Source organism: Nesterenkonia sp. AN1, from assembly GCF_000582475.1.
Taxonomy (GTDB): domain Bacteria; phylum Actinomycetota; class Actinomycetes; order Actinomycetales; family Micrococcaceae; genus Nesterenkonia; species Nesterenkonia aurantiaca.
On sequence record NZ_JEMO01000012.1, the window covers coordinates 1 to 57,159 of the forward strand.

Below are 57,159 nucleotides of genomic sequence, written 5' to 3' on the forward strand. Positions count from 1 at the left end.
GCCCCCGCCAGGAGCTGCGCACCCAGGACGGGCAGCGGGCCTATGTCTACACCTCGCGCTTCGTCTACGACGAGTCCGCCGACACCTTGACCAATACCGCGAGCGGGGAGATCTACACCGACGGCGGGGAGGGCGCGTTCGTCACCCCCGACGGCGCGGAGGTGATGCCCGGCTGGCGGGTCAACGTGGGGCTGGAGAACTTCGTGCGAGCCGTCACCGAGGAGTCCATCCGCGGCCCATTGCTCTACGTCACGGCCTGGACCTTCGGGTTCGCGTTCCTCTCGGTGGCAACCACCTTCGTCATGGGCCTGTTCCTGGCCGTGGTCTTCAACGATGCTCGGATGAAGTCCCGTAAGTACTACCGGCTGGTCATGATCCTGCCCTACGCCTTCCCGGGGTTCCTCTCCGCGCTGGTCTGGGCCGGGATGATGAACCAGGAGTTCGGGTTCATCAACAACGTGCTCTTCGGCGGGGCCTCGATCCCCTGGCTCAGCGACCCATGGCTGGCCAAGCTGAGCATCCTGATCGTGAATCTCTGGCTGGGCTTCCCCTACATGTTCCTGGTCTGCACCGGAGCGCTTCAGTCGATCCCCGAGGAGCTCACCGAAGCCGCTCAGATGGACGGGGCCAGACCCTTCCAGGCCTTCCGGCAGATCAAGTTCCCACTCCTGCTGGTCTCGATCGCTCCGCTGCTGATCTCCTCCTTCGCCTTCAACTTCAACAACTTCAACCTTGTGTACATGCTCACCGGGGGCGGTCCCCGAGACATCGAGGCCGGGATCAATGTGGGTTCCACCGACATCCTGATCTCCATGGTCTACAAGGTGGCGTTCGTGGGATCCCAGAGCGACTATGGCCTGGCCAGCGCGTTCTCAATCCTGATCTTCTTCATCGTCGGCACCATCTCGGTGATCGCCTTCCGGCGCACCCGAGCTCTAGAGGAGTTGAACTGAGATGGCCCAGTCACTGCGCACCGCGACGCACCGCACACCCCGCCCAGGCCCAGCCGAGCCCCCCTCGGTCTCCCGTCGCACGCCCACCCGTCGTCGGCCCTTCCGCCGCTGGTTCTCCCAGACCGGCTGGCGTCACCTGGTCGGCATCGCCGTGGTCATCTTCGCCGCCTTTCCGCTGGTCTACGTGTTCTCCGCCTCGCTGAACCCCGGTGGGACGCTGATCACGGCCAACACGCTGTTCGGGAATCTGAGCCTGCGCAGCTACGTGGACCTGTTCAACCTGCCGCGGCAGCCCTTCGCCGCCTGGTACGTCAACACGTTGTTCATCGGGTTCAGCGCCTCCGCCGGCAGCGTGATGCTGGGCGCGCTGGCCGCCTACGCGTTCTCCCGGATGCGGTTCACCGGACGCCGGTTCGGTCTGATCACCATCCTGCTGGTGCAGATGTTCCCGCAGCTGCTCGCCATGGTGGCCATCTTCCTGCTGATGCTCTCGATCGGGGAGATCTTCCCGGCGATCGGACTCAACAGCCAGATCGGCCTGATCATGGTCTACCTCGGAGGCGCCCTCGGGGTGAACACCTACCTGATGTACGGCTTCTTCAACACCATCCCGGTCTCCATCGATGAGGCGGCCAGGATCGACGGGGCCGGTCACGCCCGAATCTTCTTCACCATCATCCTGCCGCTGGTCTCCCCGATCCTCGCCGTGGTCGCGCTGCTGTCCCTGGTGGCCACGCTGAGCGAGTTCGTCATCGCCTCGGTGCTGCTGCGGGATCCGGAGAAGCAGACGCTGGCCGTCGGGCTCTACCAGTTCATCTCCCAGGAGACCTCACAGAACTGGTCGATCTTCGCCGCCGGCGCGGTCCTCGCCGCGATCATCCCGGTGGCCCTGTTCCTGGGGCTGCAGCGCTACATCGTCTCGGGACTGGTCGCTGGCAGCGTGAAGTGAGTGCCGCGGCGCAGGTGCCGCGCATCGCCGTCCACTAGGCTGGGCTCCGCCGTCCGGACCGGGCGCGTGAGTATCGAGGAGTCGACCATGAGCCCGAGCAGCCAGCGCATCGCCACGGTGTATGACCAGGTCATCGCGCGAAATCCTGGGGAACATGAGTTTCACCAGGCCGTCAAGGAGGTCTTCGACTCGCTGGGGCGGGTGCTCACGAAGTTCCCGGAATATGTGGAGGAATCGATCCTGGAACGGATCTGTGAGCCGGAGCGGCAGATCATCTTCCGGATCCCGTGGACCGATGACACTGGTCGGGTGCATATCAATCGCGGCTTCCGCGTGCAGTTCAACTGGCGGGTCCCCGCCATGGTGGCGATGCTCGCCGGTTACGTGGGACTGCTGGGGCTCACCGGGCTTCGTGCTCAGCTCGACGATCTTTTCTGCTCGGCGGGGTTCGCCCCTGGCTGATCCGGGAGTACTCCAAACCGGTCCTCATCGCCAGCCTGGCGCTGGCCACGCTGTTGCCCTTCACCCTCAACTGGGTGTTCGAAAAACGTCCTGCGCAACTGTGCTGCCGTAGGGGGAACAGGACTCACTCACATGATGGAGCGGCAGATCATCTTCCGGATCCCGTGGACCGATGACACTGGTCGGGTGCATATCAATCGCGGCTTCCGCGTGCAGTTCAACTCCGCTCTGGGCCCGTATAAGGGCGGACTGCGCTTCGATCCCACGGTCATGCTCGGCACGGTGAAGTTCCTCGGATTCGAACAGATCTTCAAGAACGCACTCACCGGGCTCGTCGTCGGCGCCTCCGACTCCTCCGGCGCGGTGCATGACCGTGAAGGCATCGATCTGGAGCTGATGCGTGAGATCAAACAGGTCCAGCGCGGGCGGATCAGCGAGTACGCCGAGCAGCGCGGCTCCGCCGAGTTCATCGAGGGCCGCTCGGTCTGGGCCGTGGCGGAGAAGCACGACATCGACGTGGCCCTGCCCTGCGCGACCCAGAATGAGCTCGACGACGACGACGCGCGGATCCTGCTCAAGGCCGGGGTCAAGGCGGTGGTCGAGGGCGCGAACATGCCCACCACTCCGGCAGCCATCCATCGGCTCCGCGAAGCGGGGGCGCTCTTCGGACCCGGCAAGGCAGCCAACGCCGGGGGTGTGGCGACCTCGGCCCTGGAGATGCAGCAGAACTCGATCCGCGACTCCTGGAGCTTTGAATACACCGAGGCCCGGCTCGCGGAGATCATGGAGAACATCCACTCCCGCTGCGCCGGGACCGCCGAGGAGTACGGGGTCCCGGGGGACTACGTGGCTGGCGCGAACATCGCAGGGTTCACCCAGGTCGCGGACGCGATGATCGCCCAAGGTGTCATCTGAGTCAGCCCGGAACAAGACAGCTCGGGCTCGATCGGTGACCCCGCCGCTGCGGCAGGTGGTCACCGATCGAGCCCGAGGCCCGGATCGCCGTTCAGCCGGTGGTCACCGGCGCCAGCGCCTTGGTCTCCTCGTCGGTGAACAGCCGGGAGCGGATGATGAACCGCTGACCGGTCGGACCTTCGATGCTGAAACCGGCTCCGCGGCCCGGCGCCACATCAATGGTGATGTGAGTATGGGACCAGTACTGGAACTGCGCCTGCGAGATCCAGACCGGCACCGGCTCCGGTGTCCCGGGCTCCAGCCGACCCAGCAGCACGTCGGACGGCCCGGTGATGAAGGTCCCCTGCGTGAAGCACATCGGCGCCGATCCGTCGCAGCAGCCTCCCGACTGGTGAAACATCAGCGGCTGCCCATGACTCTCTCGCAGCTGGACCAGAAGCGCTGCGGCCGCATCGGAGACCGCGATCCGTGAGATGCTCATACCTTGATCATGCTCCTCTCCGCCCGAGGCATCCAGCCTAGAAGAACCCGAGCTTGTCCTCGCTGTAGCTGACCAGCATGTTCTTGGTCTGCTGGTAGTGCGAGAGCATCATCAGGTGGTTCTCCCGGCCGATCCCGGAGTTCTTGTAGCCGCCGAACGCGGCGTGTGCCGGGTACTGGTGGTAACAGTTGGTCCAGACCCGTCCGGCTTGGATGTCCCGACCGGCGCGATAGGCGATGTTCGCCTCGCGGGACCAGACTCCGGCGCCCAGACCGTAGAGCGTGTCGTTGGCGATCGCGATGCCCTCGGCGTAGTCCTTGAACTCGGTGACCGAGACGACCGGACCGAAGATCTCCTCCTGGAAGATCCGCATCGAGTTCTGACCCTTGAAGATGGTCGGCTCCACGTAGTAGCCCTCCGCGAGATCTCCACCGAGGTCCACCCGGTTTCCACCGGTGAGCACCTCAGCGCCCTCCTGCTTGCCGATGTCGATGTAGCTCAGGATCTTCTCCAGCTGATCATTGCTGGCCTGGGCCCCGACCTGAGTATCGGTGTCCAGGGGGTTGCCCTGCTTGACCAGCTTGGTCCGAGCCACGGCCTTCTCGAGGAACTCGTCGTAGATGCTGGACTGGATCAGAGCACGTGAGGGACAGGTGCAGACCTCGCCCTGATTCAGCGCGAACATCGTGAAGCCCTCGAGGGCCTTGTCATAGAAGGCGTCGTCCTCCCGGGCGACATCTTCGAAGAAGAGGTTCGGGCTCTTTCCGCCGAGCTCCAGAGTCATCGGAATGAGGTTCTGCGAGGCGTACTGCATGATCAGCCGCCCGGTGGTGGTCTCCCCGGTGAAGGCGATCTTGCGGATCCGCGGACTGGAGGCCAGCGGGGCGCCGGCCTCAGCACCGAAGCCGTTGACCACGTTGAGCACCCCGGCCGGCAGCAGGTCTCCGATGACCTCCATCAGCACCAGGATCGAGGCAGGGGTCTGTTCAGCGGGCTTGAGCACCACGGCGTTGCCTGCCGAGATCGCCGGCGCGAGCTTCCACACCGCCATCAGGATCGGGAAGTTCCACGGGATGATCTGTCCCACCACGCCGAGCGGCTCGTTGAAGTGGTAGGCCACCGTGTCGCCGTCGATCTCGCTGATCCCGCCCTCCTGGGCCCGGATCGCTCCGGCGAAGTAGCGGAAATGATCCACCGCCAGGGGCAGGTCCGCGGCGAGGGTCTCCCGGACGGGCTTGCCGTTCTCCCAGGTCTCGGCCACGGCCAGCATCTCGAGGTTCTCCTCGATCCGGTCCGCGATCTTGTTCAGCACCACGGCGCGCTCGGCCACCGAGGTCTTGCCCCAGGCTGGCGCGGCGCGGTGGGCGGCGTCGAGTGCCAGTTCGATGTCAGCGGCCTTGGAACGGGGAATCTCGGTGAAGCTCTTACCGGTGACCGGCGAGGGATTCTCGAAGTACTCGCCGTCTACCGGCGCGACCCACTCCCCGCCGATGTAGTTCTCGTAGCGGGACTTGTAGCTCACCAGTGCGCCGTCGGTTCCCGGCTGGGCATAGATGGTCATATTGGGCTCCTTCTCTTGGCCTTGCGCCGGAGGATCCTCCCGGATTGCGAGAGTCCACGCCCGGCGCTGTGATCTGCCTCACATGCAACAAGCTTAGATCTCTTCAGGTTGCAGCACCGTTGCATGGTTAGACTGTGAGCAAGCACACACGCAGTTGTGGTGCGCTGCAGTCTTACGCAGCTCCCGGGCACCGCAAAGCGTCGAAGGAGTGTCATGGAGGCGTTCTCCACCGAGCCGAAGACCTGGGCCGCGCTGCCCCACGCGCTGCGCGAGTCCTGGCTGCGTTCCGCCGGGGGCGTGCGAGACCCGATCAGCGCGCTGCCGCCCATCGAGCTCGACGAGCTCCAGCTGCGGGAGTACCGGAGGAACCACCCGCTGCGGCTGGTGCTGCCCGTGCTGCAGCGCCTGCTGATCGAGCCGGCCGCCGAGGCTGGACTCATCGTGCTATCGGTGATGCGGCGGGGCGGCTCCTCTGGGTGGAGGGCGCGCGCGAGACGCTGCGCCAGGCGGAGCGCTCGGCCTTCCAGCCGGGGGCGAACTGGTCTGAGCGGGCCATCGGCACCTCGGCCCCGGGCCTCGCCCTGGCCACAGGACGCGGCGCACAGGTGCACCGAGAGCAGCATTTCTCCTACACCGCACACCGCTTCTCCTGTTCGGCGGTGCCGGTGCGCGACCCTTCCACCGGAGCGCTGCTGGGCGTGGTGGATCTGACCGGAGATGCCCAGGCCGTGGCAGTCCATTCGCTGCCGCTGCTGCTCGCCGCGGTATCCGCGGCGGAGGCGGAGCTCAGGCTGCACCCTGCCGTTCCGGCGCAGGCCACACTGACCACACTCGGGGCCGGGCCGGCCGTGCTGGGCACCTTCGATGCGCATCAGCCGCTCGGTCTGCGGCACGCGGAGATCCTGTTCCTGCTGGGGTGGCACTCGGAGCCCGGATCGGAGCGAGGGCTCACCGCGGAGGAACTGGCCGTGCTGCTCTATGGCGAGGCCGACCATGAGGTGACGGTCCGCGCCGAGCTGGTCCGGCTGCGCCGCCTGCTGGCAGAGCACCACTCCCCCAGCATCGACCTGCTCTCGCGCCCCTACCGGCTCAGCGCCCCGTTGCGGGTGGACGCCCGAGACGCCCATACTGCTCTCACCGCGGGTGACCGGCAGGGTGCCCTGGACCTCTATCGCGGTCAGCTGCTGCCGGGCAGCGAGGCTCCGGGAGTCTTGAGGGTGCGCCGGGAACTCTCGGCGCTGCTGCGTGAGGCGGTCCTCTCAGACGGCTCCGCCGAGGATCTGTGGCGTTATCTGCAGCTCACCGAGGCCGCCGAAGACCAGGACGCCGTGCGCACCGCGCTGCGCGTGATGCCGGCATACTCGCCGCGCCGGGCGGTCCTGGTGGCACGCAGCACGCCGTAGGCTCCAGCCCACTCCGCGCCACCCCTGCCCCTGCCGGTGAGCCGGCGACTCGGCGAGCGGCATCGTAGACTGCTCAGTCATGTCCGCATTCTCTGCCGGTCCCACCGGGACAGATCTCCCGCAGCTCGCCCGGCCCTATACCGTCTTGAGCTCCGGCGCGGAGATCACCCATGAGATCGAGCGTCGACGCTCACGGTTCCGCACCCTCCTGCGCCGCGTCGAGCACGAAGCCGAGGCGCAGTCCTGGGTCGAGAAGCTGCGCCGGGCCCACCCCGACGCGCGGCACCACTGCAGCGCCTGGGTCATCGGGCCGGAGCGGCAGCTCCAGCGGTCCCACGACGACGGCGAGCCATCCGGCACCGCGGGAGCCCCGATCTTGGCGGCGCTGCAGAAGACCGAGATGCCCGGCGGAGCAGCCGACCTCAGTGATGTCGTGGCCGTGGTGCTGCGCTGGTTCGGTGGGACGCTGCTCGGTCCAGGTGGATTGGTGAGCGCCTACTCAGATTCGGTGACCGGCGCGCTGCACCGCGCCCGGGAACAGGGTCAGCTCCGGAGCCGGACCTCCATGCGGGTCTTCGACGTTGAGGCACCCATCGTTGAGGCAGGCCGCTGGGAGAATGAGCTCCGCGCCACCGGGGTGGAGGTGACCGCGACCGAGTACAGCAGCGACGGTGCGCAGGCCCAGATCCGACTCTCGGTGCCAGACACCGAGGTGCAGACCCAGGAGCTGCATCGCAGGATCGCCGCGCTCAGTGCCGGAACGGTGATTCCGACGCCAGCGGGTCAGCGCTGGGTGGACCGGTGACTCAGGTGTCGAAGACCGTCGAGGCGGACTGGCGTCCCACCTTGGCCACCAGCTCTTCGGCGAGCGTGCGCAGCTTGACGTTGCGGTGGCTCGAGGCCTTGCGCAGGATCGCGAAGGCCTCCTCCTGAGTACAGCGGTTCTGCGCCATGACCACGCCGATGGCGATGTCGATCGCGGTGCGTGACTCCATGGCGGCGCGAAGGTGCTCGACGTTCTCGGAGTAGGCCGCCAGTCGCAGTGCGATCACGCCGACCTTGGAGGCGAGCTCCGCGTAGCGGCGGGCCGCCTCGATCTCGGCCGGGCCGAAGGCTCCGGCGTGCTGGTGTAGAGGTTCATCGCGGCGGCGGACTCGGACTGCAGGGTCAGCGGCAGCGCAAGCACGCTGCGCATGCCGAACTCCCGCACCGCGGCCATATACCCGGGCCAGCGTCGCTCAGAGCGCACATCGGACACGCTGATCACGGTGTTGGTGCGCTGGGCCTCCAGGCAGGGTCCCTCATCGAAGCCTGCCTGGACCTCATCCAGCCGTGCCGCCTCCGGACTGCTGGCGGCGACCACGACGTTGCGCTTGGATCGGTCGAGGATGATGCTGCACAGCACCGGCTGGGTTCCGCTGAACCGCTCGGCTGAGACCTGGGCCAGACCCTGCAGGAAGCTGGAGATGTCGGTGTCCTGTTCGAGCAGAACCTGCAGGTCCGCGGAGGCGTCGAGACCCGCGGCATCGGTGTCGATGGCATCCAGGACGGCGTCATCCACAGTCTGGGTGTCGGTCTCCAGGATGTGATCGCTCAGCTTTGACTCTGTGCTCATAGTTATCTCCGCTCGGAACGTATGCGCCGCCCTCAGCGACGCCACAAGTTTACTTGAATCCTTCAGCGTCGTCCGCTCTGTCCAGAGCTCTTTCTCCACGGGTTCCCGGCGGGGAGGTCAGTGGTTAGACTGGGAAACGAGTTCAGCAGTGGGCTCAGCTCATCACTCATAGGAGCAGATATGATCCGCCCACTGCTAGGCGCGCCGCAAGACTTCGCGGCTTCCGCATCGAACGCTCTCCACACGCCGGTCGCGTCGGGGTCAGACAGGGCACGCCACAACCCCGAGAGGACTGTGGGCATGACCGCCATCGAAGACATCATGGCACCCCTGGGTGCCACCATTCTCGGCACAAGGTCTCTGGCCGACGCGGCGCAGGTTCTCGAAGAGTCCGACCCGGTGGTGGTGTTGAACCTTTCGTACCGAGCCATCGGGCTCATCACCCGCGCGGACATCGAGTCCTTGCGGCAGCGGCAGCCAAAGGGCTGGTCCAAGCGCCGCTGCGCAGCTCTGGTCCGGACGAGCGATCAGGCACTGCAGCGCAGCACCCCGATCCGTGAGCTGCTGGTCAGCCCGGTATTGGACACCACCCGACCGTTGCTGGTCCTGGATCAGGACCAAGCCGCAGGCATCCTGCTGCCCGGGAGCATCAGCGCCTGGCGTCGGGACCAGGAGTCCTCCGGAGCTGCGAGCATCAGCCCATCAGGGGAGTCCCGATGAACGGATCGATCCAGAGCCCGATGAACAGCAGGGTGAGGTAGAGGATCGAGAGATGGAAGACCTTCATGGCCTTCTTGTCCGTGAGGGTGCCGTCCTCCGCCTGCCGGTGCAGCGCATGGGCCTCGTAGATGAACCATGCGCCCGAGGCCAGGGCGAACGCCGTGTAGGTGATGCCGGCCCATCCCATGGGGATCAACAGCAACGAGCACATCACGGTGGCCCAGGCGTAGAGCACCACCTGGACTGACACGGTGCGCGCCGTGGCGACGGCGCCGAGCATCGGCACGTGCGCCGTCTGGTAGTCGGTCCGGTACTTCATCGACAACGGCCAGTAGTGCGGCGGGGTCCATAGGAAGATGATCACGAACAGCACCACCGCGGGCCATTCCAGCGTCTCGCGCACCGCGGCCCAGGCGATCACCACCGGGAAGCACCCCGCGATGCCGCCCCAGATGATGTTCTGCTCGGTGCGGCGTTTGAGGATGATCGTGTAGACCACAACGTAGAAGAAGATGGCGGCCGCGCCGAGACCTGCGGCCAGCGGGTTGGTTCCGAACCAGAGGACCGCGATGGCGGCGGCACCCAGCACCGAGGCGAAGATCAGCGCCTCACGGGGACTGAGCTCCCCAGTGACCAGCGGACGCTTCTTGGTCCGGTTCATCAGCTTGTCCATATCGCGATCGATATAGCAGTTGAAGGCCCCCGCGGAACCAGCGGCCATGGCCCCACCGACCAGCGTGGCCAGTGCCAGCCAGAAGTCGGGCACACCCCGCTGCGCGAAGAACATGGTGGGCAACGTGGTGACCAGGAGCAGCTCGATGACGCGCGGCTTGGTCAGAGACCAGTATGCGGCCATCTTGCGTCGCCATCGAGGCGTCGCGGCCTCCACACCGGGGGCAGCGGAAGCTGCTCGGGATGCGGAATCGCCGGTCGGGGCGACAGAAGTCTGTTGGGTCACGTCTCAGCTCACAGGGGGTCGAGGTGCACTCGTCGTCGTCGTTCAGTGTACCGGTCGCGCATGGCCTCGGCAGAGCCGACCGGCCTGTGCGCCGAATTGTTTCTACAGCTCGTAGAAATGGCGCGGTGTCGATCGGCGCGCGCCTGGGTCGGCCGGTCTTGGTAGTCCCGCGTCGGCTCAGGCGTCGATCCGGTCGCGGTCCAGCGCCTGGGATCCCTCGATGATGAACTCCTTGCGGGGCGCGACCACCGAACCCATGAGGAGGTCGAAGACCCGTTCGGCGGCTTCGGCGTCCTGCACCCTGATCCGGCGCAGCGCCCGGTGCTGCGGGTCCATGGTCGTCTCGGAGAGCTGATCGGCATCCATCTCGCCCAGACCCTTGTATCGCTGTATCGGCTCCTTATAGTTCAACCCGTCCTGCTCCAGCTGGGCCAGGAGCTGATTCAGCTCCCCCTCGGAGTAGGTGTACTTGACCTCGTTCGCCCTGCGGCCCAGGTGGATGATCTCCACCCGGTGCAGCGGAGGCACGGCGGCGAAGACGCGGCCAGCCTCGATCAGTGGGCGCATGTAGCGGAAGAACAGGGTCAGCAGCAGGGTGCGGATGTGGGCGCCGTCGACGTCGGCATCGGTCATCAGCACCACCTTGCCGTAGCGGGCGGCGTCGAGGTCGAAGGATCGACCGGAGCCGGCACCGATGACCTGCAGCAGAGCGGCACACTCGGTGTTGGAGAGCATGTCCGCAACCGAGGCCTTCTGGACGTTGAGGATCTTTCCGCGGATCGGCAGCAGCGCCTGGAAGTCCGAAGAGCGGGCGAGCTTCGCGGTGCCCAGCGCGGAGTCGCCCTCGACGATGAACAACTCGGTCTCGGCCACGCCCTTCGAGCGGCACTCCACCAGCTTGGCCGGCATGGAGGAGGTCTCCAGCGCGTTCTTGCGCCGCTGGGTCTCCTTGTGCATCCGGGCGGAGATGCGTGACTTCATCTCTGCGACGACCTTCTCCAGCACCGCGGTCGCTTGCTGCTTGTCCCCCCGCTTGGTGGAGCTCAGCCGGGTCTCGAGCTCCTTGCTGACCACTTTGGAGACGATCTGGCGGGCCGCGGGTGTGCCCAGGATCTCCTTGGTCTGCCCCTCGAACTGGGGCTCGGCGATGCGCACGGTGACCACTGCGGTGAGTCCGGCCAGCACGTCATCCTTTTCAAGCTTGTCGCTTCCCGCCTTGAGCTTGCGCGCGTTGGACTCCACAGTCTTGCGCAGGGACTTCAGCAGGGCCTGTTCGAAGCCGGTCAGGTGGGTGCCGCCCTTGGGCGTGGCGATGATGTTCACGAAGCTGCGCACGGTGGTCTCGTAGCCGATCCCCCAGCGCAGCGCGATGTCCACCTCGCAGTCGCGCTCCACGTCCTCCATGTGGCTGCGTCCGTCTGCCGCGAGCACCGGGATGCGTTCGGTGAACTTCCCGTGGCCCTGGATGCGCCAGATATCGGTGACCGAGGTGTCCGCAGAAAGGTGCTCGGCGAACTCGCTGATGCCGCCGTCGTACTGGAAGACCTCCTCCAGGGGCTCCGGGCCGCGCTCGTCGCGCACGGTGATGCGCAGCCCCGGGACCAGGAACGCGGTCTGTCGGGCACGGTTGGCGATCTCGATGTCGTTGAAACCGGCGTCGGAGGTGAAGATCTGTCGATCAGACCAGTAGCGGATCGTCGTTCCGGTGACCCCCCGCTTCGCCTTGCCGATGATGTCGAGCGGCGAGCCGTCCAGGGCCGGAGTGAACGTCGCATCGGGGTCGGGCCGGGAGCCGGAGAAGACGCCGGGTTCGCCGCGGCGGAAGGAGAGCTGATGGACCTTCCCGCCCCGGGTGACCTGGGCGTCGAGTCGGGCCGAGAGCGCGTTGACCACTGAGGCGCCCACGCCGTGGAGCCCTCCCACGGCGTTATAGGAGCCGCCGCCGAACTTCCCGCCGGCGTGAAGCTTGGTGAAGACCACTTCCAGGCCGGAGAGTCCGGTGCGGGGCTCGATGTCCACCGGGATCCCGCGTCCGTCGTCGCTGACCTCTACGGAATCATCCCGGTGCAGGGTGATGGTGATGGTGGAGGCGTGGCCGGCCAGTGCCTCGTCCACGGAGTTGTCGATGATCTCCCAGAGGCAGTGCATGAGCCCGCGAGAGTCCGTGGAACCGATGTACATTCCGGGACGCTTGCGAACAGCTTCGAGACCTTCGAGCACCGACAGATGCCGGGCGTCATACTCCGAGCGCTTGGCCACGCAGTGTCCTCCTGTGGTGGTGGGGAATCATTGCCATCGTAGTGCGAGGCGGACCGTGGGCTCCGCAGAAGCGCCGCAGTCGGTACGCGCACAGCGAAAGCACGGCGGTTTATGGCTGCCGCTGCGAATGAAACGGCCGAGTCCGTGGTTCTATGGAACACCAAGAGATCCTGAGTCAGGCCTTCCCGGCTGCAGGACCTCTGGAGCATTGACCTGAGGAGGCGAAGAGCATGACCGGCACAACTGGCACCGTGGAAAACCAGCCCACTACCTTGACTGCCCTTGACCGTTGCGACCGCTGTGGAGCGCAGGCGTATGTGCGAGCAGCGCTCACATCCGGTGTTCTGCTCTTCTGCAATCACCACGGCCGGCAGGTCGAGAACTCGCTGCGCCCCAAGACCGTCGAGTGGATCGACGAGTCGGATCGCCTCGCGACCGCGAAGTAGCGCAGCACCAGACGAAGAAGGGTGCGGACCGGAGAAATCCGGTCCGCACCCTTCTTCTGTCTCCGCTGAGGTTCCGCGGGAACTCGCCGGGCTCAGCTCCAGTGGAGCTGAGCGCCAGCGGAGCTGATACTCAGTCGAGGTAGTCGCGCAGGACCTGCGAGCGGCTCGGGTGGCGCAGCTTTGACATGGTCTTGGACTCTATCTGCCGGATCCGCTCGCGCGTGACGCCGTAGACCTTGCCGATCTCATCGAGGGTCTTCGGCTGCCCGTCGGTGAGGCCGAAGCGCATCGCGACCACGCCGGCTTCGCGCTCGGCGAGCGTGTCCAGGACCGAGTGGAGCTGTTCCTGGAGCAGGGTGAAGCTCACTGCGTCGGAGGGCACCACGGCTTCGGAGTCTTCGATGAGGTCGCCGAACTCGGAGTCACCGTCCTCACCCAGCGGGGTATGCAGCGAGATCGGCTCGCGGCCGTACTTCTGGACTTCGACGACCTTCTCCGGGGTCATGTCGAGTTCCTGTGCCAGCTCCTCCGGAGTGGGCTCGCGGCCCAGATCCTGGAGCATCTGCCGCTGGACCCGGGCAAGCTTGTTGATGACCTCCACCATGTGCACCGGGATGCGGATGGTGCGTGCCTGGTCCGCCATGGCGCGGGTGATCGCCTGGCGGATCCACCAGGTGGCGTAGGTCGAGAACTTGAAGCCCTTGGTGTAGTCGAACTTCTCGACCGCGCGGATCAGTCCGAGGTTGCCTTCCTGGATCAGGTCCAGGAAGAGCATGCCGCGGCCGGTGTACCGCTTGGCCAACGAGACCACCAGACGGAGGTTCGCTTCCAGCAGGTGGTTCTTGGCGCGCTTGCCATCGGCGACCACGAGTTCGAGATCGCGCCGGAGCCGACGGTCGGTGATCTTCTGCTTGTTCAGCTTGTGCTCGGCGAAGAGTCCGGCCTCGATGCGCAGCGCGAGGTCCACCTCCTGCTCGGCGTTCAGGAGGGCGACCTTGCCGATCTGCTTGAGGTAGTCCTTGACCGGGTCTGCGGTGGCACCGGCGGAGACCACCTGAATCGCGGGGGCGTCGTCCTCATCGGCGTTGGAAATGACGAAGCCGCGACCCTTGGATTCCTCCTCCTCACCCTCCTTGGCCTTGACCGAGGCCTCGGTGATGGCTTCCGGGTCTTCCCCGTCGGCCACGGCCTTCGCGACGGCCTTCTCCAGGGCGGCGGTGGGCGCTGCCTTCTCTTCGGCGTCCGCCTCGGCCAGGACCTCGTCCACCGGATCTGCGGCACGCTTGCGGCCCCCGGTCTTCTTGGCGGGAGCCTTGGCCGGGGACGCGGCGGCGCTCTTCGTCTCCGCAGCGGACTTCGCGGCGCTGGTCTTGGCCGCGGTGGACTTCGCGGTGGTGGACTTGGCGGCGCTCGACTTCGCGGCCGGCGCCTTGGCGCTCGACTTCGCGGCTGAGGAGGCAGGGCTCTTTTTCGCCGCAGTGGACTTGGCGGCGGTGCTGCGAGCTGCAGTGCTCTTCTTGGCGGGCGTCTTCTTCTCAGCCTCTGCAGCGGCCGCGTTCTCTTCGGTGGACTTGGACGCAGTAGTGGGCACGGTGACCTTCCGACTTAGACATATGGTGCAGATGCGATGAACTTGTCGGTCAACACACCTATGACCCTGTCAAGGCCATAATAGGAACCGCACTCCTCTGAGGAGCTGTCAACAGCCCCTCGGGTGGGTGGGATCCTACGATGGTTGCAGGGTCTCAATGGTTGACAACATAGCGTGTTCCGCCCGCATTCCCAATCTGAGAGATTTTCCGGGCTAGTCGGGGCTCGGCCCGGTGGTCCTGCCGGTGGTCCTGGTCCAGGACCAGCTGTGCTGCTTGGTCCGGGCCCAGAGGCACACGCCTTTGAGCTGCATCAGCCGCTCGATGATCCGGCTGAGCTCGTTGTCCGGGAACTCGCTCAAGCAGCGGTCGATGAAGGATCCGGCGGCGGTGCCTCGGCCTCTGGCCCATTCGATCCACGCCATGAGGCAGAGAAGGTGCTCGCGTTCGACGCCTCGGGCGTAGGGCACCAGAGCGTTGAGCACGGCTTCAAGCCCGTCGACTCGTTGCCAGTCGGGCCGTGACCGGGTCTCGCCGAGGAACGACGCCGCATAGCGCTGCAGCATCGCCGCCTCCGCCCGTTCAGGTGGGGACACCAGGTGGCCCTCCCGGTGGCGCAGCCCGGCCATGGCGTGATCAAGCCCCAAGGTGGCCAGAGGAATCAGCAGATCCCGCTCGAACCCGGTGTGGAGCTGCTCCAGGAGCTTGATGAGGTTCTGAGCCTGAGCGAGGGGCTCCTCGGGAGTGGCTGTCTGATCCTCGCTGCGCGGGGCCTCGGCATCGATGCAGCGCCCCTGCTGCGGTGCGGCGGCAGCCCGAGCCAGCGCGAGGTCCCAGGCTTGGAGCCGATGTCGCAGCTGCCGCGGCTCGGGCAGCGGATGTGCGGCGTTGCCCGTGCGCAGGTCGGCGAGGAGCGCCTCGACCCTCGTGTCCGCGACCGGGGCTCGCTGAAGAAATGTGGCGGCTGCCTTCTCCAGCGGCGCAGGCTCGCGGCCGGGGAGCCCGTTCGGGAGGCCTCCCAGGGTGGGGATCCGGAGCTCGCCGATGCCACGGCCCGGCAGCCCGCAGCAGGCTGGGTCGGCGCAGAGCGGGTCGCGGACGTGGTCGGCGGCGAGGAACCAGGTCTGGACGATTCGCACGCAGTACTCGGCCTCGAGCACGATCCGCAGCGCCTCCAGGCAGCATCGCCAGGCCTCGTCCTGGGTCTGCGAAGGAGCCTCGTCACCGATCAGCATCAACATGGCCGCCTCGGGTGCCGGGGAGGACCCCTCCCCGGCCAGGCAGTCCGCGATCAGCCGGGCGCAGGTGAACGGCTCCTGCAGCGCCGGCTGCAGGTCGATCCGCATGTGACCGCCGGTGCAGCCGTCGAGCAGCCCTATGACGATGAGTGATTCCTGCGGCAGCCCCCCGAAGGTGTGCCGCACCAGGGCGAGGCAGTCTGCAGGGTTCGCGATGTCGAGCGGTCCTGGAGGAGGGTCCGAGGCATAGGTGCTCTGGGCTGGGCCGGGAAGCGGATGCCGTGCGTGCGGGTGTGCGTCCATGGAGCCAGCGTGCTTGAAGTCCCGGGTGCCCGGGCGCTGCCGGGGTTGACTGTGGACATCTCCGCGGGCGGGCTCCACAGCGGCGGTGCTGTGGAGAACCCCCGGCCCTGAGCAGCGCCGTGGGAGGGCTCCGGTGCGGCGCGGCGGCTACTGGGGGCGGTCGTGATTCTCCGGATCGACCGCGGGGCCCTGTGGGTCTTCCCGCGAAGCTGAGCCGGGATTCTCCGGTGCCACATGGTCGCCCTCCGGGCCGGGATCCACCGGGCCGGCACCTCCGGGGGATGGCGCCCCGAGCTCCGTGGACGCGTCGTCGAGCAGGCCCTCGATCGAGGCGGCACGGGCTGCTTCGGCGTCGGCGGCTGGATCGTGGTGGCGCAGATAGGCCTCCACCGCCGCGCCCAGCTCCTCGGCGTCGGGCACGGCGTCGTCGTCCTTGACCAGCAGCGACCGCTGCTGCGGGGTGGCGTACTCGTCGAAGTTGCGCTCGAGTCGGTCCACCATGCCCTGGATCTCGGTGTTCTGCGCCACCTGCCGGGAGATGTCCTGCTCCACCATCCGCGAGGACTCGCGCAGCTCATCGGTGGGCAGCATCAGCTCAAGCGCCGCACCGGCGTATTCCAGGGCGGACACCGCCACGTGCGGGAAGCGCCCACCTGCGAGGTAGTGCGGGACATGCAGCGTGTAGCCCACTACGTCCCGGTCCGCCTCGGCGACCCGCAGCTCCAGGAACTGACTCAGTCCGGCCTCGATCTGCGCGCTGGGCCCCCAGGTGGAGATGCCGTCGATGAGATCGGGACGGTTGCCGTGGGCCGTCACCCCGATCGGGCGGGTGTGCGGGGTCGGCAGACCCAGCGCGTCCACCAGCACGACGAGCTTCACATCGAGCCGCTCCACCAGCGCAAGCACGGCCTGGGACACTCGGTCCCACTGATAGTCGGGCTCGTCGCCGGTCAGGAAGAGGAAGGGCCGACCGAGGGCGTCGCGCACCTCGTAGAGCTCCAGCGAGGGCGCCTCGAAGTTGCTGAACCGGTTGCCGGTGAAGGTGATCTGTGGTCGCCGTGACCGGTAGTCGAAGAGTTCATCCACCTCGAAGCTGGCGAGCCGCCGGTGGGGCAGCGCGCCGAGCAGGGATTCCGAGAGCTGCTCGCTCAGGCTCCCGGCGTCGGTGTGGCCGGACCAGGAGACCAGCAGGCTCAGTCGATCGGCGGGCGGTGCAGCCTCGCGCAGCACCAGAGCACCGCCCTCGGCGCTCACGCTGGACTCATGCCCGTCCTGGGCGCCGAGGTTGATGGAGGAGTCCGACTCCTCTTCTCCATCGGCTGCGGGATGGACATGCAGCAGATCCAGGGGGTCCTTCACCTGAGGGGTCCTCTTTCCGGTATGGGGTTCGAGCGGGGCCCGGCCTATGAAACGCCGCCGGTCCGACTCCTAGGGTCGTCAGTACAACAGGATGCCAGCTGCGGGCATTCCCGCCTGGAAGTTGGTTAGGATCGAACACAGGAAGAACCACGACGACATAACCGATTCCAACACCCCAGGAATCAGACAGGACCACAGTGATCCACGATTTTCAGCCCAGCCTTTCCGCCGTCTCCACCTCCGTTGAGAAGACCGACACCGATGCTCTGGTGCTCGGCGTCGCCAAGGGGCCGCAGGGTCCGATCCTGCTCCCCAACCCGCTGGCCGACGACGCCGCCAAGGGCGTCGCAGACTCGCTGAAGGCCCTTGGTGCCACCGGAGCAGCGGATCAGCTGCTGCGTCTGCCCGGGATGGACGGCTTCGCCTCCGAGACGTTGGTGCTCATCGGTGTGGGACCGCTGACGGGTGAGGTCACCGGCGGAATCAGCCTGGAGGCGCTACGTCGTGCCGCCGGCTCCGCGGTGCGTCAGCTCGGCAGCATCGGGTCCGTGGCGCTGGCGCTGCCTGCGGCCTCGGTGGAACAGGTCGGAGCCATCGCAGAGGGGGCCGCGATCGGCGCCTACTCCTTCAACCACTTCCGCAGCTCCGAGGAGGCCCGCACCTCCAGCCCGGTCAGCAACATCCAGGTGCTGACCGCGCTCAAGGAGAAGCAGACCCGACCGGCGATCGACCGGGCTGCCGTCGTCGGATCCGCGGTGCGCGCCACCCGTGACCTGGTGAACACTCCCCCGAGCCACCTCTACCCCGAGAGCTTCGCCGAGGTGGTCTCCACGCTCGGTGAGCGCACCAAGGCGCCGGCCCAGCAGGGCGGCACCGCGCGGGCGGCCAAGCTCAAGATCAAGGTCTGGGGCGAGAAGGAACTGGCCCGCGACGGCTTCGGCGGCATCCTCGGCGTCGGTGCCGGATCCTCCCGCAAGCCCCGGCTGGTCCGCATGGAGCACTCCCCCGCCAAGCCGGTGGCGCACATCGCGCTGGTCGGCAAGGGCATCACGTTCGACTCCGGCGGGCTCTCGCTGAAGCCTGCCGCCGCGATGACCACTATGAAGCTGGACATGGGCGGCGCCGCTACGGTGGCCGCCGTCGTCCGGGCGGTTGCGGACCTCAACCTGCCGGTCAAGGTCACCGGCTGGCTGTGCCTGGCCGAGAACATGCCCTCCGACACCGCGCAGCGTCCCGAGGACGTCATCACCATCCACGGCGGCAAGACCGTGGAGGTGCTCAACACCGACGCCGAGGGTCGACTGGTCCTGGCCGACGGTCTCGTCGCGGCCTCCGCCGAGCAGCCCGACGCGATCATCGACGTGGCCACGCTCACCGGGGCGCAGATGATCGCCCTGGGTACGCGCACCTCCGGCGTGATGGGCAATGAGGAGCTGCGTGAAGCCCTGGTGATGGCCTCGAAGGCGGCTGGCGAGAGCCTCTGGCCGATGCCGATCCTCGAGGAGGGTCGCTCCGGGTTCGACTCGGAGGTCGCCGATCTCACGAACCTCGGCGACCGCTTCGGCGGCATGATGAACGCCGCGGCCTTCCTGCGCGAGTTCGTCGGAGACCGCACCGGCGCCGCGGCTGACCCGCTGGACCCCGAGACCTCCCGCATCCCGTGGGCGCACCTGGACATCGCCGGTCCGGCGTTCAACGAGAAGGGCGCCTACGGATACACCCCGAAATCGGGCACCGGCGTGATGGTCCGCACCTTGATCAGCTACCTCGAGGGCCTGAGCCGCTGATCCAGTGGCTGATGCCTGCGCACAAGCGATAGGCTGACCGCAGGAAACACCCTGGGAACGGCTCCCCGACGCGCCCCACGGCCCGCCGGGGAGCCGACTCAGACCGAATCATGATCTTCACGTCTCACCCAATGCAAGGGAGCAACGACCGTGGCCGACCAGCCTCAGGAATTCGACGTACTCGTCCTTGGAGGGGGCAGCGCCGGCTATGCCGCAGCGCTTCGCTCAGTCCAGCACGGACTCACCGTGGGCCTCATCGAGAAGGACAAGCTGGGCGGGACCTGCCTGCACTGGGGCTGCATCCCGACCAAGGCGTACCTGCACTCCGCCGAGCTCGCCGATGAGGCGCGGACGTCTGAGAAGTACGGCGTGAAGATGAACTTCGAAGGCGTGGACATGGCCAAGGTCCGCGAGTACAAGGACGGCATCGTCGCCGGCAAGTACAAGGGTCTGACCGGTCTGCTGAAGATGCGCAAGGTCACCGTGATCTCCGGCGAGGGCAAGCTGGTCTCGGAGAACGAGATCGAGGTCGACGGCACCCGCTACACCGGCAAGAACATCGTGCTGGCCACCGGCTCGACCTCGAAGACCTTCGGGCTGCCGCTGAGCAAGAAGATCATCACCTCCACCGAAGCCCTCGAGCTGGACTACACCCCGAAGTCGGCCATCGTGCTCGGCGGCGGCGTGATCGGCTGCGAGTTCGCTTCGGCATGGACCTCCTTCGGCACCGAGGTCAGCATCATCGAGGGTCTTCCCTCGCTGGTGCCCAACGAGGATCCTGCGATCATCAAGCAGCTTGAGCGCACCTTCAAGAAGCGCGGGATCACCTTCAACACCGGCACCTTCTTCAACGAGGTCAAGGAGACCGAAGACGGCGTCAAGGTCACCCTCGAAGACGGCAAGACCTTCGAGGCCGAGATCTGCCTGGTCGCCGTGGGCCGCGGACCCGTCACAGAAGGCTTCGGCTTCGAAGACGCCGGGATCACCCTGGACCGCGGCTTCGTGATCACCGACGAGCGGCTGCACACCGGAGTCGGCAACATCTTCGCGATCGGCGACATCGTCCCAGGTCTGCAGCTGGCCCACCGCGGCTACCAGCAGGGAATCTTCGTCGCCGAGGAGATCGCGGGCAACAATCCGGTCGTCGTCGAGGACATCAACATTCCCAAGGTCACCTACTGCGAGCCAGAGATCATGTCCGTGGGCTACACCCAGCCCGCCGCCGAGGAGAAGTACGGCAAGGACCAGATCGAGATCACCGAGTACAACCTCGCGGGCAACGGCAAGTCCTCCATCCTGGGCACCGGCGGCCTGATCAAGATGGTCGGCGTCAAGGGCGGCCCGATCGTCGGAGTCCACGGCATCGGCACCCGCATCGGCGAGCAGGTGGGCGAGGCCCAGCTGATCGTGAACTGGGAGGCCTACCCCGAGGACGTCGCGACCCTGCTCCACGCGCACCCCACGCAGAACGAAGCCATGGGCGAGGCCGCGATGGCGCTCTTCGGCCACCCGCTGCACGGCTGACCCGCATATCCCGGATTCCCGGGGCCACTTTCCAGAACCGCCCGTTGAGATAAATGTTCCAGCCGTGAGGCTGCGTCGAACTTTGAGAGTAGGAGTCGGACACCATGTCTGAAACCGTGAACCTTCCAGCCCTAGGTGAGTCAGTCACCGAAGGCACCGTGACCCGCTGGCTCGTCGAGGTCGGTGACACCGTCGAGGTCGACCAGCCGCTGCTGGAGGTCTCCACCGACAAGGTCGACACCGAGGTTCCCTCCCCGGCCGCCGGCACCATCGAGGAGCTCCTGGTCGCCGAGGACGAGACCATTGAAGTAGGGGCCCCGCTGGTGCGGATCGGCGACGGCTCCGGGGACTCCGACTCCTCGGGCGACTCCGGTGAGTCTGCCCCGGCCGAGCCGGAGGAGTCCAGCGACGAGGCCGAAGAGGTCGAGGATGCTGCCACCGAGGCTGCGCAGCCCGAGGCCACCGAGCAGGCTGCCGAGGAGAACACCTCCGAGGAGTCCGCTCCCGAGTCCTCCGACGAGTCCACCGACGCACCCTCCGAGGGTGGCGGCGAGACCCAGGAGGTCACCCTCCCGGCGCTGGGCGAATCCGTCACCGAGGGCACCGTGACCCGGTGGCTCGTCGAGGTCGGCGACACCGTCGAGGTCGACCAGCCGCTGCTGGAGGTCTCCACCGACAAGGTCGACACCGAGGTCCCCTCCCCCGTGGCCGGCACCATCCAGGAGATCAAGGTCTCCGAGGACGAGACCATCGAGGTCGGCGCGGTCCTGGCCCTCGTGGGATCCGGGTCCGGCGCAGCTGCAGGTTCGGGTGGGTCCTCCGACTCCGCCGACGCCGAGCAGGAGCAGGACGCCGAAGCCGAGGAGCAGGCGACCGAGCCGGCCACCGAGGAGTCCACACCGAAGCAGTCCGAGCCAGAACAGTCGGAGCCGGAGCAGGAGCCCGCCCCCCAGGAGCGGACCAAACAGGAGGCCCCGGCTCAGAGCGAACAGAAGTCCGAGTCCAAGGCCGAGCCCAAGAGCGAGTCCTCGGACTCCTCCGCCGAGGGTTACGTGACTCCGCTGGTGCGCCGTCTGGCCAAGAACGAGGGCGTGGACCTGGCCGAGGTCAAGGGCACCGGGGTCGGTGGACGCATCCGCAAGCAGGACGTGGTCGACGCCGCTGAGGCGAGCAAGTCCCAGGCCCAGCCCGAGGCCCCCGCCGAGGCTCCCGCAGCCGCGAAGTCCGCACCAAAGGTCGAGGTGGACAAGACCAAGCGCGGCTCCACCGAGAAGGCTCCACGGATCCGCCAGGTGATCGCCCAGCGGATGAACGAGTCGCTGGACATCTCCGCGCAGCTGACCCAGGTCCACGAGATCGACATGACCCGGATCGTGAACCTGCGCGCGAAGGCCAAGGCCTCCTTCAAGGAGCAGAACGGGGTGAACCTCACCTACCTGCCCTTCATCGGCACCGCCGTCACCGAGGCGCTGAAGCAGCACCCCAAGCTCAACGCCGAATACGACGAGGCCAACCAGCAGATCACCTACCATGACAGCGAGCACCTCGCGCTGGCCGTGGACACCGAAAAGGGCCTGCTGGTGCCGGTGATCAATGACGCCGGAGATCTCAGCATCGCCGGGCTCTCGAAGAAGATCGCCGATGTGGCCGAGCGGACCCGCCAGTCCAAGATCGGTCCGGGAGAGCTCTCCGGAGGCACCTTCACGATCACGAACTTCGGCTCGGTCGGGGCCCTGTTCGACACTCCGATCATCAACCAGCCGCAGGTCGCGATCCTGGGCACCGGAACCATCGTCAAGCGCCCGATGGTGGTGACCGACGGTGACGGCAACGACTCCATCGGCATCCGGCACATGATGTACCTCTCGCTGACCTACGATCACCGACTGGTCGACGGCGCCGACGCCGGTCGTTTCATGCAGACGCTGAAGGCTCGTCTGGAAGAGGGCAACTTCGAGGCGCAGCTGGGCCTCTAGACCCGGCAGGGCAGCCGGCGCGACTCACAGGCCTCAGCGGCATTCCAGCCGAGAGGCAGCGCTGGCCCGGCCCGATCGTCTCCAGCCTCGTCACGCAGAGCAGGGCTCGTCCGTTCATTCGGACGGGCCCTGCTCTGCGTCTGAGTCCGGCTCTGCGTCTGAGTCCGGCTCTGCGTCTGAGTCCGGCTCGACGGCGCCAGGCTCCCGCACGCTGTACAGCAGCCACTCCCCCTCGCGACGGTGCATCACCAGCACCACGTCCTGGGATTCAGCCGCTCCAGCGGCCAGCCCGCCGGCGATCACCGAGGCGCGCAGCTCAGCAATCGTGGGCGACCCGGCCCCGGGCTCCGCGGACTCTGTCCTCGCAGGGTCTGGCTCCCTGGCCGAGGGCACGTCCTGGGCCGGATCGGTGACTCGGATCCTGAGAGTCTCACCCTGGTAGCTCGTGCCACCATCGATGAGTCGCTGGATGAGCGCGGCATCTGCCACCCGGGCCGGGCTCTCGGGCACCGTATAGCGCCGGACCGTCTCCTGGGAGGCCTCGCGCAGCGCCTGCGTCCGCAGCTCTGCGAGCCCCTGCACCGCTCGCACCGGATCCCGATCTCGCAGCTGTTCCCCGGGGCTGGGTGTACTAGAACTGGGCACTCCGGGGCTGGGTGCCCCGGGGCTGGGCGCACTGGACGGGTCGGCGCCGGATCCGGTCGGCACCCCGCTGGGCTGCGCACCTCTGGGGTCCCGGCCCTGCTTCACCTCCGTCTGCTCCACCTCCGTCTGCTCCACCTCCGTCTGCTGCGCGACCGACCAAAGCGGCGTGGTCGGGCCGGGGGTCAGGATCTCGGAGGAGAACCAGAGCCCTGCGAGCACCACGGCAGCCAGGGCAGCGACGGCGAACGCCCCGAGGCGAGGGACCCAGCGTCGGGCACCCGTGCCGGGTCCGGTCAGGGCCGGCAGTTCCGGCACCACCTCCTCGTGGACATGAGGGGTCAGATCCAACGCCCTGGGAGCGGCGCAGCGAAAGAGCTCCACGGCGAAGTCCTGAGCGTCGGGCCGCAGTGTGGGATCGCTCTGCAGCGCCGATTCCAGCAGCCGTGTGATGGAGACCGGCAGCTCCGGGCGCAGACTCTGCAGCGGTGCCCGGTGGCGCTCCCGGGCTGGCATCGACCCGGTCAGTGCGAACCAGGCGACTGCCGCCAGGGAATAGACGTCAGCCTCCGGGGCCAGTCCCGCGCGGGCGGCTCTTCGGGTGGCCGAATCCGCACCGAAAGGAAGTCGCCCCTCCAACTCCCGTTCCGGGGCAGCGAACCCAGGGGTGCCGGTGTCTGAGCGCGGGGTCCCGAGGATCGGAGCGTCCGCGAGGTCTCCCAGGGCAGGTTTTCCGTCGGCGGCCAGCAAGATGTTGCCGGGCGAGACGTCCCCGTGGGCGACCCCGCCCTGATGCAGGGCTCCCAGCGCGGTGGCGATGGGAGTCAGCACGGTGACCACCTCACCCAGCTCGAGCCGGCCCACGCCGCGCAGCAGCTGGGCCAGAGATCCGGCGCTGTAGGGCTCCAGCATCAGCCCGATGCCCTGTGAGGTCTCCAGCGCCCCGTAAGCCCGGACCAGGTGCTCATGACGCAGCATGTCCAGCGCCTGAAGCTCCGCGATGACGTGCTGCAGCGGTGGGCGGCCCGCGGGGTGGGCGCGAGGAACCTTCAGCGCGAACGCCGCGGGCGGGCAGCCGTCGACGAGGTGCCAGTCCGGTTCCGCGGGGGAATCCCACCACACCAGCCAGACCAGTGCGCTGCTGCCACCGCCCAGCAGCCGCTCCACCGTGATGCCGGACGCCGCCGGGGGCTCGCAGCCCTGGTGACCCGCAGCGTCGAAGCTCCGCACGACCCGCTCCAGCGGCCTCGCCCGGTCCGTGCTGTCCACAGTCAGATCCCCCCGGATGGGTGCTGCCTGGCCTCCGGTGGCCCCTGCGGTGATGTCACCGTCCATGACCTCCATTCTGGTCGCTCGATGCCCGATCCAGGGGTTATCCACAGGTCATCATCTGGCCGCAGTTCTCTGCGCAGGACCAACTCGGTCTAGGCTGGTGTCATGGAGCTCACCTTCACGAAGCTGGGATTCGATCCGCAGCTTCTCGACTACTCCGAGACGCTCGAGGTCCAGCGCCGGCTGCACGCTGCGGTGCAGCAGGGTTCGGCGCCCTCCACCGTCCTGCTGCTCGAACATGCCGACGTCTATACCGCCGGGCGCCGGACCGAGCCCGCTGATCTCCCCCAGGACGGCACCCCCGTGGTGGAGGTGGATCGCGGCGGAAAGCTCACCTGGCACGGACGCGGTCAACTCGTGGGCTACCCGATCCTGCACCTGCGCGACCGGTCCCTGGTCAAGGACTACGTCTGCGTGCTGGAAAAGACCCTGATCCGGATCCTCGCCTCCGACTTCGGCATCACCGGCACCCAGGTGCCGGGGCGCTCCGGGGTCTGGATCACCGGGAACGGCCCCGACCGCAAGATCGCCGCCATCGGGCTGCGCGTGCACCGCTCGGTCACCATGCACGGGTTCGCCCTGAACTGCTCCAACGACCTCACACCCTTCGAGAACATCATCGCCTGCGGGATCACCGACGCGAAGACCACCAGCATCAGCGCCGAACTGGGCCGTGAAGTCACCCCCGAGCAGGTGGCCGACCGGGTCACCGAGGAGCTGCGCCAGGCACTGCCGCCGCTGCTGCACGACGACGACGCGCCCGTCCTGACCGGATCCCCCGGCCTCGGCGCAGACCAGGACACCTGTGTGATGTCCCGAACTACAGAAGGAGCACCACAGTGAATGTGGCACCTGAAGGCCGACGCATGCTGCGCGTCGAAGCACGCAACGCCTCGATCCCCGTGGAGCGCAAGCCCGAGTGGATGCGCACCAAGGTCAAGATCGGCACCGAGTTCACCGAGATGAAGAAGCGGGTCGGCGAGAAGGGCCTGCACACCGTCTGCGAAGAGGCAGGATGCCCGAACATCTTCGAATGCTGGGAGGACCGCGAGGCCACCTTCCTCATCGGCGGCTCCGCCTGCACCCGACGGTGTGACTTCTGCGAGATCGACACCGGCCGCCCCGGCGCGGTAGACGAGTCCGAGCCGCTGCAGGTCGCCCAGTCGGTCCAAGAGATGCAGCTGCGCTACGCGACCGTGACCGGTGTGGCCCGCGATGACCTCCCCGATGAGGGCGTGTGGCTCTACGCCGAGACCATCCGCAAGATCCATGAGCTCAACCCCGGCACCGGGGTCGAGATCCTGATCCCGGACTTCTCCGGGCGCGAGGAGAACATCGCCGGAATCTGCGAGGCCGCACCCGAGGTGTTCGCGCACAACGTCGAGACGGTCCCGCGGATCTTCCGCCGGATCCGCCCGGCGTTCCGCTACGAACGCTCCCTCGACGTGCTGACCCAGGGACGCAGCCACGGCATGATCACCAAGTCCAACCTGATCCTCGGGATGGGCGAGACCCGCGAGGAGGTCTCCGAGGCGCTGCGCGATCTCCACGACGCCGGCTGTGACCTGCTCACGATCACCCAGTACCTGCGGCCCACCCCGCGCCACCTTCCGGTGGACCGCTGGGTCAAGCCCCAGGAGTTCCTGGACATCTCCCAGGAGGCCGAGGAGATCGGATTCCTGGGCGTCATGTCCGGGCCCCTGGTCCGCTCCTCCTACCGGGCCGGGTCCCTGTGGGCCAAAGCGATGCAGAAGAAGGGCTGGGAGATCCCTGCCGCACTCGCACACATCGAACCCTCCGGCGCGACCAAGCAGGAGGCCTCCACGCTGGTCGCCGCGGGTTACTGAGCCTGCGGTAGACTGAGGTCACTATGGCACCAGCAGACTCCACTCCTCCCAAGGCTTCCTCCAAGGCAGAGGCAAAGGCCGCGCTCAAGAACCTCAAGGCCGAGCAGAAGGCCGAACAGCGGGACCGAAAGGCCCGCAAGAAGGCCAATAAGCAGGAAGGCTTCTTCTCGCGGATCAAGCAGGTCTTCACGATGACCCGCTCCTATGATCCCAACATCGGGTGGTGGATGGCGCTGGCCTTCTTCGCCACCCTCGGCGTGTTCTTCCTGCTCTTCACCCTGCTGATGAACTGGGTCACCGGCCTGCTGATCGGTCTGCCCTTCGGCCTGCTGGCCGCGATGATCGTGATGAACCGGCGGGCTGAGAAGGCCGCGTTCTCCAGGATCGAAGGACGCCCGGGGGCCGCCGCCGCGGCGTTGAGCACGCTCAAGCGCGGCTGGATCGTCACCGAGGAGCCGGTGGCCATGGACCCGAAGACCCAGGACGCGATCTTCCGGGTGCTCGGCAAGCCGGGCCTGGTGCTGGTCACCGAGGGACCCGCCGGCCGGGTGAACAAGCTGGTGGAGAAGACCCGCAAGCGGTTCAGTCCGATCCTGCGCGACACCGGAGTGCCGATCCACGTGATCCAGTCCGGCCGCGGGGATCAGCAGGTCCCGCTGCAGAAGCTGGCCAAGACCATCAAGAAGCTCGACAAGAAGCTCACCAAGCACGAGGTCAACGCGGTGGACCGCAGGCTCACGGCGCTGCCGATCTCCCGGCCGCCGATCCCCAAGGGCGTGGATCCCTATCGCACCCGCCCCGACCGCAAGGCGCTGCGCGGCTGATCCTGACACGCGGCCGAACCACCTGCCTGACAGAACCCCGATCATCCACGCGATGATTGGGGTTCTGTCATCCCCGGTGCTAGGCTGTTGTGCTGTCTGGCAGGCTTCGCATCTCTACCGAAGATCCCCTGCACCCAGGCGCCCCCCGGTCAACTCTGGTGGTGCGCCCGTGTGCCGGTGCGAAGTCGCAGTGCCGTGAGCCTTCGGCGGCTCACACTCTCCGAACCACGGATCTCGGAGGCCAGGTACCTGAACGTTTGTCGCGGTCAGGAATAAACATCATTCGCCGACAAGACAGGAAGGCATTCAATGCCCACATCACCATTGCGCAGTCGTCGTACTGTGAAGGCATCGCGAGCCCTCGGCATCGCGCTGACCCCCAAGGCCCAGAAGTACCTGGATCGCCGCCCCTACGGCCCCGGCCAGCACGGCCGGACCCGTCGTCGCACCGACTCGGACTACGCGGTGCGTCTGAAGGAGAAGCAGCGTCTCCGCGCCAGTACGGCATCCGCGAAGCGCAGATGCTGCGCTACTACGAAGAGGCCAAGCGCATGCACGAGGGCCTGACCGGTGAGAACCTGGTCGAGCTGCTCGAGTCTCGGCTTGACGCCCTGGTTCTGCGTTCGGGCTTCGCCCGCACCATCGCCCAGGCCCGCCAGTTCGTGGTCCACCGCCACATCATGGTCAACGGCAAGCGCGTGGACCGCCCGTCCTTCCGCGTGAAGCCCGGTCAGATGATCCACGTGCACGAGCGCTCCGAGGTCTTCGAGCCCTTCCAGGTGGCCGCCGCAGGCACCCACCAGGATGCGCTTCCCACGGTCCCCGGCTACCTCACCGTCGAGATCGAGAAGCTTCAGGCGACTCTGTCCCGCAAGCCCAAGCGCGAAGAGGTCCCGGTCACCTGCGAAGAGCAGCTCGTGGTCGAGTTCTACGCACGCTGATCCCCAGAGGATCTCTCAGAACTTCGTTCTGAAACCCACAGAGCCCGCTGCCCTCCCCACCGGAGGCCGCAGCGGGCTCTGTGTTTCCACTAAGCTGGTCCCGGCGCAGATCCGGAGAGGTCGCAGATATGAGACCTCCCCGGCCGACTCGCAGCGACCATCAGCAGGAGGACCCGAAAGCCCATGAAGACCGAGGACATCGCCCGGACGTGGTACGACTACTTCGCCGCCAAGGGGCATGAGCGCGTCCCCTCAGCATCACTGATCTCGCCAGATCCCTCGGTGCTGTTCACCATCGCCGGCATGGTGCCGTTCATCCCTTACTTCATGGGCACCGAGAAGCCCCCCTACTCCCGTGCGGTCTCTGTGCAGAAGTGCATCCGCACCGCCGACATCGAAGAGGTCGGCAAGACCGCCCGCCACGGCACCTTCTTCCAGATGTGTGGAAACTTCTCCTTCGGCGACTACTTCAAGGAGACCGCCATCCCGATGGCCTGGGAGCTGCTGACCCACCCACGGGAGGCCGACCCGGTCACGGGTCTGCGCGGCTACGGGCTGGACCCGGAGCGGCTCTGGATCACCGTGTATCAGGACGACGACGAGGCGTACGCGATCTGGCGCGATCAGGTCGGAGTTCCCGAGGCCCGGATCCAGCGCTTCGGCCCCGAGGACAACTACTGGAACACCGGCCAGCCCGGCCCGGGCGGTCCCTGCTCCGAGATCTACTACGACCGCGGTCCCGCCTACGGCGTTGAGGGCGGACCGGCCGCCGACGAGACCCGCTACGTGGAGATCTGGAACCTGGTCTTCATGCAGTACCGGCTCTCTGCGGTACATTCCAAGACCGAGTTCGAGGTGGCGGGTCCGCTGCAGAACAAGAGCATCGACACCGGTCTGGGCCTCGAGCGCCTCGCCATGGTGCTCCAGGGCGTGGAGAACATGTACGAGACCGATCAGGTCCGCCCGGTGCTCGACCGCGCCGCCGAGCTCGCCGGCATCGAGTACACCTCCACCGAGGATCCCGCCGACTCGCACCATGCCAATGATGTGCGGCTGCGGATGATCGCCGATCACGTGCGCAGCTCGTTGATGCTGATCTCCGACGGTGTCCGCCCCTCCAATGAGGGCGGCGGCTTCGTGCTGCGACGCCTGATCCGCCGGGTGATCCTCGCGATGCGACTCATGGGTGTGGAGGAGCCGGTGTTCGGCGAACTCGTCAGCGTGTCCAAGGACGCGATGAAGGGCACCTACCCAGAGGTCGAGTCCGGCTTCGAGAAGATCCACCAGGTCGCGGTCAAGGAGGAGCAGGCCTTCCTGCGGACCATCTCCGCCGGCACCGCCAAGCTGCGCTCAGCAGTGAGCTCGGCACAGAGCGCGGGGGCTGCGGTCACCGGCGCCGACGCGTTCGCGCTGCACGACACCTACGGCTTCCCGATCGACCTGACCCTGGAGATGGCCGCCGAGGCCGGGGTCGGGGTCGACGAGACCCGGTTCCGGGCCCTGATGACCGAGCAGCGCGAACGCGCCCGGGCCGACGCCAAGGGCAAGAAGTCCGGCCACGCCGACACCCAGGTGTATCAGGAGCTGCGCGCCGACTCCCCCACCCATTTCACCGGCTACACCGAACACACCACCGAATCTCGGATCCGCGGGCTGCTGGTGGGCGGAGAGACCCGCAGCAGCGCCTCGGCCGGGGAGGACATCGAGCTGGTCCTCGACGCCACCCCGTTCTACGCCGAGGCCGGTGGTCAGGCTCCGGACACCGGCCGGATCAGCGGCGACGGCTTCGAACTCGAGGTCCTCGACGTGCAGTCACCGATCAAGGGCCTCTCGGTCCATCGCGCCCGGGTCCTCTCCGGCGAGGTGCCCGCCGGCGCCGAGGCGCTGGGCGCCATCGATGTGCGCCGCCGACTCGACGCCGAGAAGGCCCACACCGGCACGCACCTGATCCACGCCGCGCTGCACGACGTGCTGGGCCCGGAAGCCGTGCAGGCCGGCTCCTTCAACAAGGAGGGCTACCTGCGCTTCGACTTCACCTCCGAGGCCGCGATGAGCAGCGCCGCCCGGCAGGAGCTCGAGGCCGCCGTGAACCTGGCGATCCGGGACAACTACGAGGTCCAGACCCGGGTGACCTCGCTGGAAGAGGCGCAGGCGCAGGGCGCGATGATGCTCTTCGGTGAGAAGTACGGCAACGAGGTCCGCATGGTCGAGATCAACGGGGCCTGGTCCCGCGAACTCTGCGGCGGCACCCACGTGGACGCCACCGCCGAGATCGGCACCCTGGCCCTGATGTCTGAGGCCTCAGTGGGGTCAGGAAACCGGCGCGTCGAGGCCCTGGTCGGCCTCGACGCCTTCCACCACTTCGCCGCTGAGCGGACCCTGGTCAACCAGCTCACCGAGATGCTCAAGGTCCCCGCCGATCAGGTCCCAGACCGCATCGCTGCGACCCTGGCCAAGCTCAAGGAGGTCGAGCGTGAGCTGGAGAAGATGCGCAGCGCCCAGCTGCGCGCCAAGGCCGGTGAGCTGCTCTCGCAGGCGGTGGACGCCGGTGGCGTCGAGGTCCTGGCACACAACGCCGGAACCGTGGCCGGCGCCGATGATCTCCGGGCCCTCGCACTGGACCTGCGCGGACGCTTCGGCTCCCGTGCGGCAGCGGTCGCGGTTGCCGGTGAGTCCAAGGGCCGACCGGTGATCGTGGTGGCGACCACCGAGACGGCCCGGGAACAGGGAGTCTCAGCGGGAGACCTGGTCAAGCGCGCCTGCGCGGTGCTCGGCGGCGGAGGCGGCGGCAAGGCCGACCTCGCCCAGGGCGGCGGGCAGGATGCCTCGAAGATCCCCGCAGCCCTGCAGGAAGTCACCTCCGCAGTGGGCCAGCGTGGCTGATCACCCCGAGGAGCCCACTGCGGGTACAGCGGCCACCTCCGCCACCGGCGACGCCCCGGGCCCGAGCGTGCGGGCGGGTGTGCGCCTGGGCATCGACGTGGGTGAGGCCCGCGTCGGACTCGCCGCCTCAGATCCCGACGCGCTGATCGCCACCCCGGTGATGACCCTGCGCCGAGACCCCAATCGGTCCTCTGATCTGACCATGCTGATCACCATCATCCGGGATCGGCAGGCCCGCGCGGTCTATGTGGGTCTGCCGCTGTCGCTCTCGGGCCGCGAGACCCCCTCGACGCAGAAGGCCCGTGACTACGCGGGGCAGCTTGCCGGGATGATCAAGACCGCTGAACTGCAGACCGAGGTCTACCTCATCGATGAGCGGCTCTCCACAGTCTCGGCCGCTAGCAAGATGCGCGCCTCCGGGGTCGCATCGAAGGATCAGCGGACTCGCATCGATCAGGCTGCGGCCGTGGAGATCCTCACCCACGCCCTGGACCTGCGGCAGTCCTGGGGCCGGGAACCGGGAGCGCCAGTCTCCGCGGCCTGAGCACGGGCCGCGGGCACGACGGGGCTCTGAAGGTGGAGCGCGCAAAACTGGCGGCATGACGGCTTTCTCCACAGCTTCGCGCCGCTCAGGGTCCTGGACCAGGCTCCTCCACAGACGTGACCGAGGTCCTGGCGATGCGGTGATGATCGGGCAGGCTGGACGTATGCCACCCCATACCGCGCCGGATCTACCTCCGGGCCTCTACCGCTCCGGCTCGGGCTTCTCCGCGGCAGAACTCCAGGTCATGGTCCACGAGGGCGCCGTGCGTCCGCTCTTGGGCGATCTCTACGCCTGCAGCGCCCTGCCCGACGCCCCCTCCCTGCGCGCCCAGGCCTGCCGGGTGCTGCTCAGTGGCTCGCTGCACGCCCACGCGGTGCTCTGCGGGCAGTCCGCCGCGTGGGTGCACCTGGGCGTCGGGTCAGCCCCGGCGCGGATCACCGTGATCACCGCCGGGGTGTACCGGCGCCGGACCGCAGGTGCGATCCCCTGGCAGGTCCATCAGGTGCCGCTGGGAGCACACGAGCAGCTCCAGCTGCAAGGAGTCCCGGTCACCACTGCGCTGCGCACCGCGGCGGACCTCTTCCTGGGCATCGGCACGGTGCAGAGCCGCCGTGCCCTGGATGCACCGCCCACCGCACTCAGCGCGGAGCCGGCGGGTCAACCGGGATCAGCCCAGCGCACGGACTCGGCATGGGTCGCTGGCGCGCCCGCCGGTCCCGGATGCGCAGAACGGTGGGCGCTGATCCGCGGACTGCGCCGCGCCAACCCGGAACAGATCCAGCTGGCCACCCTGCTCCGGGCGATCGAGACCCGGCGCGGAGGCCGAGACACCGCGCAGCGCCGAGGCCAGGAGCGGCTCGAGGCGCTGCTCCTGGCCCGGGTCTTCGGCCGGTGAACGCTCTAGGCGCGGGCGTCGGCGCCAGGCTCAATGTTCCCGGCGTTTGCCCACCGTGCGGTAGACGTCGTAGACGCCGTCGATCCGGCGCACAGAATTCAGCACGTGGTTCAGGTAGCGGGGGTCGCCCATCTCGAAGGAGAACCGGGAGATCGCCACCCGGTCCCGAGAGGTCTGCACGCTCGCGGAGAGGATGTTGACCTGGGATTCGGCGAGGACCCGCGTCACGTCCGAGAGCAGCGACTTGCGGTCCAGCGCTTCAACCTGGATCTCGACCAGGAACACCGAGGACTTCGTGGGGGCCCACTCGACCTCCACCAGACGCCCGGGCTGCTCGCGCAGCTGCTGGACGTTGCGACAGTCTCCGCGGTGTACCGAGACCCCCTGGCCGCGCGTGACGAATCCTTCGATCTCATCCGGCGGCACCGGGGTGCAGCAGCGGGCCAGCTTCACCAGCACGTTCCCGGCGCCCTTGACGATCACTCCGGCGTCGGAGTACTGGTTGGCCGGAGTGCCTGGGGAGGTGATCGGGGTGGTGTCGTGTTCCTCGGACTCCTCCTCCTCGGGCTCGAAGAGCGCGGTGAGGTGGTCGATGACGTTCTGGGTGGAGACGTGCTCCTCCCCCACCCCGGCGTAGAGCCCGGCGACCTCGGTGTAGTGCAGCTGCTTGGCGACGGTGTCGAGCACCTCGGGATTCATCACCTTCTGCAGCGGCAGCGCGGACTTCCGGATGGCCTTGGTGAGACTCTCCTTGCCGCGCTCGATGGACTCCTCGCGGCGTTCCTTGGAGAACCAGTGCCGGATCTTGTTCCGGGCCCGCGGGCTCTTGACAAACATCAGCCAGTCGTTGCTGGGCCCGGCGGTCTCGGACTTGGAGGTGAAGATCTCCACCCAGTCCCCGTGCTGAAGCTCGGAGTTCAGCGGCACCAGCTTCCCGTTGACCCGAGCCCCGATGGTCTTGTGTCCGACGTCGGTATGGATCGCATAGGCGAAGTCCACCGGGGTGGAGCCCGCCGGCAGCGCCATGACCTCACCCTTGGGGGTGTAGACGAAGACTTCCTTGGCGTTGATCTCGAAGCGCAGCGAATCCAGGAACTCGTCGGGGTCCTTGGTCTCGGACTGCCAGTCCACCAGGGAGCGCAGCCAGCCGATGTCCTCGGTGGCCTGAGACTGCTGGGTCGCGGTCCCGGCCAGGGATCCGCCGGAGGGCTGGTTCACCGCAGAGTGCGGCGCGGAGGCGGAGAAGTCCTGCTTGTACTTCCAGTGCGCGGCCACACCGTACTCGGCGCGTCGGTGCATCTCATGGGTGCGGATCTGGATCTCGACGGGCTTGCCGGCCGGGCCGAGCACCGTGGTGTGCAGCGACTGGTACATGTTGTACTTCGGCATCGCGATGTAGTCCTTGAACCGCCCGGGCAGCGGGTTCCAGCGGGCATGCAGCGCGCCGAGGACCGCGTAGCAGTCCCGGATGGTGTCCACCAGCACCCGGACGCCCATCAGGTCGTGGATGTCGTCGAACTCTTTGCCGCGCACGATCATCTTCTGATAGATCGAGTAGTAGTGCTTGGGCCGCCCCGTGATGGTCGCGGAGATGGCCGACTCGTTGAGGTCATCGGCGATGGTCTCGCGCACCTCGGAGAGGAACTTCTCGCGCTGCGGAGTGCGGTCCCCGACCAGCCGGACGATCTCCTCGTAGACCTTGGGGTAGAGGGCAGCGAAGGAGAGGTCCTCGAGCTCCCATTTGATCGTGTTCATCCCCAGCCGGTGGGCCAGCGGGGAGAAGATCTCCAGGGTCTCCTTGGCCTTGCGGGCACTGGACTCGGCGGCCACATAGCGCCAGGTGCGCGCGTTGTGCAGCCGGTCGGCGAGCTTGATCATCAGCACCCGGATGTCCTTGGCCATGGCCAGGACCATCTTGCGCACGGTCTCGGCCTGCGCGGCGTCGCCGAACTTGAGCTTGTCCAGCTTGGTTACCCCGTCGACCAGCAGCGCGATCTCAGCGCCGAACTCCTCGGTGAGCTGTTCCAGCGAGTAGCTCGTGTCCTCGACCGTGTCGTGCAGCAGCGCGGCGGCGAGGGTGGATCCGGTCAGGCCCAGCTCAGCCAGGATGGTGGCCACTGCCACCGGGTGGGTGATGTAGGGATCCCCACTCTTGCGCTTCTGGTCCCGGTGGTGATGGTTCGCCACCTCGAAGGCGCGCTGCACCAGGGGAAAGTCCTGCTACGAATCGTTGGCCCGCATGGCGCGCAGCAGCGGCTCGAGCAGCGGCGAGGAGGCTGCCTCATCACTGACCACCCCGACGGCGCGAGCCCGTCGGACCACGGGCGGTGAGGCTGCGCTCGCTGCGGCGAGCTGCGTGGTGCCCTCGACTGCTGGGCGTTCCTCGTTCACCAGTGCGGACCTGCTTTCCCTAGGACTGAGCCGGGATGCTGAAGACGGCGTGTCGGCAATTCTAGCCCCATTTCAGCAGCTGCTGAGACTCAGTGCTCGTGCGGGGTCTGAATGATGACCTGGTACTCGTCTTCGGCTTCCAGCTCCTCCTCCGGCTCCGGCTCTGGAAGCGGCGGGAACTTCACCGGTCGTCCGGATTCATCCAGCGCAGTTCCGGAGTAGGTGACCGCGTGCACCCCACGGAGCTCTCGCAGCCGAAGGACCTCTTGGGTGTGAGCCTTGATCTCCCCGTCGTTGCGGCGCATCCGCGCGTAGAGCGGGGCCTGGATGAAGATCGTGGCCAGTGTGCCCACGATGATGCCCACGAAGAGCGAGAGCGAGATGTCGCGCAGCGTGCCGGCGCCGAGCAGCAGAGAGCCGATGAACAGGATCGAGCCCACCGGCAGAATGCCCACCACCGAGGTGTTCAGCGAACGGACCAGGGTCTGGTTCACCGCCAGGTTGACCCGTTCGGTGAACGTCTGGTCCTTCTGGTCCTTCAGCGGCTCCAGGTTCTCGCGGATCTTGTCGAAGACCACCATGGTGTCGTAGAGCGCATAGGAGAGGATCGTGAGGAATCCGATGATCGCACTGGGGGTCACCTCGAATCCGGTGAGCGAGTAGATGCCGACCGTGGTGATCACCACGAAGCCCAGCCCGAGCATCGCCGCAAGGGACATGGTCCAGGTGCGGAAGTAGAACGCCATATACAGCGCCACGAGCACCACGAAGATCACCAGGCCGAGCAGCATCTGTTGCGAGATCTGCTCGCCCCAGACCGGGCCGATGAAGGTGGAGCTGACCTGTTCCCCGGTCACGCCGTAGCCCTGCTGGAGCGCGTCGGCGACCTCCAGGGTCTCGGTGTCGCTGAGCTCTGCGGTCTGCACGCGCACCGTGTTGGGCGCGACGTTGGTGACCACGGCCTCCTGGCCGGAGATCTCGGACACGGCGTCTTCACCGACCGCGATGTCGGTGTTCTCGGTCTGCGAGACCGTGAACTCCGAGCCGCCGGTGAACTCGATCCCGAGGTTGAAGCCGCCGCGGAAGAACGGCAGGGCGATCGAGGCGAGCACCAGGATCCCGGCGATCAGGAACCAGAGGTTGGATCGCTGGATGAACGGGTAAGACCGTTCACCGGTGTAGAGCTGGTTGCCGGTCTTGGCGAATCCTGCAGCCATCAGCGGTCCTCCTCGGTCTCACTAGTTCTCAGGCGCTGTTCCGAGGCCACTGCGTCATGCGGTGCGTGCTCGGAGCTGCGCTGACGGGCCGCTGCGGCCCGCGTGCGGCGCCGTTCGGCGATCGTCATCTGGCTCCATTCGAGATCTGAGATCTCGGGGAGCTCCTGTATCCGGGCCTCCCGCGCGTCGTCGGGAGTTACCGCCGAGCGTGGCAGCGCACTGCTCGGCGGCCGAGAGGCCCCGCCCGGATCTGCGGTGGAATCGCTCGGCGTCATCGGCCCCGCCGGTCCTTCGGCGACCACAGTGCTGCGCGCGAACCGGCCGCGGCCGCGGTAGAGCACATCGACGCCGAGCTCCTTCTCGGAGAGCCCGGAGAAGGGCTTGCCGGCGGCGAAGAACTTCCGTCGGGCGATCAGCTGCATCAACGGGTGGGTGAAGAGGAACACCAGGATGATGTCGATGATGGCGGTCAGGCCCAGGGTGAACGCGAATCCGCGCACATTGCCCACGGCGACGAGGTAGAGCACCACAGAGGCGATGATGTTCACGGCCTTGGACGCGAGGATGGTCCGTCGGGCACGGGCCCAGCCGGCTTCGACTGCCCCGGGCAGGGATCTGCCCTCGCGCAGCTCGTCCTTGACGCGTTCGAAGTAGACGATGAAGGAGTCCGCGGTGAGACCGATCGAGACGATCAGTCCGGCGATGCCGGCGAGGGACAGCCGGTAGCCGTCGCTCCAGCCCAGGAGGGCGATGGCCCACCAGGTCATCACACCGGCGACCACCAGCGAGGCGATGGTGACCAGGCCCAGGGCGCGGTATTGGAACATCGCGTAGCCGGCGACCAGGACCAGGCCGATGATGCCGGCGATCAGTCCGAGCCGCAGCTGCTCCTCGCCCAGGGTGGCGGAGATCTGCTGCTCGGACTCGATCTCGAAGCTGATCGGCAGCGAGCCATAGCGCAGCTGCTCGGAGAGCCCGCGGGCCTCATCTTCTGTGAAGTCACCGGTGATCTGTGGGCGCCCGTCCACGATCGCTGCCTGCGTGGTCGGTGCCGAGATGACCTGGCCGTCGAGCATGATGGCGAACTGGTTGCGCGGGGCCTCCAGGTTGACCAGGCGGGTGGTGGTGTCGCGGAACGCCTCGGTGCCCTCGGCGTCGAAGTTGATGGTCACCGCCCAGCGTCCGGTGGACTGCCCACTGGGAGACTGCTCCATGCCGAAGCTGGAGTCTGCGATGTTGGTACCGGGGACCTCCACGGGTCCCAGCAGGTACTTGACCCCAGAGTTGGGGTCACATGCGCTCAGCGGCTCCTCGTCGGAGGCCTCGGCGCGCTCTTCAAGGCTGATCTCGGTGCTGCAGGTGAAGTTCGCAAAGTCCGCGGCCACCTCAGGGGTGATCCAGTTCGGGTCTGAGCCGTTCTCCGGCTCTGCCGTGGGCTCCTCGAAGTCCTCGGGCTGGGCCGCCGGGGCCTCGTCTTCGTCCTCCTCGGTGGCCGCGAGCTCCTCCTCGAGAGCCTCGGCCTCCTCCTCGGAGAGGTCCTCGTCCTCGAGCAGCGTCTGCTGCAGGAAGTCCAGGTCCTGCTCCACCTGGATGACCGGGCGGAACTCCATGTTCGCCGAGGCCTGGATCAGTTCTCGGGTCTCTTCATCGGGCACGCCGGGCATGCCCACGACGACATTCTCCGCACCCTGGGTGGCGATCTCCGATTCGGTGACGCCGGAGCCGTCGACGCGCTGGCGGATGATCTCCACCGCCTGGTCCAGCTGCTCGGCGTCGATCTGTGCGTCACCCTCGACCTGGGGCGAGAGGACCATCTGGGTGCCGCCTTCGAGGTCCAGGGCGAGCAGCGGCGCCCACTGGGCGCGGCCGTCCTGGACGGCGAACGCGAGAAGTCCGCCCATGCCGAGGAGCAGCACGAGCAGACCGATCAGGGCGCCGCGGGCACTCGCGACGGGGGTGCGTGGAGCCATAGGAGGCGGATCAGTCCTCGGTGGTGGCGGCGGGTTCAACCACCTGCTGGATGGCGCCGATCAGGAAGTCCACGCGGTCCCCGGAGCTGAACTCCAGGGTCAGCCGCTGGGCCTCCTCATCACGGGACACCACGGTGCCGACCATGCCGCCTGCGGTGACCACCTGGGCGCCGACCACGGCGCCGCCGCGGGCCTTGGTCTGCTCATCGCGCATCTTCTTGCCGCGGCGGAAGGTCAGCACCATGAAGATCACCAGGATCGCGATCATGATCAGCAGGAACGGGTCCAGCGCGGGACCGGTCCCACCGCCCTCAGTGGCTAGAAGCTGGGCGTGGTAGAGCGAAGCGTTCACAGATCGGGCCAATCTCTCGTCGCGGGATGTTCGGGGCCAGCGGGCGGATCTTCACCCCGTAGAAGCTGGCCGGGCATTCAACCCGACAGACTATCAGGGTGACGCTCCGGCGGAGTCAGCCCCAGGTGCCGCCAGGCCTGGTCAGTGGCGACGCGCCCGCGCGGGGTCCGGGCGAGCAGCCCCTCTCGGACCAGGTACGGCTCGGCGACCGTCTCCACGGTCTCGGTCTCCTCCCCCACCAGCACGGCCAGCGTGGAGAGTCCGACCGGGCCGCCGTTGAACTTCAGGCACAGGGCCTCGAGCACCGAGCGGTCCAGCCGGTCCAGGCCGCGCTCGTCGACCTCGTACATCTCCAGTGCCTCGGAGGCGGTCGCCCGGTCCACCTGCGGCACCCGATGGACCAGCGCCCAGTCCCGGACCCGGCGCAGCAGCCGGTTGGCGATCCGCGGGGTGCCCCGGGAGCGCGCGGCGATCTCCGCGAAGCCCTGGCCGGCGACGTCCATGTCCAGCATCGCCGAGGAGCGGCGCAGCACCAGCTCCAGCTCGTCGGTGCTGTAGAACTCCAGCTGAGCGGTGAAGCCGAACCGATCGCGCAGCGGCCCGGGCAGCAGGCCCGCGCGGGTGGTCGCCCCCACCAGGGTGAAGGGCGGCAGCTCCAGGGGGATCGACGTCGCACCGGCACCCTTGCCCACGATCACATCGACCCGGAAGTCCTCCATCGCCATGTAGAGCAGCTCCTCCGCGGGCCGGGACATCCGGTGGATCTCATCGACGAAGAGCACCTCGCCCTCGGTCAGCGAGGACAGGATCGCCGCGAGGTCCCCGGCATGCTGGATCGCAGGCCCGGAGCTGATCCGCAGCGGGGCGTTCATCTCGGCGGCGATGATCATCGCCAGCGTGGTCTTGCCCAGCCCGGGAGGCCCGGAGAGCAGCACATGGTCCGAGGCGGTGCCACGGATCCGGGAGGACTCCAGCACCAGGGAGAGCTGACGGCGGACCGTCTGCTGCCCGACGAAGTCGCGCAGCGCCTTCGGTCGCAGCGCCGCCTCCATGGCACGCTCCTCGGTCATCGAGTTCCCGCCCACCAGCTCGCGGGGAGCCTCTGCGTTCACCTGGCACCTCCGAGGCTGCGCAGCGCCTGGCGCAGCACGGTGGAGACATCGGCGGTGATCAGCTCCGGCTGGGCGGCCAGCAGCTTCTCCACGGCGGTGCGGGCGTCCTTCTCGGTCCAGCCCAGAGAGACCAGGGCCTCGCGGACCTGCACGGCGACCTCGGGCTCAGCCGGGGCGGCGGCGGTCGGCGCCGGCGGATCGATCACCAGTTTGCCGGCGAGTTCCAGCAGGATCCGTTGCGCGGTCTTCTTCCCGATGCCCGGGACCCGGGTGAACGCGTCGGTGTCGGACTCGGCGATGGCCTGATGGACCTCGTGCGGCGTGTGCACCGCGAGCACGGCCAGCGCCATCTTGGGCCCGATCCCGGAGATCGAGACCAGGGTGGTGAAGATGACCCGTTCGGAGAGCTCGGAGAAGCCGAAGAGCAGCGGCGCATCGTCCTGGCGCGGCACGAAGCTGGTGTGCAGCCGCGCCTCGCTGCCGCGGTGCAGATCCGCCAGGGTCTTCGGGGTGGCGGAGACGTGCAGCCCGAAGCCGGAGACCTCGACCACCGCGTGGTCGATGCCGACGTGGAGCACGTCGCCACGGATGGAAGAGATCATTTCTCACCTCACCGTCGCCGCTGGCGACTGGTCACGGACCAGGGATGCCCCGGAGCCATTAGAACATGTATTCGAACACTCTAGCGCGCCCGCTTGGCGGCTTCCATCCAGGCGCGCTGCGCGGGGGTCAGCCCGGCCCCGGAGGCCGCTCGTTTCGATCCACCGGGTGTGGAGCCTGCCGCCTGCTGAGCCCGCTGCAGCCCGGTCGTGGCGCCCTGGTGGGTCTGGGTGGATCCCGACATGTTGAACCGCGCACCGATCCCGGAGCGCCAGCCATGGCAGATCGCCACCGCGTAGGCATCCGTGGCGTCCACCGGAGTCGGCAGGCCGGGGAGCTTCAGGATCCGCTGCACCATCCGGGCCACGGCCTGCTTATCGGCGTTGCCGTCGTCGGTGACCGCGGCCTTGACCTCCGAGGGGGTGTGCCAGGCCACCGGGATGCCCCGGGCGGCCGCGGCCGCGATGATCACCCCTGAGGCCTGGGCGGTGGCCACCACCGTAGGCGCATTGTTCTGCGCGAAGACCCGTTCGATGGCCAGCACGTCCGGGGCGAATCGATCCAGCAGCGCCTCAGCGGCGCGCTGAATGCTAAGGATCCTCTCGGCCAGGTCCTGCGCCGCCTTGGTCCCGGTGACCTCCACGTGCAGGGACTCCCCCGTGCGATTGAGGTTCATCTCCACCACGGCGAAGCCGCAGCGGGTCAGCCCGGGATCGACTCCCAAGATCCGCTGTGCGGTCCGCGAGGTCCCGGCGGTGCCGGAGACGACTCCCGCCGGGCTCACTGCGGCACCGAGCTCATCGTGTGCTGCGGCATCGGGGCTGCGCCTGCCTCAGTCCTCGGCCTCGAGGGCTGCCAGCGTCTCGGCGCTGAGGTCGGCGTTGGTGTGCACGTTCTGCACGTCGTCGAGGTCCTCCAGGGCGTCGTGCAGCTTGAAGAACTTCTTGGCGGCGTCCACGTCGAGGTCCACGGTGACATCGGAGACGAACTCCACCTCGTCGCTGTCCCAGCTCAGGCCGGCTTCCTCCAGACCCTTGAGCACCGCGTGCAGGTCCTGCGGCTCGGCGCGGATCTCGAAGCTGGCATCGTGTTCGATGAGGTCCTCGACCCCGGCCTCCAGCACGGCGGCCAGCACATCGTCCTCACTCAGCTCGGCCTTGGGCAGCTGCACCACGGCCTTGCGCTGGAACATATAGGCCACCGAGCCGGGGTCCGCGACGGTGCCGCCGGATCGGGTCACCGCGATGCGGACCTCCGAGGCGGCGCGGTTGCGGTTATCGGTGAGGCACTCCACCAGAAGCGCCGAGCCTGCGGGCCGCGCACCTCATAGGTGATCTCCTCATACTCCACGCTGTCGCCCGAGAGTCCGGCGCCTCGCTTGATCGCGCGGTCGATGTTGTCGTTGGGCACGGAGTTCTTCTTCGCCTTGGAGACGGCGAGCTCAAGCCCGGGGTTGCCGGCGAGGTCGGGGCCCCCGTTGCGCGCGGCCACCTCGATCTGTTTGATGTAGCGCCCGTTGAGCTTGGCGCGCTTGGCATCCACAGCAGCCTTGCGGTGCTTGGTGTTGGCCCATTTGGAATGGCCGGCCATGGTTCTCCTCGTGAATGACGTCCGGATGATCACAATCAACAGTTGCATCAAGCAACGGTCCTATAGTGTTGCCACCAGCCTATCGGAGAGGACCTTGAGTCTCATGGAGCACACCGAGCGCCCAGGCGCCACAGCGCGCCCGACGACGCACCAGCCGCCCACCTGGAATCCCCTGCTCGCAGACGGCACCCTGGACTATGGGCTGGTTGACCTCTCCCGCATCGAAGATCAGCACTGGCTCCCCGCGCTGCACGCCGGGATCACCGCGCAGCGCGAAGCGGTAGAGGCGATCGCCGCCGATGACTCCCCCGCGAGCGTCGCCACCGTGCTGCACCCGCTGGGACTCTCCCACCGACTGCTCTCCCGGGTGGAGCGGGCGTTCTCCTGCATGTCCTCGGTGCACGCCACTCCCGAGCGGCAGCAGGTCCAGCAGGAGCTGGCCCAAGAACTGGCCGGGCACCGGGATTGGCTCACCCTGCACCCAGGGCTCTTCCGCCGGCTCGCTGCGTTGGAGACCGCGCTGGCGCAGGGTCAGGCCAGCGCCACCCCGGAGCAGCTGCGGATGCTGCAGAAGACGCTGGACGCAGCCCGCGCCGCCGGGGCAGGACTCGTGGAGGCCACCCAGCAGCAGCTGCGCGCGATCAACCTCGAGCTCACCGCCGCCGAGACCGCCTATGAGCAGCTTCAGCGGCAGGAGGCGGCCGCCCACGCGGTCCACTTCACCGAACTCTCGGAGCTGGCCGGACTCGGCGAGCAGGAGCTGGCCGCTGCGGAGGCGGCGGCCCGGGAAGCCGGTCACGTCAGCGGAGCGCTGCTGCCCCTGAATCTGCCCGTCCAGCAGGGCCCGCTGGAGCGGATGACCCTTCGCGACTCCCGGCGTCGGCTGCACCAGGCCTCCACGGCGCGCGGCACCCTGACCGATGACGAGGGCAGGACCACCAGTGCCATCGGAGCGCAGATCGCTCTGCTGCGCGCCCGGCGCGCACGGATGCTGGGCTTCGAGCATCACCTGGACAGCGTGCTGCCTTCGCGCACAGCCGAGGACCGCACCAGCATCGAGACGATGCTGCGCACCATCGCCGACGGCGCCTCGGCCCGGCTCGAGGCCGAGATCCAGACCCTGCGCGAGACCGGGGTCCTCGCGGGAAGCGCGTCGGACCCCGCGCACTCGAGCAGCACCGCAGAGCTCGACCCCTGGGACATCAGCTTCGGCTTCGCGACCGTGGCGAAGCAGCGGTCCTCTGATGCGGCCTCCGGCTCGGAGCAGTCGGCAGGAGCGGACCAGTCGGCAGGAGCGGACCAGTCGGCAGCAGCGGCCAAGGGGCAGGACGTGCCCCTTGAGGAGGCCCTGAGGCAGGTCTTCGCCGCGGCGTCCCGGCTCTACGGGATCACGGTGGTCGAACGTGATGACCTGCCCGGTTTCGCTCCCGGAGCTCGCAGCTTCGAGGTCTTCGAGGCCTCCGCAGAACAGCGGCCCGGTGCGGGCATCGGCCTGTTCCTGCTCGACCTCTTCGCCCGGCCGAGCAAGTCCGGCGGGGCGTGGATGAACTCCTTCTCGGTGGCCTCCACGTTGACCGGATCCTCACCGGTGGTGATCAACGCGTTGAACATCACCGCCCCGGCCCCCGGAGAAGAGCCGGCGTTGACGCCCTCGGCGATGCGCACGCTCTTCCACGAGTTCGGTCATGCCCTGCATGGCCTGCTGGCCGAGGCCGAGTTCGAGGAGCTCTCCGGCACTGCGGTGCCTCGGGACAACGTCGAGTTCCCGTCCCAGGTCAACGAGATCTTCCAGGAGCTGTTCACCGGTGGCCTCGCCGAAGCAGGGCAGGCGCCGGCGGCGGAGGACCTCTGGGGCAAGGGATTCAGCACCTTCGAACACATCGCCGCCGTCGTCCTGGACCTGGCCTGGCACACCCTCTCCGTCGAGGAGGCCGAGGCCGCCGCGGAGGATCCCGACGCGTTCTCCGCCGCCGCGCTCACCGCCTGGGGCCTGGATCACCCGTTGGTGCCGCCGCGGTATGGAACCGGCTTCTTCAAGCACATCTTCGCCGGATCCGGGTACGCCGCCGGGTACTACTCCTACCTGTGGGCCCAGGTGCTCGCCGCCGACGCCTCGCAGTGGTACCGGGAGCAGCTGGGTGCACTCGATGACTCCGAGCAGCAGGACCGTGCCCTGGCCGCGGCGGGCTCCCAGGTGCGCCGCGAGCTGCTGGCCCGCGGGAACACCCGGGATCCCCTGGAGTCCTACCGGATCAGCTTCGGCCGGGAGCCGCACATGGAACCCCTGCTGCGCCAGCTGGGGCTCTAGGCGGGAGATCGCCCCTCGGAGTCCTGGCTGCTGAGGAGTCATGGCGGCCTCGTGGCCGACGGGGTGACACTCCCCTGGCGGCGCCATCCAGGATGACGGCGCACACCTGGGAGCGCGCCGTGAACCGAGGAGGCGTCACGACCAGACGCCGCTGCCGCCTGCATCAATACCCGTCTCTTCGCACCCAGGCATCAGCGTCGGCCGTCGGCCTCCAGCAGACACGACGGTGGCTCTTTCCAGACCCGGTGCACCGTCATGGGCCTCCAGAGGCAGACCATGACTCGGACCGACGTCGCGCGCGGCCCGAGTCATGGCCTCTTCCTGGTACCCCATTCGCTCTCGAGGCTCGCGTTCAGGATGCCGCGGCAGTTGGCAGCGCGACGATCACCTTCCCCGAGAGACGTGGATTCGAGGCCGTGTCGAACAAGGTCGCGGGGTCCTCTGGATCCAGCTCATGGGTGATGACCTTCTCGATCTCTGGACGTGACTCCAGGAGCCGGATCGCTGCATCAATCTCATCGATGAAGCGGAACGCACCGACGAGTCGTATCTCGCCCGAGATGACGCGGGAGAGTCCCACGGGCCGTGAGTCCGGCGAGACCATGCCTACTTGGACGTGGACGCCCCCGGGCCGCAGAGCCCGGGAGACCGAGGCGTCGATGGCGGCCTCCACACCAGAGCACTCGAAGACCACGTCGAAGCTGTTCTCAGGAACGCTGCGCTTGGACACATCGAGGCAGACGGCTGCGCCTTGCTCCGCCGCACGTTCCAACGCCTCTGGCACCACATCTGTCACGGTGATGTGCGCAGCGCCCGCGGCATGAAGCGCCGCAACGGTCAGCAGACCGATCGGGCCGACTCCAGAGACGAGGATCCGCGCAGATTCCACCACGGCGCCCACCGAGCGGGCCTGCTCGATGGCGTGAAGCGCCACGGCGAGTGGCTCCGCGAGCACCGCGCGACGGATGGGGAGCTCAGTGGGAAGGGCACGAACCATGGCGCGGTCCACGGCGATGAACTCAGCCAAGGCTCCCTGAGTATGCGGCCAGGTGGAGGCGCTGCCGAGGTAGGATCCACCGGGCCGCAGGTGAGGGGCCTTCTCCAAGCCCTCCGTCGGTCTGCCCCACCGCGCCGGGTGGACCGTCACGGGCGTACCCACGGCGAGTCCGCCCGAGGGGTCGAAGGCGACTGCCCCCGACATCTCGTGTCCCGGGATCAGGGGCTCGCGGATTCGGAAGTCCCCGTTGGCTCCATCGCGGTAGTAATGCAGGTCAGAGCCACAGATCCCGACGTAGTCGACGCGGATCAGTACCTGCTGCTCGTGAAGCTCAGGCATCGGGACCGTCTCCCAGCGGCAGCTCCTCGGACCTTGGATCACCAGTGCGTGATTCGAACTGTGCGCGATGCCGGGGTAGTCATTCAATGTCGTCATGCGTCACACCACCGAAGTCATGCCACCGTCGACGAACAGGTTCTGTCCGGAGACGAAGCTGGAAGCCGGGGAGCTGAAGAACAGGAGGGCACCGGCGAGCTCATCCAAGGAACCCCAGCGTCCGGCCGGTGTGCGTTGACACACCCAGGTGTTGAAGTCCTCATCTGCCACCAGAGCCCGATTCATGTCGGTGGCGAAGTAGCCCGGGGAAATGGTGTTGACCTGGATTCCGTGGCGAGCCATGTCGGCGGCCATACCCTTGGTCAGCTGGGCTACGGCACCTTTTGTGGCCGAATACGGCGCAATCGTCTCCCGGGCCAACATGGATTGGACGGAACCGATGTTGATGATCTTTCCGGAACCGCGCTGAATCATTCCAGGGACCAGCGCCCGCGACACATAGAAGACGCTGCTGAGGTTGGACGAGACGATGTCATCCCAGTCTTGTGTGGCGAACTCCTGGAAGGGCCCCCTGCGCTGCAGCCCTGCGTTGTTCACCAGAATGTCCGGGGTGCCGCGTTCCTCGACGAGCCGGTCCAAGGAGGCACGAACCTGATCCGAATCCGTCACATCGAAGCTGACGCTGTGAGCCGGCCGGCCGGAGACGGACTCCACCTCCGCACGAGCATCTTCCAGTGCCGTGGCGTCGCGACCGTGGAGCGTGACCTCCGCGCCTGCTCCCGCCAGGGCCAAGGCCAGCTGTCGGCCAAGTCCTCGTGAGGAGCCTGTGACGAGCGCGCTCTGACCGGTGATGTCGAAGAGCCCCTGCGCTGCGCTCTCGGTGCTTCTGTGTGTCACTGCGTAGTTCCTTTCAGAGGAGCGAGGCTGCGAGGTAGACGACGACGACCATGACGAAGCCCAGCACCGACTGCAGTGCCTGCTGGACCGTCCAGGTCTTCAGCGTCTCCTTGACGTTCATCCCCATGAGCCGTCCGACCAGCCAGAACCCGGAGTCGTTGACGTGACCGGCGAATACCGATCCAGCGGCGGTTGCCAGCACGATCGAGGCCACCTGGAAGGAGTTGAAGTCTCCCGCCAGCACGGCCGGGGCTGCCAGACCGGCGGCTGTGACCAGCGCGACGGTGGCGGAGCCCTGGGCGAGCCGGATCGCGACGGCGATCAGGTACGCCGCGACGATGACGGGCAGCCCGAGATCGCTGAGTGAGTCCGCAAGGGCGTCGCCGATGCCGGAGGCGCGCAGCACACCGCCGAACATGCCACCGGCGCCGGTGATGAGGATGACCGAGCAGACCGGGCCCAGAGCCGAGTCGAGGAGCTTCTCCACGGCTGTGCCGGATTCACCGCGACGGTACCCCAGCACGATGGTCGCCACGATCACCGTGATCAGCAGCGCCATCATGGTGGTCCCGAGGAACGACAGCGCCTGAACCCAGGTGCTGTCCCCATCGAAGACTCCGACCGAGGTCAGGCTGTTCAGACCCGTGTTGAAGAGTATGAGCGTCATCGGCAGCAGAAGCAGGAAGACGATGGTCCTGACGCGGGGCGGGTTGCTCGGCTGGTCCTCGTCGACCTCACCGAAGATCGCCGGGACGGGAATCATCAGGCGCTGACCAACGAACATGCCCCAGAGGTATCCGGCGAGGTACCAGAGGGGGTAGGCGATCACCAGGCCGACGAGCAGAACGATGCCGAGGTTGGCCTCGTAGAGTTCGGACGCGGCCACTGGCCCTGGGTGCGGCGGCAGGAAGACATGCATGACCGAGAACGCTGCAGCGGTGGGCAATCCGAAGAGCAGCACGCTCTTGCCTGTCACTCGACGTGCGACGGCAAAGACGATCGGCAGCATCATGACCAGGCCGGCGTCGAAGAACATCGGGAAGCCCAGGATCAGAGACGCTATGCCAAGGGCGAAGGGAGCTCGACGTTCCCCGAACCTCGAGATCAGTGCTTCCGCGAGAGCTTTGGCTCCCCCGGAGTGTTCCACCAGGCGCCCCAGCATCGCGCCCAGTGCGACGAGGATCGCGACACTGGCCAGCGTGGCGCCGAATCCGTCAGTCAACGTCTCGGAAAGCGCTGACAGCGGAACACCGGCGACGACGGCGGTGAGGGTCGAGACCACGATCAAGGTGATGAACGCGTGGACCTTGAATCGAATGATCAATATCAGAATCAGCGCGACGGCGCCGACCGCGATGGACAACAAGGGGCCTGTGCCCAGAGTCTGAGTCCAATCTTCCATGGGTATCTCCGTTGCAGAGTAAGAATATTTCGCAGGTGCGAGGGATGTTGTGAGGCGGCGTCGGAGCCTTGTGATGACTGCGAAGAGCCGCCCACCTGTGTTTCCTGTCACATGGTGGCAGACAGGTAGTACTTTTGGCAAGAAAAGGTAGTACCTGTGTGTTTCTGGGCTCCGAGTGCCCGCGGTGTCGGTCTCTCAGGCAAGGGCCTCGTCGTCGGTGAGTTGGTCCTCCTCGACCGTCGCGTCGCGGAATCCCGAGATGACCAGCGCCAGGACTGGCGGCTGGACGAACCGGGCGATCACCATGGTCAGGCCAGTCCCCCACCGTTGGCCGATCCAGACCGAGAGCACCGTGCCGATGACCGTGCCGATGACCGAGCCGATGCCAGCGACGGTGAGCACCAGGCCGAGTCCGAGCGCTCCGAGTCCCAGATCGTTGAGGACCAGAACCGGCAGGACGGCGCCCATCATCGCTGAGCCGATGAACCAGGCGTGGCTGGACCAGGCCAAGGGTCCGAACCGAGGGTGCCGGTAGATCCAGCGCAGACCTTCACGCACCTTCCGGCGAAGCGGTTCCGGAGTGTGCGCGAGCGGCGTCTCGGCGGCGACATGCTTGAGTGTGAGCAGGACCGTCGCGGAGATGAAGTGGGTGATCGCGCCGAGCAGCAGCGCGAAGGGGGCCGTGACCAGGGCGACCAGGCCGCCTGCCACGGCGCTTCCCGTGGTCTGGGCCACGGTGTCGCTCTGCTGCAGCCGGGCGTTGGGCGCATGTGAGCAGAGGCCGCGAGCCGAGCTGCGGCAGGAAGGACTGGGAGGTCGCGTCGCTCATCAAGGCCAGGGTCCCGAAGCAAAAGATCAACACCATCACGGTTGCCACGTCGAGGAGTCCCAGCACGCCAACAGTCATAGCAGCAGCTAGGGCGCCCAGCGTGCCGCGTTGACCAGCCCTTGATCGAACGCGGTGCCGCTCAGAGACACCAGGACCAGAACCGAGAGGGCCACCGTGGTGATGTACGTGCCGAAGTCCGAGACGGTGGAGGCAAACCAGAACCGCATGAAGGCTGAGTTACCTCGCAGCTTCATGTCTGAGCGGGACGCAGGTCTGCGAGCGAACAGGATGGCAGCACGATCCAGCCCTCGCGCTCGGCTCGCGCCTGGTGTTCGGCAGGCGGAGGGTCATACCGACCCAGTGCAGCGGCGCGCGCGGCAAGGGCCGCCACCACGGCGTCGAAGGCATCGGTGGACTCCACCATGAGCTGCGCGTGCGGGCCCAGAGCCAACCAGGGTGCGTCGCGCTGCATCCGCTGCACCAGTGCCCGGCGCACCTGCGGGTCCGCCCGGTATCCGCGAACCTCCCACTCCCAGGTTCTGAGCGTGGCCCCGGGGTAGACCTCTACGACGACGCCGGTCCGGCCGGACCGGTCGACGAGAAGCCCGCTGGCCGCGAGTCCGCCGAGAAGACCCGCGCAGCGCATCGCGGTCAGACCGATCCGGTCGGTCGAGACGCTCAACGGCCAGCGTCCGATCTTCTCGCGGATCCACCGATCGGTCTCCCGGTAGGCCAACGTCCGGCGCCATTGCATGCGCCCATCCGGGCGCTGCTGGGCTGCGAGGTTCGCATGATCGGCGATGAACGAGACGAACTCATCGGGCCAGCCGAAGGCGCAATCGATGCCGATCCTGGTGATCCCTGCAGCGGCCTCGGTGATCTCCGCGTCCTCGACGTCGAGACTCAGCTGGACCAGTCGGGCGCCTCCGGATCCCCACTCGATCGTGGCCAGGGCTGTCCCCTTGCTCTCGGCGGCCAGATCGACCCCGGCGGTGCGCATCGGGACATCAGTCATGACCCTGACGCTACCCAATTGGACCCGGCGGTGCGTGTGCCGAGCCCTCGGAAGCGCTCCCGCCACGGTTTATCGCATCCCTATGCCATGTCCCATGGCTATGGACGGAAATAACGATGGGACATGCATAGGGATGCGACAGATGCGCGGAAGGAGCTGCGGAGCTGCGGGGAGCAGCGGGGAGGAGCGGGGCGGAGACGCCGCCGGGTCAGTCGGTGGCGGCGGCGGTCTGGGCGATCACGGTGCGGAAGCGCTGGGCGATGGTGACCACCGAGGCGACCCCGAGCAGGGTCAGCACCACCAGCAGCACCGAGGAGTGCAGGCCCAGGCCCGTGAAGCCGGTGAACACCAGGGTCAGCACCATCCGCTCGGAGCGTTCGGCGATCCCGACGTCGGCGGTGTAGCCCAGCGCCTCGGCCTTGGCCCGCACATAGGAGACCAGGTTGCCCGCCAGCAGGCAGAACGCCGAGGCGATCCCGAGCCAGACGTGGTCTCCCCCGGTGAAGAACCAGATCAGCAGGCCCAAGAACACCGCGCCGTCCTGGACCCGGTCCAGGCAGGAGTCCAGGAAGCCGCCCAGCACCGATCCCTGGCCGCTGATCCTGGCCATCAGCCCATCGACGAGATCCGAGAAGACGAAGACGGTGATGAACACCGTGCCCCAGAACAGCTCTCCCATCGGGTAGAAGACCAGCGCGCCCAGACAGACACCGATCGTGCCGATCACCGTGACCATGTTCGGGGTCATTCCGATACCCAGCAGCGCCTTGGCGATCGGGGTGAACAGCCCGCCGAAGAAGGCGCGCGCGTAGCGGTTGAGCATCTAGCGGTTCGCCTCCCAGGCCTCGGCCACCAGGGCGCGGGTCTCGCCCAGCGTCTGTGAGAGGTTCTTCGTCTGGGCGATGATCGGCATGAAGTTGGTGTCCCCGTTCCAGCGCGGGATCACGTGCTGGTGCAGGTGCGCCGCGATGCCTGCCCCGCCGACCTTGCCCTGGTTGACCCCCAGGTTGAACCCTCCCGGGTTCGCCGTGGCGCGCAGCACGCGCATGCACTGCTGGGTCAGCGTGATGAACTCCGAGGCTTCCTCGGCGTCGAGGTCGGTGAGGTCCGGGACGTGCCGGTAGGGGCAGACCATCAGGTGACCGGGGTTGTAGGGGTAGAGGTTCAACAGCACGAAGCAGCGTTCACCGCGGTGCACGATCAGCGACTCCTCGTCGCTGCGCTTCGGCCCCTGGCAGAACGGGCAGTCGCTTGACCCGCTGACCTGGTCCTGGCCGCGCTGCTGGTAGGCAGCGCGGTGTGGGGTCCAGAGGCGCTGGAAGGCGTCGGGCACGCCTGCCAGTTCGAACTCGTCGCCGGACCCCACCCGACTCAGCCTTCCTTGGATTCGATGGCCGCGAGGATCCGGGCCACGGCCGCGTCCACCGGCACCTGGTTGTCCTGGCTGCCGTCGCGGAACCGGAAGGAGACCGCACCGGCGTCGACGTCGTCGCCCCCGGCGATCAGCACGAACGGGATCTTGTCCTTCGAGGCCGTGCGGATCTTCTTCGGGAAGCGGTCGCTGCTGTCCTCGAGCTCGGCGCGCACCCCGGCGGCCTGCAGCTTCGCGACGACCTCGGTGAGGTAGTCGTTGAACGGCTCCGCCACCGGGATCGCGCGGACCTGGACCGGGGAGAGCCAGACCGGGAACGCACCTGCATAGTGTTCGGTGAGCACGCCGAGGAAGCGTTCGATCGAGCCGAACTTCGCGGCGTGGATCATCACGGGCTCCTGGCGGGTGCCGTCGGCGGCCTGGTATTCCAGGCCGAAGCGCTCGGGCTGGTTGAAGTCGTACTGCACGGTGGACATCTGCCAGGTGCGGCCGATGGCATCGCGGGCCTGCACGGAGATCTTCGGTCCGTAGTAGGCCGCGCCGCCGGGATCGGCGACCAGCTCCAGACCGGTCTCGGTGGCGACGTCTTCAAGCACCTTGGTGGCCTCCGCCCACTGCTCGGCGCTGCCGATGAACTTCTCTGAGTCCTCGTCCCGGGTGGAGAGCTCCAGGTAGAAGTCATCGAGTCCGAAGTCGCGCAGCAGCGAGAGCACGAAGCTGAGCAGGTGGCGGACCTCATCGGGGGCCTGCTCCTTGGTGACATAGGAGTGGGAGTCATCCTGGGCGAAGCCGCGCACGCGGGTCAGGCCGTGGATCACGCCGGACTTCTCATACCGGTAGACCGAGCCGAACTCGAAGAGTCGCATCGGCAGCTCGCGGTAGGAGCGTCCGCGGGAGCGGTAGATCAGGTTGTGCATCGGGCAGTTCATCGCCTTGAGCCGGTAGTCCTGGCCCTGCTTGGTGATGTTGCCCTCGGCGTCGCGCTCCTCATCCACGTGCAGCGGCGGGAACATGGTGTCGGCGTAGTAGGGCAGGTGTCCCGAGGTGTGGAACAGGCCGTCCTTGGAGATGTGCGGGGTGCCCACGTACTGGAAGCCGGCCTCGATGTGCCGGGTCCGGACGTAGTCCTCCATCTCGCGCTTGATGATGCCGCCCTTGGGGTGGAACAGCGGCAGTCCGGAGCCCAGCTCGTCGGGGAAGCTGAAGAGGTCCAGCTCGGAGCCCAGTCGACGGTGGTCGCGACGCTCGGCCTCGGCGAGCCGCTCCTTATAGGCCTTGAGGTCGTCCTTGGTCGGCCAGGCCGTGCCGTAGAGGCGCTGCAGCTGCGGGTTGGACTCTTTGCCGCGCCAGTAGGCGGCGGCGGAGCGCATCACGGCGTAGGCGTTGGCGATCAGCTTGGTGTTGGGCAGGTGCGGGCCGCGGCACAGATCAGACCAGATCCGCTCGCCGTGACGATCGACGTTGTGGTAAATCGTGATCTCCCCGCCGCCGACCTCGATGTTGGCGCCCTCGGCGGCCTCAGCGGCACCGCCTGCGCCGGCGGCAGCGCTGGCGACGCCGAGCAGCTCGAGCTTGTACGGCTCATCCGCCATCGCGGCCTTGGCCTGATCTTCGCTGACCACCTCGCGCTCGAACTGCTGGGTCTGGTTGATCAGCTTCTGCATGGCCTTCTCGATCTTCTTGAGATCCTCAGGCGTGAAGGGCTCGGCGACGTCGAAGTCGAAGTAGAACCCGTCGGTGATGTAGGGGCCGATGCCGAGCTTGGCCTCGGGGTAGAGCTGCTGGACCGCCTGGGCCATCACGTGGGCAGTGGAGTGGCGCAGGACGTTGAGCCCGTCGGGGCTGGCGATGTCCACGGCCTCCACGGCGGCGCCGGCCGGGATCTCCCGGGAGAGGTCCCAGAGCTCGCCGTCCACCCGCATGACCACGGTGGTCTTGTCCGCGGCGAAGAGCGTGGTGCCGGTGGTGCCGCGCTCGATGCTCGCCGTCTCGCCGTCGCGGGTGATGCTGATGGATTCAGCCGGCGCTGCGGCCTGGGACGGGGCTTCCGATGCTGCGTTTTCGGACACTTGGGATGTACTCCTCATGGATGTTCTGCGGACGCAGGTGATTCTACGGGAACGCCGGCGGAACTGAAGCGGGGCTCAGTCGCGCTGGCACCCCGGACACCAGTAGAGTCTTCGGCCCTGCAGCTCGGCCGCCTTGATGACCGTCCCGCAGCGTGGACAGGCGGTGCCCTGATGCTTATAGACCCAGTGCCGACGCGAGCCGCCGGTGCGCACGGTGCGGATCCGACCCTCGGCGACCCCGTCGCGCAGCTGCTCGGTGAGTCGGTCCCACAGTGGTGCCGCGCGCTCAGGATCCAGCTGGTTGCTGGGCGTATACGGGTCGAGCCCCTCGAGGAAAAGGGATTCTGCGCGGTAGATGTTGCCCACCCCGGCGATGACCGCCTGGTCCATCAGGGCGGCGGCGATGCTGATTCGACGTCGGCTGAGATTGTGCAGGAAGAGCTCGCGCAGCTGCGCATCGGCTCGGGCGTCCTGGCTGATCCCCTGGCGCAGCGGATCCGGCCCCAGCCGATCCACGACAGCCTGGTACTCGGTCAGGTCCAGCACCGCGCAGGTGGTGGGGCCGCGCAGGTCCGCCCACCCGTGCCGGGCGCTGACCCGGGCGCGCACCGCACCCTTGGGCGGTTCTGGGATGAGCCAGCCGTCCTCGGCGTAGCGTGGCTCGAGGGTCCCCACCGCGGCGCGCGGGGCACCGACCGTGGCCTCGGCCGCAAAGTCCGCATCGCCGCGGAAGCTGAACGCGCCGTAGAGCCCCAGGTGGACCTGCCACACCTCGGGACCGAGGTGCACGAACAGGTGCTTGCCCCAGGCCTCGGCATGCTGGGGCACCTGCCCGTCCAGACGCTGCGCGCCGGCGATGAAACGTCCCTGCGGAGAGCTGACCCGCCACGGATGACCGGCGAAGACCGTGTTGATCTGCGCGGCGAGCCGGTGGAGGGTGTGGCCTTCAGGCATGGATCAGTCGAGGATCTCGCCGGTGAGCTCATAGTGGGAGATCTTCCCGATCCGGCGGGCGTGGCGCTCATCTCCGCTGAACTCGGCACCCAGGAAGGCCTCCACGATCCCGGTGGCCTCCGCGAGGCTGTGCTGGCGCCCGCCGAGTGCGACGACGTTGGCGTCGTTGTGCTCCCGGGCGAGGACCGCGGTGTCGTGGTTCCAGGCCAGCGCGGCGCGGACCCCGGTGACCTTGTTCGCGGCGATCTGCTCGCCGTTGCCGGATCCGCCCAGCACGATCCCCAGCGCGTGCCTGCCCGCACCCTGGGCGGCCACCACCGCCGCGGCGGCGCGGATGCAGAACGCGGGGTAGTCATCCAGCGCGTCGTATTCCTGCGGTCCGTGGTCGATGAGGGTGTAGCCGAGGCCGCGCAGATGATCCACCAGGTGGGCGGAGAGCTCCATCCCCGCGTGATCGGTGGCGATGTGGACTTCGATGCTGTCTACCATGATCTCTTCTCAGACCTTTCGGGACGAGGGCGCGGGTGGCCCGAGGGCCGGGTCAATCCTACGTCGCGCGGCGAGGGGCCGGCGCTGGCCGCTGGGCAGCGCTGCCGACGGGAACATGGGCCGAGCGAGTATCGTTGCACCCTGCACCGCGCAAGAGGAGGAACATGTCCGAGCAAGAGTCCCAGCCCGCCCGCGAGCTTCCGAAGTTCTCGAACCGCCTGGGGGCACCGATAGCCACCGTGCGTCCAGTGGGCAAGCCTCCGTCCCAGGTCTCCGGCCTGCCCGGGCGCGCGGCGCCGCCGAGCTCAGGACCCTCCGACGCCGCCCTGGCCAACCCCGCACCGCCCGCCCCGGAACCCTCCGGCGCCGAGCAGCAGAGCTTCTACGATGCCGTCGGTGGGCGCAAGACCTTCGAGACCATCGTCGAGGTCTTCTACGCACATGTGGCCGAGGATGAGGACTTCCGGGCGATGTACCCCGAGACGGACTTGGAACCTGCCAAGGAGCGCCTGCTGATGTTCTTGGAACAGTACTGGGGCGGACCGCGCACCTACCAGGAGCAGCGCGGGCACCCCCGGCTCCGGATGCGGCACATGCCGTTCGCCGTGGACGCGCAGGCCCGGGACAAGTGGCTGAGGTTCATGCGCGCCGGAGTCGACGCCGCGGAGCTCTCCCCGCTGCACGAGCAGATCCTCTGGGACTACCTGGAGCGCGCCGCGCACTCGATGGTCAACAGCTGAGCCGGAGAGGCTCACACCTCTTCGGGGTGAGCGTCTTCAGCTCAGGCGCCTGAAGGCACTTAGCTCAGAGACTCGGCTCCCGGGTGCTGCGGCACAGGATGTAGCCGCCCTGCGAGCTGAGCCGGACCCAGCGGCCCCGACGGTGGATCGCGGTGGAGCCGCCAGCGCCCTCGGAGGCCAGGAAGTTCAGCGCGTGGGCGCCGAAGGCCGCGCCCGCCGGGATGGCGGCATCGCTGCGCTGCTGCGCCTGGGCCGCCTGCCCACCGTCTGCTGAGGCATCGGTCTCCAGGTCCCGGCCCCAGACCTGTTCCCGGACCTGCTCGACGACGGCGGCGCCCGCCGTGGTCGGCACGGCTTCGGTGATCTGGCGATGCCTGATGCGGCCTGGGAGCGCAGCTGGTCATCGGCCACACTTCCCAGCGGCTCCCAGCCCGAGCGAGGTGGCGTCACGGCCGCCCAGGGCACGCTGAGCCGGCTCGGCGGCAGCGAGAGCTCGGTCTCCGCCGGGTTCATCCGGGCGATGCGCTCACTGATCGAGCTGAGCTCCGCGGTGACATCGGCCCGGGACTCCTCGGCCAGGGCGACGGTGCGCAGTCCCAGCACCGCCGGCAGCTGGCTGGTCAGCGATCCCGGGGTCATCACCGGCACCCAGGCGGCAAGCACCCGGCCCACGGCCTGGAGCCGGATGCCTTGTTCTTGGATCCGCCTGGCGCGCTTGATGTAGGTGGAGAGGTCCTGGAGCGAGACGGCTTCAGCGAATCGCAGCGAGTCAGTCATGGGGCTCATTCTTCCAGAGCAGAGCGCACCTCATCGACCAGCACCTCCATGTAGCGCCGCGCCTCGCGGGGGTCCTGGTCCGCGATCGCTCGGGCCACGCCGTCGTGGGCGTCCAGCGCCTCTGGCATCGGTCGGGTCGGCATCAGACCATGCTGGGTGCGCCCGGAGAGGACCTCGGCGACGACGTCGGCCAGGGCAGCGAACATCGAGTTCCCGCCTGCTTCGAGCATCAGCCGGTGAAAGGCGATGTCCGCCGTGATGAACTCCGTGAGCTGCTCGGACTCCCCCAGCCGGCGCATGGTGGCGGCCAGATCCAGCATCTGATGTGCCTGGACCTCGGTCCGTCGAGCCGCGGCCAGCGCGGCGGCCTCGGTCTCCACCGCGATGCGCAGCTGGGTCAGCTCGATGAACGCGCCGCGCGCGTCGGCTGAGGCCAGGCGCCAGGCGATCACCGAGGGCGACATCACGTCCCAGTGCTTCGCGGCGGTCACCACCAGGCCTATGCGTCGCTTGGAGTAGAGCAGACCATGGGACTCCAGGACCTTGACGCTGTCTCGGGCCACGGTGCGCGAGACCCCGAAACGCTGTTGCAGCGACTCCAGGGTCAGCACGGCCCCAGATCGATGCGCCCCATCGACGATCTCGCGTCCGAGGGTCTCGGAGATCGCGTCACGGCCCACCCGGGCCACGGCAGAGTTCGCCACGGAGTCTCCTTCATCGACGCAGAACCAAACATCACACCTTTAGAACTTAAAGGTGCTATCTTAGCTGGAACGTGGTCCCCGTCACAGGGGGCTCGAGAACCAGCCCTCAGCACAAAGGAATTCGATGTCGAATCCCCCAGCACAGCCTAGCCCGGGTGAACCCACACCCCCTCGTCACCTCGTGGTGATGGGCGTCTCCGGCTCTGGAAAATCCACTCTGGCAGCCGCCCTTGCGGCAGACCTTGGCCTGCCGATGGCTGAAGCAGATGAGTTCCACCCACCTGAGAACATCGCGAAGATGGCGGCCCAGACCCCGCTCACCGACGAGGATCGCTGGCCCTGGCTCGAGTCCCTGCGCGATTGGATGTCCACCCAGGCGGCGACCGGCAGCGTGATCACCTGCTCCGCGCTGCGGCGCAGCTACCGCGATGTGCTGCGCACCGCCGCAGGGCGGGTGGTGTTCCTCCACGTGGATGTGGAGATTCCGCGGCTGAACACCCGACTGGCCCACCGCAGCGGACATTTCATGCCCCCGGCGCTGTTGGAGTCTCAGCTGAGCACCCTGGAAGCCCTCGAGCCGGGAGAGGACGGCGTGGTGCTCGCCAATGACACCACGGTCGAGAACCTCCTGG

Annotated in this window: 52 protein-coding genes and 2 pseudogenes (1 of these 54 only partly in view); 22 read left to right on the forward strand and 32 right to left on the reverse strand. The window is 67.5% G+C overall.

Annotated elements, in window-relative coordinates:
- From BG28_RS06895 to BG28_RS14375, 4 genes are all read left to right on the forward strand, one after another.
- A partial coding sequence (locus tag BG28_RS06895) for an ABC transporter permease subunit (RefSeq protein WP_036475269.1) occupies positions 1 to 953 on the forward strand: 953 nt, incomplete at its 5' end.
- 1 nt (position 954) lies between these two features.
- A complete protein-coding gene (locus BG28_RS06900) occupies positions 955 to 1,902 on the forward strand; it encodes a sugar ABC transporter permease (RefSeq protein ID WP_084479537.1) in 948 nt (315 codons plus the stop codon).
- Positions 1,903 to 1,989: 87 nt separating this feature from the next.
- Positions 1,990 to 2,364 (forward strand): hypothetical protein, encoded by a 375-nt coding sequence (locus tag BG28_RS14370; protein ID WP_051501126.1) that lies wholly within the window; start codon positions 1,990 to 1,992, stop codon positions 2,362 to 2,364.
- A 132-nt stretch (positions 2,365 to 2,496) separates the two neighbouring features.
- The gene (locus BG28_RS14375; RefSeq protein WP_051501127.1) at positions 2,497 to 3,279 is read left to right on the forward strand and encodes a Glu/Leu/Phe/Val dehydrogenase dimerization domain-containing protein; all 783 of its coding nucleotides are present in this window, start codon (positions 2,497 to 2,499) and stop codon (positions 3,277 to 3,279) included.
- Between the two features lie 91 nt (positions 3,280 to 3,370).
- Here BG28_RS14375 and BG28_RS06910 read toward each other — a convergent pair whose 3' ends face one another.
- Together BG28_RS06910 and adh are read right to left on the reverse strand one after the other, a co-directional pair.
- Positions 3,371 to 3,760, reverse strand: coding sequence for a DUF779 domain-containing protein (locus BG28_RS06910; protein ID WP_036475272.1), 390 nt, complete (start codon positions 3,758 to 3,760; stop codon positions 3,371 to 3,373).
- A 37-nt stretch (positions 3,761 to 3,797) separates the two neighbouring features.
- Positions 3,798 to 5,321, reverse strand: coding sequence for an aldehyde dehydrogenase (gene adh, locus BG28_RS06915; protein ID WP_036475274.1), 1,524 nt, complete (start codon positions 5,319 to 5,321; stop codon positions 3,798 to 3,800).
- A gap of 476 nt (positions 5,322 to 5,797) precedes the next feature.
- Here adh and BG28_RS06920 point away from each other — a divergent pair, with 476 nt between their 5' ends.
- Positions 5,798 to 6,724, forward strand: a complete 927-nt coding sequence (locus BG28_RS06920) for a hypothetical protein (protein ID WP_051501128.1) — start codon at positions 5,798 to 5,800, stop codon at positions 6,722 to 6,724.
- Positions 6,725 to 6,803: 79 nt separating this feature from the next.
- Complete coding sequence (locus BG28_RS06925) at positions 6,804 to 7,529, forward strand: YigZ family protein (RefSeq protein ID WP_036475276.1); 726 nt, start codon at positions 6,804 to 6,806, stop codon at positions 7,527 to 7,529.
- 1 nt (position 7,530) lies between these two features.
- Here BG28_RS06925 and BG28_RS14380 read toward each other — a convergent pair whose 3' ends face one another.
- Together BG28_RS14380 and BG28_RS06930 are read right to left on the reverse strand one after the other, a co-directional pair.
- Positions 7,531 to 7,776 carry an ANTAR domain-containing protein gene (locus BG28_RS14380; protein WP_051501129.1) on the reverse strand — a complete coding sequence of 82 codons (246 nt, stop codon included), beginning with the start codon at positions 7,774 to 7,776 and terminating at the stop codon, positions 7,531 to 7,533.
- Positions 7,773 to 8,339, reverse strand: a complete 567-nt coding sequence (locus BG28_RS06930) for a GAF domain-containing protein (protein WP_051501130.1) — start codon at positions 8,337 to 8,339, stop codon at positions 7,773 to 7,775. Before BG28_RS06930 ends, BG28_RS14380 begins: the two co-directional genes overlap by 4 nt.
- A gap of 300 nt (positions 8,340 to 8,639) precedes the next feature.
- Here BG28_RS06930 and BG28_RS06935 point away from each other — a divergent pair, with 300 nt between their 5' ends.
- Positions 8,640 to 9,059, forward strand: a complete 420-nt coding sequence (locus BG28_RS06935) for a hypothetical protein (protein ID WP_036475277.1) — start codon at positions 8,640 to 8,642, stop codon at positions 9,057 to 9,059.
- Here the strand turns inward: BG28_RS06935 and BG28_RS06940 are convergent.
- On the reverse strand, positions 9,034 to 9,948 hold the full coding sequence (locus tag BG28_RS06940; protein ID WP_036475280.1) for a heme o synthase: 915 nt from the start codon (positions 9,946 to 9,948) through the stop codon (positions 9,034 to 9,036). The genes BG28_RS06935 and BG28_RS06940 overlap by 26 nt on opposite strands.
- Positions 9,949 to 10,194: 246 nt before the next feature.
- On the reverse strand, positions 10,195 to 12,276 hold the full coding sequence (locus BG28_RS06945) for a type IIA DNA topoisomerase subunit B (protein ID WP_036475282.1): 2,082 nt from the start codon (positions 12,274 to 12,276) through the stop codon (positions 10,195 to 10,197).
- 230 nt (positions 12,277 to 12,506) lie between these two features.
- Here BG28_RS06945 and BG28_RS06950 point away from each other — a divergent pair, with 230 nt between their 5' ends.
- Positions 12,507 to 12,722 (forward strand): hypothetical protein, encoded by a 216-nt coding sequence (locus tag BG28_RS06950; protein WP_036475283.1) that lies wholly within the window; start codon positions 12,507 to 12,509, stop codon positions 12,720 to 12,722.
- 130 nt (positions 12,723 to 12,852) lie between these two features.
- On the opposite strand, the gene BG28_RS06955 is transcribed toward BG28_RS06950, so the two are convergent.
- The 3 genes from BG28_RS06955 to BG28_RS06965 all read right to left on the reverse strand — a co-directional run bounded on the left by BG28_RS06955 (position 12,853) and on the right by BG28_RS06965 (position 17,211).
- Complete coding sequence (locus BG28_RS06955; protein WP_369797206.1) at positions 12,853 to 14,346, reverse strand: RNA polymerase sigma factor; 1,494 nt, start codon at positions 14,344 to 14,346, stop codon at positions 12,853 to 12,855.
- A gap of 180 nt (positions 14,347 to 14,526) precedes the next feature.
- Positions 14,527 to 15,852 carry a DUF4192 family protein gene (locus BG28_RS06960; RefSeq protein WP_036475288.1) on the reverse strand — a complete coding sequence of 442 codons (1,326 nt, stop codon included), beginning with the start codon at positions 15,850 to 15,852 and terminating at the stop codon, positions 14,527 to 14,529.
- A gap of 147 nt (positions 15,853 to 15,999) precedes the next feature.
- Complete coding sequence (locus tag BG28_RS06965) at positions 16,000 to 17,211, reverse strand: PAC2 family protein (RefSeq protein WP_235181016.1); 1,212 nt, start codon at positions 17,209 to 17,211, stop codon at positions 16,000 to 16,002.
- Positions 17,212 to 17,408: 197 nt separating this feature from the next.
- Between BG28_RS06965 and BG28_RS06970 the strand changes: the two genes are divergently transcribed.
- The 3 genes from BG28_RS06970 (at position 17,409) to sucB (ending at position 22,498) form a co-directional block, all read left to right on the forward strand.
- Positions 17,409 to 18,998, forward strand: a complete 1,590-nt coding sequence (locus BG28_RS06970) for a leucyl aminopeptidase (protein WP_036475290.1) — start codon at positions 17,409 to 17,411, stop codon at positions 18,996 to 18,998.
- 150 nt (positions 18,999 to 19,148) lie between these two features.
- Positions 19,149 to 20,522: a dihydrolipoyl dehydrogenase gene (lpdA, locus tag BG28_RS06975; protein ID WP_036475292.1), complete on the forward strand. Its 1,374-nt coding sequence runs from the start codon at positions 19,149 to 19,151 to the stop codon at positions 20,520 to 20,522.
- Positions 20,523 to 20,626: 104 nt separating this feature from the next.
- The gene (sucB, locus tag BG28_RS06980; protein WP_036475294.1) at positions 20,627 to 22,498 is read left to right on the forward strand and encodes a 2-oxoglutarate dehydrogenase, E2 component, dihydrolipoamide succinyltransferase; all 1,872 of its coding nucleotides are present in this window, start codon (positions 20,627 to 20,629) and stop codon (positions 22,496 to 22,498) included.
- Between the two features lie 114 nt (positions 22,499 to 22,612).
- Here sucB and BG28_RS06985 read toward each other — a convergent pair whose 3' ends face one another.
- Positions 22,613 to 24,475 carry a serine/threonine-protein kinase gene (locus BG28_RS06985; protein WP_161634810.1) on the reverse strand — a complete coding sequence of 621 codons (1,863 nt, stop codon included), beginning with the start codon at positions 24,473 to 24,475 and terminating at the stop codon, positions 22,613 to 22,615.
- 102 nt (positions 24,476 to 24,577) lie between these two features.
- Between BG28_RS06985 and lipB the strand changes: the two genes are divergently transcribed.
- The 7 genes and pseudogenes from lipB to BG28_RS07020 all read left to right on the forward strand — a co-directional run bounded on the left by lipB (position 24,578) and on the right by BG28_RS07020 (position 32,406).
- Positions 24,578 to 25,315, forward strand: a complete 738-nt coding sequence (gene lipB / locus BG28_RS06990) for a lipoyl(octanoyl) transferase LipB (protein WP_084479539.1) — start codon at positions 24,578 to 24,580, stop codon at positions 25,313 to 25,315.
- Positions 25,312 to 26,319 (forward strand): lipoyl synthase, encoded by a 1,008-nt coding sequence (gene lipA, locus BG28_RS06995; RefSeq protein ID WP_036475297.1) that lies wholly within the window; start codon positions 25,312 to 25,314, stop codon positions 26,317 to 26,319. The genes lipB and lipA overlap by 4 nt, the downstream gene beginning before the upstream one ends.
- A 23-nt stretch (positions 26,320 to 26,342) precedes the next feature.
- Positions 26,343 to 27,143, forward strand: a complete 801-nt coding sequence (locus BG28_RS07000; RefSeq protein WP_036475300.1) for a DUF4191 domain-containing protein — start codon at positions 26,343 to 26,345, stop codon at positions 27,141 to 27,143.
- A gap of 309 nt (positions 27,144 to 27,452) precedes the next feature.
- Positions 27,453 to 28,084: pseudogene (rpsD, locus tag BG28_RS07005) on the forward strand (30S ribosomal protein S4).
- Positions 28,085 to 28,267: 183 nt separating this feature from the next.
- The gene (gene alaS, locus BG28_RS07010; protein ID WP_036475304.1) at positions 28,268 to 30,967 is read left to right on the forward strand and encodes an alanine--tRNA ligase; all 2,700 of its coding nucleotides are present in this window, start codon (positions 28,268 to 28,270) and stop codon (positions 30,965 to 30,967) included.
- Complete coding sequence (ruvX, locus tag BG28_RS07015; protein WP_036475314.1) at positions 30,960 to 31,511, forward strand: Holliday junction resolvase RuvX; 552 nt, start codon at positions 30,960 to 30,962, stop codon at positions 31,509 to 31,511. Before alaS ends, ruvX begins: the two co-directional genes overlap by 8 nt.
- Positions 31,512 to 31,674: 163 nt before the next feature.
- Positions 31,675 to 32,406 carry a hypothetical protein gene (locus BG28_RS07020; protein ID WP_036475319.1) on the forward strand — a complete coding sequence of 244 codons (732 nt, stop codon included), beginning with the start codon at positions 31,675 to 31,677 and terminating at the stop codon, positions 32,404 to 32,406.
- 30 nt (positions 32,407 to 32,436) lie between these two features.
- Here the strand turns inward: BG28_RS07020 and BG28_RS07025 are convergent, their stop codons facing one another.
- The 9 genes and pseudogenes from BG28_RS07025 to BG28_RS07060 all read right to left on the reverse strand — a co-directional run bounded on the left by BG28_RS07025 (position 32,437) and on the right by BG28_RS07060 (position 41,638).
- Positions 32,437 to 34,611: a bifunctional (p)ppGpp synthetase/guanosine-3',5'-bis(diphosphate) 3'-pyrophosphohydrolase gene (locus BG28_RS07025; protein WP_369797204.1), complete on the reverse strand. Its 2,175-nt coding sequence runs from the start codon at positions 34,609 to 34,611 to the stop codon at positions 32,437 to 32,439.
- A 15-nt stretch (positions 34,612 to 34,626) separates the two neighbouring features.
- Positions 34,627 to 34,797, reverse strand: coding sequence for a hypothetical protein (locus BG28_RS16765; RefSeq protein WP_369797205.1), 171 nt, complete (start codon positions 34,795 to 34,797; stop codon positions 34,627 to 34,629).
- An 89-nt stretch (positions 34,798 to 34,886) separates the two neighbouring features.
- Positions 34,887 to 36,014 (reverse strand): protein translocase subunit SecF, encoded by a 1,128-nt coding sequence (gene secF / locus BG28_RS07030; RefSeq protein WP_051501131.1) that lies wholly within the window; start codon positions 36,012 to 36,014, stop codon positions 34,887 to 34,889.
- The gene (secD, locus tag BG28_RS07035; protein WP_084479541.1) at positions 36,014 to 37,984 is read right to left on the reverse strand and encodes a protein translocase subunit SecD; all 1,971 of its coding nucleotides are present in this window, start codon (positions 37,982 to 37,984) and stop codon (positions 36,014 to 36,016) included. Before secD ends, secF begins: the two co-directional genes overlap by 1 nt.
- 10 nt (positions 37,985 to 37,994) lie before the next feature.
- The gene (gene yajC / locus BG28_RS07040) at positions 37,995 to 38,336 is read right to left on the reverse strand and encodes a preprotein translocase subunit YajC (RefSeq protein WP_036475324.1); all 342 of its coding nucleotides are present in this window, start codon (positions 38,334 to 38,336) and stop codon (positions 37,995 to 37,997) included.
- A 77-nt stretch (positions 38,337 to 38,413) separates the two neighbouring features.
- Positions 38,414 to 39,406, reverse strand: coding sequence for a Holliday junction branch migration DNA helicase RuvB (gene ruvB / locus BG28_RS07045; protein ID WP_051501143.1), 993 nt, complete (start codon positions 39,404 to 39,406; stop codon positions 38,414 to 38,416).
- 38 nt (positions 39,407 to 39,444) lie between these two features.
- Complete coding sequence (ruvA, locus tag BG28_RS07050) at positions 39,445 to 40,050, reverse strand: Holliday junction branch migration protein RuvA (protein WP_036475330.1); 606 nt, start codon at positions 40,048 to 40,050, stop codon at positions 39,445 to 39,447.
- An 80-nt stretch (positions 40,051 to 40,130) separates the two neighbouring features.
- Entirely contained in the window at positions 40,131 to 40,832 is a 702-nt protein-coding gene (gene ruvC / locus BG28_RS07055; protein ID WP_133726348.1) for a crossover junction endodeoxyribonuclease RuvC, read from the reverse strand.
- A gap of 48 nt (positions 40,833 to 40,880) precedes the next feature.
- A pseudogene (locus BG28_RS07060) lies at positions 40,881 to 41,638 on the reverse strand (YebC/PmpR family DNA-binding transcriptional regulator).
- A gap of 103 nt (positions 41,639 to 41,741) precedes the next feature.
- On the opposite strand from BG28_RS07060, the gene BG28_RS07065 reads away from it, so the two are divergent.
- Entirely contained in the window at positions 41,742 to 43,946 is a 2,205-nt protein-coding gene (locus BG28_RS07065) for a M3 family metallopeptidase (protein WP_036475333.1), read from the forward strand.
- Positions 43,947 to 44,298: 352 nt separating this feature from the next.
- On the opposite strand, the gene BG28_RS07070 is transcribed toward BG28_RS07065, so the two are convergent.
- The 11 genes from BG28_RS07070 to BG28_RS07115 all read right to left on the reverse strand — a co-directional run bounded on the left by BG28_RS07070 (position 44,299) and on the right by BG28_RS07115 (position 54,306).
- Positions 44,299 to 45,282: a zinc-binding dehydrogenase gene (locus tag BG28_RS07070; protein WP_051501132.1), complete on the reverse strand. Its 984-nt coding sequence runs from the start codon at positions 45,280 to 45,282 to the stop codon at positions 44,299 to 44,301.
- A 99-nt stretch (positions 45,283 to 45,381) separates the two neighbouring features.
- On the reverse strand, positions 45,382 to 46,176 hold the full coding sequence (locus BG28_RS07075; RefSeq protein ID WP_051501133.1) for an SDR family oxidoreductase: 795 nt from the start codon (positions 46,174 to 46,176) through the stop codon (positions 45,382 to 45,384).
- Positions 46,177 to 46,189: 13 nt separating this feature from the next.
- A complete protein-coding gene (locus tag BG28_RS07080) occupies positions 46,190 to 47,578 on the reverse strand; it encodes a GntP family permease (RefSeq protein WP_036475335.1) in 1,389 nt (462 codons plus the stop codon).
- A gap of 195 nt (positions 47,579 to 47,773) precedes the next feature.
- On the reverse strand, positions 47,774 to 48,313 hold the full coding sequence (locus tag BG28_RS07085) for an MFS transporter (protein ID WP_051501134.1): 540 nt from the start codon (positions 48,311 to 48,313) through the stop codon (positions 47,774 to 47,776).
- A 180-nt stretch (positions 48,314 to 48,493) separates the two neighbouring features.
- Positions 48,494 to 48,634 (reverse strand): hypothetical protein, encoded by a 141-nt coding sequence (locus BG28_RS15645; RefSeq protein ID WP_161634811.1) that lies wholly within the window; start codon positions 48,632 to 48,634, stop codon positions 48,494 to 48,496.
- A gap of 23 nt (positions 48,635 to 48,657) precedes the next feature.
- Positions 48,658 to 49,422, reverse strand: coding sequence for a DUF429 domain-containing protein (locus BG28_RS07090; RefSeq protein ID WP_235181017.1), 765 nt, complete (start codon positions 49,420 to 49,422; stop codon positions 48,658 to 48,660).
- A 208-nt stretch (positions 49,423 to 49,630) separates the two neighbouring features.
- The gene (gene pgsA, locus BG28_RS07095; RefSeq protein ID WP_036475340.1) at positions 49,631 to 50,245 is read right to left on the reverse strand and encodes a phosphatidylinositol phosphate synthase; all 615 of its coding nucleotides are present in this window, start codon (positions 50,243 to 50,245) and stop codon (positions 49,631 to 49,633) included.
- Positions 50,246 to 50,797, reverse strand: coding sequence for an HIT domain-containing protein (locus BG28_RS07100; protein WP_369797207.1), 552 nt, complete (start codon positions 50,795 to 50,797; stop codon positions 50,246 to 50,248).
- Positions 50,794 to 52,863, reverse strand: coding sequence for a threonine--tRNA ligase (thrS, locus tag BG28_RS07105; RefSeq protein WP_051501135.1), 2,070 nt, complete (start codon positions 52,861 to 52,863; stop codon positions 50,794 to 50,796). The genes BG28_RS07100 and thrS overlap by 4 nt, the downstream gene beginning before the upstream one ends.
- 75 nt (positions 52,864 to 52,938) lie before the next feature.
- Positions 52,939 to 53,817, reverse strand: coding sequence for an Fpg/Nei family DNA glycosylase (locus BG28_RS07110; protein WP_036475346.1), 879 nt, complete (start codon positions 53,815 to 53,817; stop codon positions 52,939 to 52,941).
- Between the two features lie 3 nt (positions 53,818 to 53,820).
- On the reverse strand, positions 53,821 to 54,306 hold the full coding sequence (locus BG28_RS07115) for a ribose-5-phosphate isomerase (protein ID WP_036475350.1): 486 nt from the start codon (positions 54,304 to 54,306) through the stop codon (positions 53,821 to 53,823).
- A 326-nt stretch (positions 54,307 to 54,632) separates the two neighbouring features.
- Between BG28_RS07115 and BG28_RS07120 the strand changes: the two genes are divergently transcribed.
- Positions 54,633 to 55,046, forward strand: a complete 414-nt coding sequence (locus BG28_RS07120) for a globin (protein WP_051501145.1) — start codon at positions 54,633 to 54,635, stop codon at positions 55,044 to 55,046.
- Positions 55,047 to 55,110: 64 nt separating this feature from the next.
- Here the strand turns inward: BG28_RS07120 and BG28_RS14385 are convergent, their stop codons facing one another.
- Positions 55,111 to 55,398 (reverse strand): hypothetical protein, encoded by a 288-nt coding sequence (locus BG28_RS14385; protein WP_051501136.1) that lies wholly within the window; start codon positions 55,396 to 55,398, stop codon positions 55,111 to 55,113.
- Positions 55,399 to 55,416: 18 nt separating this feature from the next.
- Between BG28_RS14385 and BG28_RS14390 the strand changes: the two genes are divergently transcribed.
- The gene (locus BG28_RS14390) at positions 55,417 to 55,770 is read left to right on the forward strand and encodes a hypothetical protein (protein ID WP_051501137.1); all 354 of its coding nucleotides are present in this window, start codon (positions 55,417 to 55,419) and stop codon (positions 55,768 to 55,770) included.
- A gap of 58 nt (positions 55,771 to 55,828) precedes the next feature.
- On the opposite strand, the gene BG28_RS07130 is transcribed toward BG28_RS14390, so the two are convergent.
- A complete protein-coding gene (locus tag BG28_RS07130) occupies positions 55,829 to 56,527 on the reverse strand; it encodes a FadR/GntR family transcriptional regulator (RefSeq protein ID WP_036475353.1) in 699 nt (232 codons plus the stop codon).
- 187 nt (positions 56,528 to 56,714) lie between these two features.
- Here BG28_RS07130 and BG28_RS07135 point away from each other — a divergent pair, with 187 nt between their 5' ends.
- On the forward strand, positions 56,715 to 57,159 hold the 5' portion of the coding sequence (locus BG28_RS07135; protein ID WP_036475356.1) for a gluconokinase. The gene runs 71 nt beyond the window's last position; only the first 445 of its 516 coding nucleotides appear in the window; it begins with the start codon at positions 56,715 to 56,717; its stop codon lies off the right edge, out of view.

What these genes read in the sequence shown, in the direction of transcription:
- BG28_RS07115 (WP_036475350.1), bottom strand. Translation starts at nt 54,306, where the DNA reads ATGGTAGACAGCATCGAAGTCCACATCGCCACCGATCACGCGGGGATG.
- BG28_RS14370 (WP_051501126.1), top strand. Translation starts at nt 1,990, where the DNA reads ATGAGCCCGAGCAGCCAGCGCATCGCCACGGTGTATGACCAGGTCATC.
- BG28_RS06925 (WP_036475276.1), top strand. Translation starts at nt 6,804, where the DNA reads ATGTCCGCATTCTCTGCCGGTCCCACCGGGACAGATCTCCCGCAGCTC.
- BG28_RS07110 (WP_036475346.1), bottom strand. Translation starts at nt 53,817, where the DNA reads ATGCCTGAAGGCCACACCCTCCACCGGCTCGCCGCGCAGATCAACACG.
- BG28_RS06950 (WP_036475283.1), top strand. Translation starts at nt 12,507, where the DNA reads ATGACCGGCACAACTGGCACCGTGGAAAACCAGCCCACTACCTTGACT.
- BG28_RS06900 (WP_084479537.1), top strand. Translation starts at nt 955, where the DNA reads ATGGCCCAGTCACTGCGCACCGCGACGCACCGCACACCCCGCCCAGGC.
- BG28_RS06935 (WP_036475277.1), top strand. Translation starts at nt 8,640, where the DNA reads ATGACCGCCATCGAAGACATCATGGCACCCCTGGGTGCCACCATTCTC.
- secD (WP_084479541.1), bottom strand. Translation starts at nt 37,984, where the DNA reads ATGGCTCCACGCACCCCCGTCGCGAGTGCCCGCGGCGCCCTGATCGGT.
- BG28_RS07090 (WP_235181017.1), bottom strand. Translation starts at nt 49,422, where the DNA reads ATGACTGATGTCCCGATGCGCACCGCCGGGGTCGATCTGGCCGCCGAG.
- BG28_RS06960 (WP_036475288.1), bottom strand. Translation starts at nt 15,852, where the DNA reads ATGGACGCACACCCGCACGCACGGCATCCGCTTCCCGGCCCAGCCCAG.
- BG28_RS06930 (WP_051501130.1), bottom strand. Translation starts at nt 8,339, where the DNA reads ATGAGCACAGAGTCAAAGCTGAGCGATCACATCCTGGAGACCGACACC.
- BG28_RS14390 (WP_051501137.1), top strand. Translation starts at nt 55,417, where the DNA reads ATGCCTGATGCGGCCTGGGAGCGCAGCTGGTCATCGGCCACACTTCCC.
- alaS (WP_036475304.1), top strand. Translation starts at nt 28,268, where the DNA reads ATGAAGACCGAGGACATCGCCCGGACGTGGTACGACTACTTCGCCGCC.
- secF (WP_051501131.1), bottom strand. Translation starts at nt 36,014, where the DNA reads ATGGCTGCAGGATTCGCCAAGACCGGCAACCAGCTCTACACCGGTGAA.
- adh (WP_036475274.1), bottom strand. Translation starts at nt 5,321, where the DNA reads ATGACCATCTATGCCCAGCCGGGAACCGACGGCGCACTGGTGAGCTAC.
- BG28_RS15645 (WP_161634811.1), bottom strand. Translation starts at nt 48,634, where the DNA reads ATGCGGTTCTGGTTTGCCTCCACCGTCTCGGACTTCGGCACGTACATC.
- BG28_RS07070 (WP_051501132.1), bottom strand. Translation starts at nt 45,282, where the DNA reads ATGCCTGAGCTTCACGAGCAGCAGGTACTGATCCGCGTCGACTACGTC.
- BG28_RS14375 (WP_051501127.1), top strand. Translation starts at nt 2,497, where the DNA reads ATGATGGAGCGGCAGATCATCTTCCGGATCCCGTGGACCGATGACACT.
- lipB (WP_084479539.1), top strand. Translation starts at nt 24,578, where the DNA reads ATGGAGCTCACCTTCACGAAGCTGGGATTCGATCCGCAGCTTCTCGAC.
- BG28_RS07000 (WP_036475300.1), top strand. Translation starts at nt 26,343, where the DNA reads ATGGCACCAGCAGACTCCACTCCTCCCAAGGCTTCCTCCAAGGCAGAG.
- pgsA (WP_036475340.1), bottom strand. Translation starts at nt 50,245, where the DNA reads ATGCTCAACCGCTACGCGCGCGCCTTCTTCGGCGGGCTGTTCACCCCG.
- BG28_RS06985 (WP_161634810.1), bottom strand. Translation starts at nt 24,475, where the DNA reads ATGGACGGTGACATCACCGCAGGGGCCACCGGAGGCCAGGCAGCACCC.
- BG28_RS07020 (WP_036475319.1), top strand. Translation starts at nt 31,675, where the DNA reads ATGCCACCCCATACCGCGCCGGATCTACCTCCGGGCCTCTACCGCTCC.
- sucB (WP_036475294.1), top strand. Translation starts at nt 20,627, where the DNA reads ATGTCTGAAACCGTGAACCTTCCAGCCCTAGGTGAGTCAGTCACCGAA.
- BG28_RS07065 (WP_036475333.1), top strand. Translation starts at nt 41,742, where the DNA reads ATGGAGCACACCGAGCGCCCAGGCGCCACAGCGCGCCCGACGACGCAC.
- BG28_RS06910 (WP_036475272.1), bottom strand. Translation starts at nt 3,760, where the DNA reads ATGAGCATCTCACGGATCGCGGTCTCCGATGCGGCCGCAGCGCTTCTG.
- ruvA (WP_036475330.1), bottom strand. Translation starts at nt 40,050, where the DNA reads ATGATCTCTTCCATCCGTGGCGACGTGCTCCACGTCGGCATCGACCAC.
- ruvB (WP_051501143.1), bottom strand. Translation starts at nt 39,406, where the DNA reads ATGACCGAGGAGCGTGCCATGGAGGCGGCGCTGCGACCGAAGGCGCTG.
- BG28_RS07080 (WP_036475335.1), bottom strand. Translation starts at nt 47,578, where the DNA reads ATGGAAGATTGGACTCAGACTCTGGGCACAGGCCCCTTGTTGTCCATC.